Here is a 57671-nt window from a genome sequence, read left to right on the forward strand (position 1 = left end):
AACGCCCACAGTGAACTTTCATCACCTAGTTGACGGACATGCCTGGCACACAAAATAGCCCCCTTATCAAATAAATAAGAGGGCTTTATATAATTCTTAATCTATCTCTTATCTCCAACTGGCTTTAGTGAATTCACCGGAATCCAAACATCACTTTCGAATCTTTCTTCTAACTCATTGGATACGTATATATAACCATTAATTTCATTACTCCATGAAATAACAATGCTTCCCTTTTCCATAATTTTTTCAGTTTTAGATTCTTTTAATGGACGGGATTTCCCTTCTGCATCCTTTGTTAACTCAAAACGTGTTATTTTTCTATATATTGTCTCTGTGATTTTAAGATCTGTACCAGGATACTTATCACACCATTTCCCTTCAATTTCTTCGCTCACGCAATACCTCAGCAGTTGTCCGTTATTTGTATCCAAGAAATCAACACGACCAAATTCACCAATTTCTTTGAAGTACGAACCGTAATATCCCATATTATAAATACCATCACGATTAATAACAATATAAGATGGATCATTATATAAAGATGCCCGAATTTTTATTGGTACTTCTTTGAAAACCACTAAATCGGTTGCTTGTACACGATATTGCCCCATCTGGTAGAAAGTTTTGCCATCATATTTTTCAATATCATACGTTTTAAAGAAATTATTTCGCTTAACCATTAATGAATCAAACGTACCATTTGGATTTTTCTTATATACTTTTATGTCTTTTTTAAAGGTCATTTTTCCTGTTTGCCCTTTGACAACTTCTGCTCCATCATACATCACTTTCGCTTCTGATTTTGTTGGATTTACTACTGCAAATACGAATGCTGCTAGTAACACAGTAAATATTTTTTTCATTATTCCCCCCCTATACAGTTTTATATTAGAAAACATAATATCATAGTATTATATACCAATAACTTAATATTCTACCAACAGATGTCAAAAACCCTACAAAAGTATAGTGTTTTTCCATAACATTATTTCTCCCACCTACCATTCTACCCAGTTCTCTAAATTATATAGTCTACTACTAATTGATTGTGGAAGGCTATCACGTTCTTTTAACCAATTGTAGAAAGGTACTGGACGTTTCTGTGTGTTTTGTCCTCCACAGATAATGATTTAGTCGACTTGCTATTTAAACGCTCAACAGCCTTACTATACGCTCCTACAAATACGGCTTTTAAGATAGGATGCCAATTAAAAAACTGATAGCTAATATTGGTTGTCTGTTTTTTATATGGCCCATCACCGAAAGTTGCGGGTGACATTTTTTAAAATATATGTCCAGGTGTGTTGATTAACCATTTTTATACATTCGAAGAGGCTGATTTCCGCTACGGGCTACTCGCTTTCCTGCGGGCGAGCGCCGAGCCGCTTCCTCCGCTTCGCTCCGTGCAGGGTCTCGTCTGTCTCGCTTTCCCGCGGGAGTCGAGTAGCCCTACGCTACAATCAGTTAAAATGGAAATATATCAGCAAAATAGTAACAAAAAAATCCATTTACCACGCAATATTAAACCTATTTTTTCCTAATCAACACGCCTGATATATGTCCTGTATATATAAGTTGATCTTCGTTCCAACTGGGCGACTCCTTGGGGGATCAGCGTCACAGATGAGACCCCGGAGCGAGCAACGCGAGTGAAGCGGCTCATCGGACGCCCCCAGGAAGCTTTGCTCTGTGCGAAAGCGTAGCGACAGCAACAACAAATGTTTTTTGTAGCGAAAGCAAAGCGTCCAGTCGGAACGGAAATCAACCACACGTTTTGGTGAAGAGCCAATATTTTAATCAAATAGAGACCATCGATTTAATAGTTTCAATATCAAATTGTATTATCTTTAATTCCGCCTATATCCTAAAGAATTCAATATAAAAGCCCCACACAGATGATTGTGAAAGGCTTATGATTTATTTAATTACTGAACAATATGGAACGTTTATTTATTACATCAGTTATACAGAAAGCACTTAATTATTAGAGTTTTTTTCTCCCCACTCACATAACTGCTCCAAAACAGGTAATAGAGTTTCTGCTTTATGCGTGAGACTGTACTCAACTTTAGGGGGAATTTGAGGATACTCTTTACGACTAACCATCCCATCTGCTTCCAATTCTTTAAGTTGTGAACTTAATATTTTAAAGGTAATAGCTCCTATTTTTCTTTTCAAATCATTAAACCGAACTGTTTGGTTCTCTGCAAGAATATAAATAATAAGCATTTTCCATTTACCACCGATCACTGACAATGTATATCCAAAAGGTGTTTCTTGAATATTCCCCTTCTCTTTATAGTCAGCCATACCCATATTTACACTATCCTTTCTGGTAGTACCTTTCAAAAAAGTGCGTACTATTTTTTTGTTTGCGTTCATTTTATACTGACATTACTTTGAAGTAAAGGAGAGAAAAAAATGACTAATGTTAAAATCTACAATCATGATCTTTGGGATCACGGTATTTCCCAAGGATACAGTGTCAACGGCACTATCTACATTTCGGGGCAATTTTCCCACGATACGGAGGGTGCGCTCGTTGGTGATGGCGATATCGAAGCACAGACACGACAAACTCTTGAAAATCTAGATAGTGTTCTGGAAGGGTTTGGAGCAACGAAGTCCAACCTCGCTTATATGGAAATCTATTTAACAAATGCAAAAGAACACACCGAGCCAGTCATCCGACTTTTCAAGGAATACATGGAACAGCATCGGCCAGCGGGTAGCCTCATTGGCGTGAATTATTTGGCATCTCCAGAGCAACTGATCGAAATCAGCGCAGTAGCACACACAGAATAAGTAAGCAGGGAAAGTTATAAAGGGAAATAAACTGAACCCCGAATAGACAGCACTTTTAGAAAAAGTAAACCTATTTGGGGTTTTAGTTTTTTATAAGACTAATTCCTGATGACTTCAATCACATAAGTTTGGCTTGTTTTCGGATTAAGACCACCTGACATGATGCGCTCTGCTGCTATTCTTACAACGATTTGAATTTCTAAAGTGGATGGATACGCCATTCCACTGTTCTCATGCCAAATTATTTTTTGTCTTAATGTATTTGAATTCGTCCTCTTTTAATCATTTTAGTTGTTCTTCGGTTAAGAAATATTCTTTCATATTAACCTCCCTTATTATATTTTTTATTATTCATATAGTTCCTTGATCATTCATAAAATAGAAAAAAATTGAATAGAAAAGAAGAAATGTAAAAAGCGTCGTATGGATAATAATAGAAAAAATGGCTCATCACCAAAAGTTGTGGATGGCATTTGTTAAAACGTATGCCATATAGGTTGATTGGATTGGCGACTCCTTGGAGATCAGCGGCACAGATGAGACCCTGGAGCGAAGCGGATGTTTTCTGTGCGAAAGCGTAGTGTTAACGTAGCGGCAGCAACAAAGCGGCTCATCAGACGTCCCCAGGAAAGCAGCCCAGCCGGAACGGAAATCAACCACACGCTTTGGTGATGAGCCTAAAAAATGGAGTGATTTAAATGAAATTTATACAAAAATTAAGTGTGATCGGACTGTCAGTGTGTATATTGAGTATCGTTTTTACATCTGCTAGCATGGCAACAACAATCGTTATAGAAGAGCACCTGAATTCAGTAAATAATAAAATCAAAAATGAAGTTCATAATTACAAAAACGACTCCGCCAAAATATTAGCACAAGAAACAAAAACGGTGCTGATTAAAACAGCAAGAGAAGATAAATCATTATTAGAGCAAAAAACAAAAGAATTTGAAGAAAAAATGAAAATGGAACAAGTAGCCTTTATTGAAGAAGGATTAAAAAAAGCAACAACGCTGCAAGATGTAGAAAAAGTAAAAAGTGAGGCAGCTAACTTATTAAAAAAAGAAAATGAATTGTTTAAAAAAGAAAGTGAAAAATATGTAAAAAAAGTGATTGATACGGAAAAAGTGAACTTAGTGATGATTTCAAGTTCATATAAAACGCTTATAGATGACTTTTTCACCTTTAACAAACACGGATTCTACTACTATGATGTAAATAAAAATGAATTTGTTCCAAACAAAAAAGTAAATACAACGGAAGAGGTAAATGAATTTGAAAAAAAACACAAAGAAGATACAATTTTAAAAGATAATCCAATCAACACCTTAATTCTGTTCATTTTCCTTGGATCGTTATGTATAATTCCTCTTTTCATAATCAAAAGACAAAAGAGACTGGGACATAACTGAGCAAAACCTAAAAAAGCGCGAGAAATCAATTTTAGAAACGTTGATTTCTCGCGCTTTTCTGATGTGAAATTTTTTAATTTTACTTTGAAGATATACTTATGTCCAAACCTCTTTTACCCTTCTTCGTTATATTGGACGATTTTTTGCTCAATACATTTTCCAATCTGAGAAATTAACACGCCATTTAAATGATCGTATTCATGTGATTCGAATCCAGGTCGGGTAGCCATATAGAGGGATAGCAACTTTAAGAGTGATTTCATCAATTTTATCCATTAAATGAGATGTTGCCTGTTGGACAACTCTTAATTGAACTATTTGTGCAGATAAACTATAAACATTGTTATTACTTTCTAGCACTACTTGTTTTTTTCAAATACGTGTTATGTTTATTGCTGCATGTTCTCATTCCTCTTTTCATCTATGTTTTATTTAGTTGCTACCGCATTTAAAAGTAATTGTTTGTTGCGATCAGACATTACACGCCATTCTTTAACCGTTACTTTCATTTGCCCCCACATCCTTTCAAATGTATGCTTCCAAACACTGTATGCAATCGTTGGAGCATGTAAGACACTTCAGTATTGATTTATAACCTAACAGTAAATTAGCAACATAAACGGCACAAAAAAACGCTCAGTAATCTGAGTGTTTTTTGTGTAAGAATTTATTTACCTAATGAACTTAAGTCACTGTTTGACTGACAATGGTTATTAAGTATCACCTAAGTATTCTGCAAAATGTAAAAATCCAAATTTCCTCACAAGAAAGTTTCTTAATTCGCCCTGAGTAGCTTTTTCCACTGGAGGATTTGTTAGAGTGTATGCTTTGGCATTTAATTCAGCAAATTTATCTTTATCTACTTCATTATGTTCTTTATCTTCAATAATTCCTGAAGAAATTGCGGCTTTTGGATAACCCATAAAAAACACATGTGTTCTTAATGCCATACTTGGTGTTGAATGCAACAATATAATTACAACCAAAAAAGAAACAATAATTATTACTTTCTTCTTCAAGTCACCGCTCCTCCAATTGACGTTAATAATCTATAAATATTTTAACATGATTTTCTATTACATCAAAAAATTAGTTCACTTAATAGCTAACTACTTCAGATAAATTATATCTTTTAATTCGGTTTTTTAGCGTGCTTCCAGTGCCTCCACGACGTTCGATTAGTGTTGATGCCATGTTTTTCTTCAGAGGCTGGACGCCCCCTTTTTCTTCGATACGAGGGCATCCAATCACCCTGTTTCAAATTAATGACCATTAATTTCAAAACCTATTGATTAGAAAAACACAACTCCCACCAAAATAGTGCGAGTTGAGGACTTTTCTTATGTGGATATTCTTGAAAACTTATTCGCTGATAGCTCAGAACGCAAGCATTTTCTCTTTATAAGGTTTGAATCCTAGTTCCTTACTCGCCATTCACTGGCTTCAGTAGATTTGCTGGAATGTAATTGAAATAATATTTATCGAGACCCACCTCAACATAACCATTGATCTCAATCCCTGATAACTGGAAGATAGTTCCCTTCAACATTTTTGTATAACTAGGTGCTCCCTTCTTTGGAGCACTTAAAAGTTCTGTATCTTCTATTAATACATAAGAACCTTTATTTATAGTTTCAAAAATACGAACATCAGTCCCATCAACAATGGCGGTATCAATTACATCCTCTCCTTCAATATCTCCACTACAATAATGGTAAAATATTTTGCCTTTCTCAATAGAAACTAAGCTTGATGTTGGACCAGTGCAAACATCTTTTCGTTTTCCAACTATTAAAGGTTGACCATATCCGATGTCATTGTATTGACCTGGCATTTTCACACCCTGATGATTAATCATGACATAGGTGGGATTGTCATAAAAAGATGAACGAATATCGATTGATATTTCTTTGAAAACCACTAAATCGGTTGCTTGTACACGATATTGCCCCATCTGGTAGAAAGTTTTGCCATCATATTTTTCAATATCATACGTTTTAAAGAAGTTATTTCGCTTAACCACTAAAGAATCAAACGTACCATCTGGATTTTTCTTATATACTTTTATGTCTTTTTTAAAGGTCATTTTTCCTGTTTGACCTTTTACAACTTCTGCTCCATCATACATTACTTTCGCATCTGATTTTGTTGGATTTATTACTGCTATTACTAATGCTGCTAATAACACAGTAAAAAATTTTTTCATTATTCTCCACCTCAGCTTTTTTTAGAAAACACAATACATTAGTATTATATACCAAAAATATAGTATTCTCCCAATGTATTTTTGTGTGATAAAAGCAACAATCAATATACACAATTTAATTAGTTAGCGGCTATTAAATGACTACTTGAGCTAACTAACTGAAAATCAACGATGAATGTTAAAATTGAGTCACCAGAAAATCATTGAAATTTAATGGCGAGGAATTAATAACAGAAGAAAAAACAATAATAATAACATTAAATCTATTAGGTATTAGAGCAATAAAAAATAAATTAACAACAATACAAAAATTCGCGAATTACGTTAAGATTGAATACAATATAATGAAAGATGAAAAACAATAACCCCTGATAAATTAGGCTTTCAACACACATCCGAGTAAAAAGGAAACAGCCATATCGGACATTATTTAGTCTAACTTCTATTTTTTTTGCCCCTTTTCTCTATTATAAAGCAACGGATTTGCTCGTTTTTATGTATTATCATTGAGAAACTTTACAAATAGCAGTAAAATTTATGTAAGGATTATTTTTTCATTGAAACTTTATGTCGATTATTTCGTATAAGAATATAGACATATTTAAATGCTAGGAGGAAGAAACATGCTCAGTGTCGGACAGTTTTTCTCTAGACATACCGCTAGCTTCTTTATTTCGCTATCAACTGTTTCTATCGCAGCCATAGCCGCAGATCCAGGATTCTTCCTTGGTGGTTTATTGTTTGCTGGAACTTACGCGCCAAGTACAGCGTTGTTGAAACATAGACAGAAAAAGAAAGTCATGCAAATTGCAGGTATAACAAAAGAAGAATACAAACTTATTGAAACACAACTTACAGCAGCAAATAAAAACATTCAAACATTAAGTCAAAACTACTTACGTGTACGTTCGGTTTCAGCATTTAAGCAATTACTCGAAATGACACGTATTTCCAAAAATATCGTGAAAATTGTTAAAACAGATCCGCGCAAATTTTATAATGTTGAACAATTTTTTTACGCACACCTACCTTCCGCTGTCGAATTAACGGATAAATATACAATGTTATCGAAACAGCCTGTAAAGGATAAGGAAATCCAGATTACATTATCAAAAACACGAGAAACACTGACAGACTTAAATGATACGATTCAAATTGATTTAAAGGATGCGCTTTCTAATGATATCGACCATCTTCAAATGGAAATCGAATTTGCGAATCGTTCCAATAATAGACGAAGAGAACAATTGGAATGGAGAGGCGATGATAAGTGACAGCAAATGATCACGCATTTCAACTTAATACAATACAAGGTCTTTCTCCCCTAGTGCAATCTTATTTAGAAACTACAAATACCGAGGCGATGGCGACGTATGAAACGCTATCGCCTCTTGCACAAAGTCGTGCACTTCTATATGCTAGTCAACTTGACCTGACAAACTTCGAATCAGTACTGTCTTTAGGGCAAGATTCACAGCGTGCTCTTTCGCAATTTGCTGATCGAATGCTTGCACAAGTAAAACAGAAAGACGTCTCAAAAGTTGGCCAAATGTTAGATTCATTAATGCAAACATTAGACCGTGTTGACCCTAACGCGTTAGAGCCAAAAAAACAGTCTTTTTTTAAAAAAATGTTTGGTAAAACAGAACGACCTATTAAGCAAACATTAACGGAGTTTGAACGTATTAGTATCCAAGTAGAACGAATTGGTGTTCAACTTGAACGTTCACAGCTTCAAATGATTAAAGATGTAGAAATGCTTGAAGAACTTTATTCACATAATAGAGGATTCTTTGAGGAGTTAGCGACTGCTATTGCAGCAGGGCAAATGAAGAAGCAGCAAGCAATCGAAGTCGAGCTTCCTGCAAAGGTAACTAGTGTACAGGCAACGAATCAACCACTTGATGTCCAACAGCTGAATGACTTTGCCGCTCAAATCGAACGACTAGATCAACGTATTTATGACTTACAAGTTTCACAGCAGGTTGCCTTACAAACTGCGCCACAAATACGTATGATTCAGCAGTCCAATCAAACGCTAGCAGAGAAAATTGAATTTTCAATTGTGACACTTATCCCACTTTGGAAAAATCAATTAGCCATGATGTTATCCATGAACATGGACCATCAATATGCACAGCTAGAGGAGCGATTATCTCGCACGAATGATCGGTTTGCAAGCCCCTCTTTTGAACAGCAAGTATCGAAATTCAAAGAAACACAGCATGAGCTTCAAACGGCTATCAAAGATGTCTTTGCCTTACATACAGCTACAGAACAGGAAAAACAGCATTTACAAGATGTAGCTGATTTAAAGGGTTATACAAGAGACTGATTCTGTTTTTTCAATGAACAAGGGTGGTTCAGAAATCATCTGAACCACCCTTGTATTTTCATTCAAAATAATCTTTATAGTAGCCACCAATTTTACCAGTGTTATCAATAATAAAAACGAATTCTTCTGTTTCATTTTTTACATCATATTGTTTCCCTACTGTTAATACGTTTGATACTAAATATTTTGATGCATTTGTATGCTTACAAGTGACAGCGCGTAGTGTTGGTGCATCTTTCCATTTTAAATGTAACATAATCTCTCTACCTCTCTTTACTAGCATGAAGCTAATGTCTACTGCTTATTTTATAATATTTTAGATGTTTTGTGGAGAAAAAAACCATAGAAGATCATATTTTCTCCGTAAAAGTCTATTTTCTTATCTATTTCTATACTTAAATTTTAACTTCGAGGTGTTATTATGAGCTTTGGTGGTGTACCACAATGGTTTTTCATCCTTGCTGTAGCATTTGCAATTTGCTTTGTTATATATGCAGAGTGGAATTCTAGAAAATAAGTGAATCCATCTATGTGGACTCACTTTTTTAGTTGTGCTGAATTTATTTTAAAGTACGTTTTAAAAACTCTTTTGTTCGTTCATGCTGTGGGTTTATTAAAACCTGTGATGGTGGTCCCTCCTCTACGATAACACCTTTATCCATAAATACAACGCGATCCGCTACCTCTTTGGCAAACTCCATTTCATGTGTAACAATTAACATCGTATTTCCGGCATCCGCTAGCTGTCGCATTACCTTCAACACTTCGCCAACCATTTCTGGGTCAAGGGCTGACGTCGGTTCATCAAACAGCATTACATCTGGATTCATTGATAATGCTCGCGCAATCGCTACACGCTGTTTTTGACCGCCAGATAGCTGCCGTGGCTTCGCATTGACATATTGGTCCATGCCTACAATTTGCAAATATTTCAAAGCAACTTCTTCGGCTTCTGCCTTTGAACGCTTTAAAACTTTCATTTGGCCTACAGTGCAATTTTTTAGCACATTATGATTGTTGAATAAGTTGAATTGCTGGAATACCATACCTAAATGTGTACGATATTCTTGAATATTATGCTTTTCGTCTAAAATATTTTCACCTTTGTAAATAATTTGACCACCACTTGGCGTTTCCAGTAAATTAATGCAGCGTAGTAGTGTTGATTTACCAGATCCTGAAGAACCGATAAGGCAGACAACCTCGCCCTTTTCTACTTGAAAATTTACATCCTTTAACACTTGGTTACGCCCAAATGATTTACTTAAATGCTCTATTTTAATAACCGTCATTTGTCCGTCCCCCTATATGGCTTCTTTCTGTTCTTTTTGATAGGCATCTGGTCCATCCAATCGTTTTTCTACATATAGTAAAATTCTTGATGCGGTAAATGTCATGATGAAATAAAGGACACAAGCTACAAAGAATGATTCAAAATAGCGGAAATTATTACCTGCAATCGATTTTGTTTGGAAGAATAATTCAGTAACCCCGATAACGTTTAAAACTGCTGTATCTTTAATATTCATAATTAATTGATTACCTGTTGCAGGCAATACATTTCGCGCAACTTGTGGTAGTACAACATGCAGCATAATTTGGAAATGATTCATCCCAATTGCCGAAGCGGCCTCGTATTGTCCTTTATCAATTGACACAATACCACCACGCACAATTTCCGCCATATAAGCACCTGTGTTTAGTGACACGACCAAAATACCTGCTGTAATAAAATGCATATCAATGCCAAATGCTATATCTAATCCGTAAAATACAACCATTGCTTGTACAATCATTGGTGTACCACGGAAGAATTCGACATAGCATGTTAGTAAAAAATTAAAGAGCTTTAAACTATAGAATTTTACACCCTTTTTACGAACCTTGATGGTATGCATAATTCCAATGAAAAATCCGATAAGTGCACCAATAATTGTACTACTAATTGAAATAAGTAATGTATAATACGCACCTCGTAAAAACATTTGCCAGTTGTTCTCAACAATAGAAATAATCCATTCAAGACTCATGATGTTCCTCCTAACAACGTCGTGTTGCTTGCTCGTTCCAGTATTCTATTGGAGCATTTGTTTCTTTTAGTTTATGAAACTTTTAGCTATGACATTATCATTATTTTAAGAGATTCTTATGATAATGCACGGACTGTCAGGCAGCCCGTGCATTTATATTATTGTGCTGCTGGTTGTTTTTGAATTGCTTCTTCCATAATTTTTTGGCGATCATCTTCAGAAATACCTTTTAGGATTTCATTGATTTTTTCCATATTTGCATCATCTTTACGTAAACCAACTGCAATAGATGTGTTTGAAATATCTGTTTTGAATCCTTTTTCAAACTTTACATATGTGAATTTATCGTTCGCTGCAGCAGCGGAAATCCCTTCTGGACGCTCAGCTACATAGCCGTCAATTTTTCCAGCCTCTAATGCTACACGCATTGCTGGGAAACTATCCATCGCTGTTTCTTTTTGTACATCTTTAATCTGATCAATCACATTATAGTTAGATGTATTTAATTGAGATGTGATTTTAGCTCCTGAAAAATCTTGGATTGATTTTGCCTTTTCATACTTGCTACCTTTTTTAATGACCATAACAAAATCAGAAGTATAGTAGTTTTCAGTGAAATCAATTGTTTGCTTACGCTCATCAGTAGGTGACATTCCAGCAACGATTGCATCAATTTTATTTGATTGCAGTGCTGGTACTAAACCATCCCACTCCATTTTCACAATTACTAATTCTTTTCCTAAGCCTTCAGCGATTTTTTTCGCCATTTGCACATCATAGCCGCCTGCATATTCAGCATTATCGGCAATTTTTACTGCGCCATTTGCATCATCTTGCTGCGTCCAGTTAAATGGAGCATAGCCCGCTTCCATCCCAACACGGAATTCACCACCTCCACCTTTATCGGCACCAGCATCACCTGTTGCCTCATTCTTTTTGTCTTTAGCGCCACAAGCGGCCAACACAATTACAGTCATTACAGATAGCATTAATAACAACCATTTCCTTTTCATGTAAAACTCCCCTTTTCTGTTAAAAAATAAGACAACTATACAAAAAAAGACCTAAGCATTGAACTTAGGTTTACCTTTAATTGATAGTTGCCCAAATCCTCACTATAATTTCCATGTTACGAGATAGCACAACCTAGTAAACCTGGAAAGAAATTTACTAGGACAGTCCTGCACTTATTCACTGCAGACCCAGCATAAAAGTACGAGCTCCTTTTATACTTCGGCGATAGTTCCTTCTCCATTGCGTCTTCGCTTGCTTTTACTCAACAATGAACTAATAAATACCGCGCCTCTACCTCACTATAGAACAAATGTGAGGTTTGTTTATTTAATTGATATATAGATACTACAATAAAAGTAAGTTAATCGTCAAGATAATTTTATTATTATTCTGACTGTTTACAATATTAGGTTTTTAACCTTATTAAATCCATTACATTCGCACAATTGCCAAGGTGACAATCGTTTTTTTCAGTTGCGTTGATTAACCATTATTATACATTCTAATTAATTAGAAGAGGTTAATTTCCGCTACGGACTACTAGCTTTCCTGTGGGAGTTGAGTAGCCCTAAGCTACAATCAGTTAAAATAGTAAAATAGTAATGCATAAGCAAAATAGCAACAAAAAAATCCTTTTATCGCTCAATAATAAACCTATTCTCCTAATCAACACGCCTGTTTTATTTATTTTATTTATTAGTAAATCCGCAAATATTTAATACTCAACTAGTATTTTGTAATCCAAAAGATACTATTAATCAGTAATGATAATATCCTTTGCACTATAATTTTTTTTTACTGAAGCATATCGTAAAGGTTTGGGGAACCTATCCGTCGCTTCGTTTGCTTTATCCGTCGCTCTGGCTCTTCTTTCCGTCGCTTTGATTCCTATTCGTCACTCTGGCATTTCTATCCGTCGTTTTGATTGTTTTATCCGTCGCTGCGGCTCTTCTTTCCGTCGCTTCAGTTTCTATCCGTCGCTCCAGCTTTTCTTTCCGTCGCTTCGATTGCTTTATCCGTCACTCCAGCTCTTCTATCCGTCGCTCTTGCTTTTCTATCCGTCACTTTGTTTTCTTTCCGTCGTTCTGGCTCTTCTTTCCGTCGTTTCGGTTCCTATCCGTCGCTTCGATTACTTTATCCGTCACTCTGGTTCTTCTTTCCGTCGCTTCGATTGCTTTATCCGTCGCTCTGGCTCTTCTTTCCGTCGTTCTGAATGCTCTATCCGTCGCATCCTTAAATATTTTCATAAAAAGCAAAAAACCCTGCGAAACAATGTTCGCAGGGTTTTAATAAACTCAGGAATTAAGAATTTAATAATAAATCTTCTGGGTTTTCTAGAAGTTCTTTTACAGTTTTAAGGAAGCCTACAGAATCTTTACCATCGATAATACGGTGGTCATAAGAAAGTGCTAAGTACATCATTGGGCGAATTTCTACTTCACCATTCACTTCAACTGGACGTTTTTTGATCGTGTGCATACCTAGGATACCAGCTTGTGTACCATTCATGATAGGTGTAGACATTAATGAACCGAATACCCCACCGTTTGTAATTGTGAATGAGCCACCTTGAAGATCTGCTAAACCTAATTTTTTATCGCGTGCTTTTTTAGCTAGGTCTGCAATTGAATCTTCAATTTCAGCAAAGTTTTTGCGGTCAGCGTCACGTACAACTGGTACTACTAAACCTTCTTCTGTTGATACAGCTACACCGATATCGAAGAAGTTGTTTAAGTGAATTTCATCACCAGCGATTTGTGCGTTCACATATGGGTATTTTTTAAGTGCTGCAACTACAGCTTTAGTGAAGAATGACATGAAACCAAGTTTAGAACCAGTTGACTCGAAGAATTGGTCTTTTTTACGAGAACGTAATGCCATAACGTTTGTCATATCTACTTCGTTAAATGTTGTTAACATTGCAGTAGATTGTTTTACTTCAAGTAAGCGTTTTGCAATTGTTTGGCGACGACGGCTCATTTTTTCAACTGTTACACGTGATTCATCTACAGCTGCAACTGCTTTAGGTGCTGCTGGAGCTGCTTGTGGTGCTGCTACTGGAGCTGTACCATGAGCTGCAACGTCTTGTACACGTACACGTCCTTGTGGATCTACTGGAGATACAGCAGCAAGGTCAATACCTTTTTCGCGAGCAAGTCTACGTGCTGCTGGAGATGCGATTACACGCTCACCAGAAGTTTCTTCTACAACTGGAGCTGCTGCAACAGGAGCTGGAGCTGCTTGTGGCGCTGCTGGAGCTGGTGTTGCTTCAACTGGAGCTGCTGCTGGAGCTGCTGCTGCACCTTCGCCAGCTTCTACAACTGCGATTACTTGACCTACAAGTACAGTATCGCCTTCTTCAGCTAAAATTTGAGTTAATACACCCGCTTCTTCAGAAATGATTTCAGCGTTTACTTTATCTGTTTCAAGTTCAACGATGAATTCACCTTTTTCAACGCGATCGCCCACTTTTTTTACCCACTGTGCGATACTACCTTCTGTAATCGATTCTGCTAATTCAGGGACTTTAATTTCAGCCACTTTCATTTCCTCCTTTGATTAACGTGCATTGTGTGCACATAAAAGGGCTACTGCCTAAGCAAGTAGCCCGGCTCTCAATAATTAATATGTGATTTTATTTAACCTTTACAGGCTCAGCAACTGCTTCTTCTACAAGTGCGGCTTGAGCTGCTTTATGAGAATCTGCATCACCTTCAGAAGTAGAGCTCATTGCAGGACGACCTACATAACGTAGCTTTTTACCTTCAGAAAGATCATATAATGTTTCTAATGCATAATTCCAAGTACCTTGGTTTTTAGGTTCTTCTTGTACCCATACAACTTCTTTTACATTAGGATACTTAGCAATAATACCAGCAACTTGCTCTTTTGGGAATGGGTAAAGTTGTTCTACACGAACAATGTGTAAGTGATCGAAGCCTTCACCATCTTTAATACGATCTGCGATGTCGATCATTACTTTACCTGTTCCTAATACAACGCGCTCTACAGCTTCTGCTTTTGAACCTAGACCTGGTTGCTCAATTACTTCTTGGAATGAGCCATTTGCTAATTGATCAGCATTAGCAGCAGCTAATGGGTGACGAAGTAAGAATTTAGGTGATACCACTACAAGCGGACGAACACCTTCTGTTCCTAATAATGCTGCTTGACGACGTAATAAGTGGTAGTAGTTGCCTGCGTTTGAACAGTTTGCAACGAACCAGTTATTTTCAGCTGACATTTGTAAATAACGTTCCATACGGCTAGAAGAGTGTTCTGGACCTTGACCTTCATAACCATGCGGTAAAAGAATTACTAAACCAGATTTTTGACCCCATTTAGCACGTGCACCTGAAATAAAGTTATCGAACATCACTTGTGCCATGTTTGCAAAGTCACCGAATTGAGCTTCCCAAACTGATAATACATGGTCATTTTCTAAATTATAACCATATTCAAAGCCTACTACCCCTGCTTCTGTCAGTGGAGAGTTGTGCACTGTAAATGAAGCATTTGCACCAGAAATATGGTGAAGTGGCGTAAATAATTCGCCATTGTTTTTATCATGTAACACTAAGTGGCGTTGAGAGAACGTACCACGTTGTGCATCTTGACCTGTAAAACGTACTGGTGTGCCATCTTGAATAATTGTTGCATATGCTAATGTTTCTGCATGACCCCAGTCGATTTTTGCAGAAGCAAATGCATCACGGCGTTTTTCTAAAATTTTGCCAAGTTTTTTCTGTGGCTCGAAGTTTTCTTTAAATACTAAAAGCTCTTCGTTAATTTTCCCTAGACGTTCCGCACCAACTGCTGTATCAATTTGTGGGAATTCTACTTTTAATTCTTCTGGCATTTCAAGATGTTTGTGCTCATCTTTATCTGCCATTTCTTTTACGTGGTCATAAGCTGCTTGCATTTCTGCATAAATAGCTGTATCTAAAGCTGCTACTTCATCAGCAGAAACAACACCTTCAGCTGCTAATTGTGCACCATATAAAGCACGAACTGGTTCATGTTTTGCAACTAATTTGTATGTTTCAGGGTTTGTAACAGTTGGATCGTCAGTTTCATTGTGACCGTGACGACGGTAACCCATTAAGTCTACAACGATATCTTTACCGAATTTTTGACGGTAGCTCGCTGCGAAACGACCTACAAGTACAACAGCCTCTGGGCTATCTGCATTTACGTGTACTACCGGTACTTCATAACCTTTTGCAGGGTCAGAAGAGTAAACCGATGAACGTGAGTCTTGTAGTTCTGTTGTAAATCCAATCATGTTGTTAGCAATGACGTGGATTGTACCACCTGTTGTGAACCCTTCAGTTTTTGCAAAGTTTAATACTTCTGTTACGATACCTTGACCTGGGAATGCAGCGTCACCATGCACTAGGATACCTAAACCTTTTGTACGGTTATGGATAGCTTGCCCTGGCTTAGAAGTATCATCTTGTGCTCCACGAGCAGTACCTAAAACAACTGGGTTTCCTACTTCTAAGTGAGATGGGTTGTATGCAAGTTTAACATTCATACCAGATTCACGGTTGTAAGAAGCACCCATGTGGTATTTCACATCACCTGTCCAACCTTTAGTTATTTCAAGGCGACCATCTTCTGGTAAAAATAAGTCATTAGACACATGTGCAAAGTCAGAGAACATCATATCGTAAGGTTTATTTAAAATATGTGTTAACACGTTTAAACGACCACGGTGAGCCATTCCGATACGTACGTTTTCTACGTTATTTGCTTCAGATATTTTTAAAATTTCATCGAATAGGACGATTTGAGTATCTAAACCTTCACCAGAGAAACGCTTTTGACCTACAAATGTTTTATGGATAAATTTCTCGAAATTTTCAACACGAGTTAAACGGTCTAATAAAGCTTTCTTCTCATCAGAAGCTAATGCTTGTTTAAATGAACCTGATTCAATTTGTGCTTGAATCCAATCACGTTCTTCTGTTGTTACTACGTGGTTATATTCAAATGCTACTTTATCTGTATAAACAGATTTCAAGTAATCTATTGCATCCTTACCATTTTTCACGTTTGCTGGCACATCTTTGAAGAAGATAGCTGCAGGAATTTCAGCTAAATCTGCAGCGCTAAGGTTGAACGCGCTTTCTTCAATTTGAGCTGTTTGTAGTTCACGGTTTTTCAAAGGATAAATATCTGCTGCTAAATGACCATGTGTACGAATTGCATCTGCCAGTTTCACAGCTGCTAACACTTTTTTGTAATCGCCAGCAGGAGCTGCTGCATTACTAGCTACAGCTACTTCACCTTCTACTACTACTGGTGCACCAAATTGTTGGAATAATAATACTAACTCCGGTTCTACTTCTTCAGGAGACTGTAAGAATAAGTCGTATTGCTCCATCACATATCCTAGGTTAGGACCAGAGAAAGCTGACCATGGAGAACTTACAGTTGTAACGTTGTTCGACATGAAAAATGACCTCCAAATTTTGCCTTTCGGCAGTTCCATTAATTAAATTACAATTAATTATATAATATTTCTCCGTTCTTTAAAAGGATGTTTAACACAACTTATCCATAATTTAAAGAACGTTTTTTCCATCTCAATCTTACTACTCTTCACAAAAAATACAACTCTTTTTATAAAATTAAGCAAATTTTTTCGTAAAGGCTAAAATAATTAAATAAAGCGTGGATTTTCTTCAATATTTTAGCGGGAATTTCATCGAGAAAACGGTTCCAACATTTTTTTCACTCTTGACTTCTACAGTACTATTATATTTTTCAAGCAACATTTTTGTAATACTAAGCCCTAAGCCCGTTCCACCTATTTGACGATTTCTAGCTTCATCAACCCGATAAAAGCGATCGAAAATAAAAGGAATGTTTTCTTCTGTTATCCCAATTCCATTATCTTCTATTTTCAGCAGCACTTCCTTTTCAGAGACAGATAATGAAATTTGAATGTCCGGAACTATTTCACAATAACGAATTGCGTTTTCTATTATATTACGAACAATTTGACTGAGTGCATTTTCTGTGATGAATAAAAGACCTATTTCTTCATTTTTCGACAGCGTTATTCGAGCTTCTGGATGAAGATGCTTTATTTCTTCTATTACTCCTTTAATAACAGCTTCTGCGTCTGCCTCACTCATGGTATCTTTTTCTTCACGGCGGGCAAGCTCTAATAATTCTTCAATCATTTTCCGCATCCGTGCAATTTCAGTTAGTGAAGTATCAATAGATTCCTCTAAAATTTCCGGATCATCCTTCCCCCATCTTTTCAAGAGGGAGAGATGTCCTTCGATGGCCTGAATTGGCGTACGTAGCTCATGAGAAGCATCTGCGACAAATTGCTGCTGTTTTGTAAATGAAATTTGTAATTCATTCATCATCGCATTATACATATTCATTAAATCACCAATCTCATCATGAGAAGTGTACGTTAATTGAATTGGCTCATTAAATCCTTTATCCATAACCGTTTTCATGGATGAGCGCAACGCATGTAATGGTTGCATTAAATAGTTGGCAAGATAATAACCAATCGAAGCTGATAGTAACAATGCGCCTAAACCTGCTATGAGCATCGCAGTTAATAAATAATGCATCAATGACTGGAACCCTGACAACGGATGAATAACTTGAATATAACCTTGAGAGAACCCAAGTTGAATTGGTACATTTATGACAAAGGCATCCTTTTTATCAATCGACACTTCTGTAATTTCATTCATCGTTGTAAGGGGTGCAGCCTGTGAAGCATTATTAATACGTAAAATCTCTACACCATCTAAATTGAAAACTCTAACGGTTTGATCACGATCCACAATAGAATTTAACAGCCCTGTGTTTTGTTGTATTTGCTGAATTGTAAGATTGGGTCCTTGTGATTGTAAAAAAGACACCAAATCATCGCTAGTCCGTTTGATTTTACTTTCCTCATCATGTAATAACCATGTATGAAGTGAAAGATAAACGACAATACATATAATCGTATAGCTAAAAAATATAACAGCACTAGATGTAAGCATCCATTTTCTTTGTAAAGGTTGATGGACTAAATAATCTTTCAATTTTTTCATTCACGCATCACGTACCCAACCCCACGGACTGTTTCGATATAGGCATTCATATCTCCCGGTAGTTTTGTTCGTAAATGGCGGATATATACATCTACAACATTTGTCTCTATATCCGTATCATACCCCCAAACAGAGGTTAAAATGAGCTCTCGAGTACAAACTTTATTTTTATGCTCTACTAATAGTTTAAGTAAATCGTATTCCGTTTTCGTTAAATCAAGCTTATCCCCCTGTACCGATACTTCATAAGCCGCTATATCGATTTCGATATCACGAAATTGTAATGATTCACCACTTTTTTCATCAGGTGTCACCCGACGCAAAATAGTACGAATTCTAGCTAGTAGTTCTTCAATCGCAAATGGTTTCACTATGTAGTCATCTGCACCAGCATCTAAGCCAGCTACACGATCCATCACAGCATCTCGTGCCGTTAACAGTATAATAGGTATTTTTGATTGCGTACGTATTCGACGACAAATTTCTATACCATTTATCCCCGGAAGCATAACATCTAATAGCAGTACATCAAAATTTTCAGATGAAGCTAGTGCAAGTCCTTCACGACCATCAAAAGCAACCATTACATCATAGCCTTCATGCTTTAATTCTAGCTCCACAAAGCGAGCGATATGCTTCTCATCTTCTACCAAAAGTATCTTAGGCATTCCATCACCTTCTTTTCTAAAATAACTACGAGGGTTTCCCCGTAGCACTGTTATAGCATAACATCAAACAAAAAGTCTGTACCACAAGCAATTACTTGTTTGTACAGACTTTTTTTAATGCGCATTCGCAATATAATGATTATTTTTCCCGAATTCCTTCGCTTTATATAAGGCTTGATCGGATAATTCTAGCAAATCATTTAATGTTTTACCGTGATCCGGATAATAGGCGATCCCAATGGAGGCAGTTGGAGCAAAGTGATGACTTTCGATGGTCCAACCTTTTTCTAGTTCATTACGGATGCGATTAATAATGTGCATTATTTGTGTATGTCTTTTCTTATCATCCTGGGTTAAACCCGTTAACACGACAATAAATTCATCGCCGCCAATACGAATAACTAAATCATGGCTACGTACAGCAGTAATTAAAACCTGACCAAACTTCCGGATAAAATCATCCCCTGTATCGTGGCCATAACAATCATTAACATTCTTAAAGTCATCCCCATCGATATAGAGCATAGCTAAACACACATTTTGTTCATGCGCTTCTGCCATTAATTTCGGGAACTCCTTTTGTAAAAACCGACGATTTGGCAGCTGTGTTAACGTATCGTGATACGCTAAATATAATAGATTATTTTCCCGCTCCTTACGATGGGTTATTTCACGGGACACCATCATAATTTGTGAAACTTTTTCGCGCTCTGGATCATGTACAACCGTTACATTTCCTTCAGTCCAAACTGGTGTACCATCCTTTGCTTTAAGCAGTAGCTCAAACTGTGTATCTGTTTGACCTGAAAAATTATTTAGAAACGTTTGCCAAGCCTTCTTACTTTCGTCATCAACAATGTCACTGTAAAACTGACCTTGTAAATCTACATTCTCGTAGCCTAAGAAAATCTTATAGGATGGTGAGGCATAAATAATGATGCCATCTTCGTTTGTAATGACAATCAAATCATTTGTATTTTCTGTAATAAGACGAAATGTTCGTTCAATATTTTTCAATTCCGTTAACATTCTTTTCTTGTCCGTAATATCATAGTTAATGGATAAATATTGTTCTGTCGTGCCAAATTCATTTTTTAATGGAACTATAGCTGCTTCTACCCAGTAATCCGCATGAAATTTTGTACGGTAGCACAACTCCCCTCGCCAAATATCCCCCGCTCCAACCGTTATATTGATCGATTGTATGATGTCCACGGAATGATATATAGGTTTAATGAAATTAAAAGATTGTCCAATTAGTTCTTCTGCAGTGAAACCAGACGCATTTAAAAATAAATCATTAACTTCTATAATTTTTCCATCCATATCAAAAACAGCAATTGATGTTGCAGAATTTAGAGCAGCCTTAAAAACTTCTAAACCATGAGATTTTGAGCGTAACTCCGCTTTTTGTTGAGTGAATTGTGTGAAATCCTGCATGATTAGAAAAATAGCCGAAGAGTTATCTCCCTGCATTACAGGAGCGAGTGAAAGTAAATACGTGCGCTCTTTTTTATCCAGTGTATGAAACTTGATGAGTTTTTCTCCAATATTTTCGCCCATCGCTGCCCTTTGTAAATAGTTTTGTATGTTTTCTACCTCATCTTTAGGAACAATTGGTAGATCCACGAATAATTTGTGTTTGACCGATTCATTATTTAATTCAAAGTCCTCCATGAAGCAGGAATTCACTTCATAAATAGCCCCGGCAGCTGATAAGATGACCGTAGAAAAAAAGGCATGATCAAACATTGAGCGCATAAATAAAAACTTATCTTCAATGCTTCGATCATAATGAATTTCTTTTGTTATGGCTAAAATATAGTCTTCATTATTATCTTTAAGCGGACGAACAGATGTCTCATATTTACGAACTTCAGATTGAAAATAAGCATAATCCACATAATCTACTTGACTATGCTTTTCAATTGCTTGATGGTAATTTTCTAGAATTATCTGAAAATTACGACTTGAGGTAAGGGTAGAAAGCATTTTCCCAATCGCATCATGCGATAACAAAGCTCGAGCTGCTTGATTTAAGCGAATATATTGATAATCGTCTCCCACTTTTTTCATTAGAAAGACAAAATCTTTGCCCATAAACAATTCATTAAATATATCTTCGCTTAAAAGATATTTCATGCTGTCACCCCCATAAGTCGTTCATATTTAAAATTGGATTTTTATAGATTGTTTATACAAAAAAAATCAATACTACTATTATAACATAACATCAAAGAATCACCCTTTTTGAATCGAAAAAATTATATCCTTTTTAGGGTAATATTTGATATTTTACCTCTTTTGAAGAAAAAGCATGATGCTAAAGAAACATTATTCGAATATCTTCATATAGAAAATTGATATTTTAGACTTACCTCTCCCAAAATTAGAATATAACAAATTTAATTGTTTTGTTTAAAATATACTTTCCGGAATTTTCTGACTAATGAACTTATTTTTTGTTTTATCGAGAAAAATGATTGCATTAAGCATGATGATTGTTATATTATATTAAAAAAACTACCCTTTTTTCGGTATGGGTGAAAAATCAGTAAGACAGCGGGAAATTATGGATATCATAGTTGTAACGTCTAGTTCTTTGGGTTTTAATTCCAGTACGAATTTTAGTTTTCTTCTTTATGCTTTAAAGGAATTGTTTTAACTACCCTAGTAAAGGAGGCGTTTCGTATGCTTAAACATCGAGACCTACATGAATGTACAGAGCTTTATGAGCTATTATCACACCCTTCTGTTTTCCCATTTGTCCGTCAAAAAGCCACATCAGCTGATGAATATTGGTTTATGACAAAACAACTGATTGAAGAAGAAGCGAAGGGATTCGCTATTTCTAGGACTATTACCGATGATTGGGGTCAACCAATCGGCACCATTAGCATTCATGATGTGGAGGATGGTGCAGGCTTTTTAGGAACGTGGATTGGACTCCCTTATCAAGGGTTAGGTTATAACCAAAAAGCTAAAATGCTTTTTTTGAACGAACTATTTTTCGATTATAATTTCCATACGGTTTTTCTCCGTATTCGTGTTGAAAATATTAAATCACAACGCGCAGCCTTAAAGCTACCTTATGTCGTTAGTGCAAATGAAGATCACCCGACTTTATTAGCACAAGTAAACAGAGGCGAAGCGCAATTTAATTTATTTAAAATTCCAAAAGACTTGTTCTATCTTACAACAGCCCATCAAATGGCAGAAGGCGAAGAACAAGCGATGTAATTTCCAGATATTTTTTATAAAAATAAGCTATGTGTCCTGTCATGGTGACAGGCACATAGCTTTTATTTTCGGGTTTGTATGCAGTAAGGCTTCATTTTTGTAACTACTCGCCTGAAGCATATCAAGTAAAGAGCTTACTTTTTATATTGTAAAATCAGTTTCGCCATTTCATCTGGCGTTTTCGGTCTTTGCGTTTTTTCCATAGTCGCGACCATTTCTTCTTTGCGCTCTGTCAGCACATGAACCGATTTTTTAAAGGATTCCTTTGTTAACTCTTCCTCTTGTAATACTTCTGCGTAGCCTTGTCTTTTAAATAAGTTGGCATTTAATATTTGATCGCCGCGACTTTTTTGTGCAGATAAAGGCACTAACAACATTGGCTTGTGAAGTGCTAGAAATTCAAAAATCGAATTGGAACCTGCACGTGAGACGATAAAGTCTGCCGCATGTAATAAATCCGGTAATTCTGTTGTCACATATTCAAACTGCTTGTAACCAGGCATAGACTCGAATGATTTGTCATAATTCCCTTTACCGCACAAATGAATGATTTGAAATTGTTTGACAAGCTCGGGTAAATTTTGACGAAGTGCATCATTCAAGACAACTGAACCTAAACTCCCTCCCATTACAAGCAGGACAGGTTTTAATGTTGTAAAGCTACATTGGGATAACCCTTTCGCTCGATTTCCCATAAATAACTCTTGGCGAATAATGGATCCTGTGCACGTTGCCTTTTCTTTCGGTAAGTGCTGCAATGTTTCTTCAAAAATTGTAAAGATATGTGATGCAAATGGTAGCGCAATTTTATTGGCTAAGCCTGGTGTAACATCTGATTCATGGATGACCACAGGAACACCAGCAAGTTTCGCAGCCATGACAACGGGTACAGAAACAAAGCCACCCTTTGAAAAAATAACTTGCGGCTTCACTTTTTTGATAATACGAAAAGCCTGCATAATTCCAGCAAGCACTTTAAATGGGTCAGTAAAATTTTTCATTGAGAAATAACGACGCAATTTTCCACTTGAAATACCGTAAAACGGAACATTAGGGAATGCCTCGCCTATTAATTCTTTTTCAATGCCCTGGTCTGACCCAATATAGTGGACATCATAACCTAGTTCTAGTAAAGACGGGAGTATCGCTTGATTGAGCGATACATGACCAGCTGTCCCTCCACCGGTTAAAATGATTGTTTGTTGTTTCACATAAATTCTCCTATTCCTTAAAAAGCGTCACTACTTTTTGTTTACAGTCTTTTATTTTACTATATGCGGACGAAAAGATATAGATGAAGCTTTTAATTTTTCCACTTTCGCCTATTTCATGTGCTATACTAATTAATTATGTTAATGAAAGAAGTTAGACAATATGAAACAAACAACTACGTTAAAAGAAAAATACAGCTTGATTTTAAAAATCATTCTACCTATTTTAGTCACACAAGTAGCCATTTATTTTATTTCTTTTTTCGATATTTTAATGTCGAGTCGCTACGGTACTACTGACCTAGCTGGAGTCTCGATTGGCTCTTCCATTTGGATGCCTGTTTATACAGGACTATCTGGAATTCTACTTGCGATTACACCTATTGTTTCACAGCTTGTCGGGGCTAAAAAAGAGTTACAAGCTAAGAAGGCAGTTCAGCAAGGAATCTATGTAGCTATCATTCTTGTAGTACTTATTTTTATAGCGTTATTCGTTGGTATTGATTGGATTCTAGGCAATATGAATTTAGAAGCCTCTGTACATACTATAGCTAAGTCCTATATTTATACGATGTGCGCTGGTCTTTTGCCGCTCTTTTTATTTTTTGTCATGCGCTGTTTCATCGATGCGCTCGGACAAACACGCGTCACAATGATTATTACATTGCTTACAACACCCATTAACATTGTGTTAAATTATATTTTCATTTTTGGGAAATTTGGAGCGCCAGAGCTTGGTGGGGTCGGTGCTGGCGTTGCAACGGCGATCACCTACTGGCTAATTTTCTTCATCACAGTTTGGATTATTGCAAAACGCGTGCCCTTTGAACGCTTTCGCATATTCCATGATTGGCCAAAATTAGAATGGCTTCGTTGGAAGGAAATATTAATCATTGGTGTGCCAATTGGAATATCCATCTTTGCAGAAACGAGTATTTTTTCCGCCGTCACTATGATGATGAGTAGTTTTAGTACAGAAATCATTGCAGCTCATCAAATAGCATTGAATTTCACCTCCCTACTGTACATGGTACCACTTAGTATTTCGATGGGCGTTACGATATTAGTAGGTTTTGAAATCGGTGCTGGTCGTATGCATGATGCTAAAATCTACAGCTATTTATGTGTTGGTACTACGATAATATTTAGCTTTATTTCAGCTTGTATCCTTTTTTTACTTCGAGAACCCGTTGCCAATATGTATACAACCGATAACAAAGTAATAGAGTATGCCGTACAATTTTTAGTATTCGCAGCCATTTTCCAGTTATCCGATGCTATTCAAGCGCCAGTACAAGGGGCTTTGAGAGGCTATAAGGATGTTATGATCACTTTTATTATGGCCATAATTTCATACTGGATAATAGGCTTACCTGTCGGATACACTCTTGCAACTCATACAGATTTCGGACCGTTTGGTTACTGGATTGGACTTGTTGCAGGCCTGACAACAGGAGCGATTACTTTATTAATACGTTTGTTACTTATTCAAAAAAGAATTACAAGCAAGTCCAAAGTAGAATTAGCAAACTAGACATTGTTCTAGTTTGCTATTTTACATTATAGAAGTAAAAAACGCCCAAGAATCTATCAGCATTGAATAAATCCCTTTTACATTTACATTATCTAGACTCATCTTTTTCGTCTGGGATTATATATTTTGTCTTTTCTTGTAAATCTCTACTGCTATTAATGCTCTTAGTTCCTCTAGTAAAATCGTCAAATGGTGTGTACATATTGGTCAATTTCTTTTTCTTTACTACGACATTATATACTCCAAATATATAATGAAATATTAAAAAATACGGAAGGGTATGTATATATGAAAAAAACCTTATTTTTCTATCAATTTTACTGTAGATTTTGCTAATGTAGCTTGAGAAAATGATTCTAAGAATGGGGCTAAAGCTGCTATGAGTGTTCTAGCAACTTTACCCCATTGTGTAGTTATTCTTCTATGTTAAAAATTAATTCCCCTATAGATGTATCACTCGTTACATTAGTTTTTTTCAACAACATCATCTAATGAGGTAAGTTCTACATGTATTGATTAAAGCTATTAGCTCTGATACTCTATTGAATATCCCAATACAATTGCCCTTTATTATTATTTTTTATAGTAGGAACTTGACTGTCCATATCTTCCAAGTCCTTCCTTTCACAACCTTCATTACAGTAAAATTTATCTTCTTGAGTGTTATACAAGCTTTTTGCTCTATCTATTATTAATTTACCGCATTCTCCACATTTTATTAATATCATACATCACTCTCCATTTTCGGTTCGTTAGCCTTTAAAAACGCTACTGTAAAATATTCGACTATCTGCTAGTTCGCATAGTGAAGCCCATTTTCTTCATATCTACTGTATTCAACGATCCCCTGTAGTGTACTTACTTGTTTTTAGTCAAAATTATTCGCAACTAAAAAGGATGTCCACTAAGCGTTATGACTTAGTAGACATCCTTTTATTCAATGAAGCTATTTAATTTACACTATTATTTTTGGATAAATTGTTGCGTCCAGTAGTTACCTGATTTCACATAACCCACACCGATATGCGTAAATTTCTCATTTAAAATATTCGCACGGTGACCTGGTGAATCCATCCAAGCTTGTACTACTTCTTGAGGTGTACGTTGACCCTGTGCAATGTTTTCACCTGCACTCTTATAACTAATACCTAAAGCTTTCATACGATCGAATGGTGAACCGAATGTTGGGCTTGTATGTGAAAAGTAGTTTTTAGATTGCATATCTTGTGACTTCTCACGAGCCGCTGCCATCAGTTGATCATCTGTTTTAAACGGTGCTAAACCAGCTTTTGTACGTTCAGCATTTGTTAATTTTACTACCTCTTGTTCAAAAGCATTCACATCTGAAGTAGTTGTTGATTGAGATGTATTATCTTTTTGAGTTGTTTGTGTATTATTATTTTTTGTTTGTGTATTGTCACTTGGTTTTTGAACTTCTTTTGATGGTGCTTGTGTTTCTTTTGATGGTACTTGTGTTTGTGGTAGATTTACATACCACTTTTGATTTGACCATTGATCCGACCATTGATTTGACCATTTATAATAATAAACTTTATTACAGTCTGTTGTCTCCTTTACTGAGTTCCCCTCTGTAGTATTAGATGCAGCAGAAGCCATTTGAATTGGAGCTGCTAATAGAAATGTTGCACAAATTGCAGTTAGTGTTTTTTTCATTTTTGCAATTCCTCCTTCTCTGCAACCAATCGTAAAGGACGATTTCATTATTTTTTTTACCAGCATCTGCTAACAACGCCATCAGTGAATTAGATTCGCGTCAAATAAAGGTTTATTTACAATAATTTTTAGTAAGTTTCACCAGTCTATGAAATACTTACGTTTCAAATAGGGTTGACACCCCTTAAAAACTATTAATTTTTTTCAATATTCAAGTAGATTATCCGAGAAATAAAATATGTAAATATCGAAACACGCTTCCTTTATTCTACTTTTCCACATAAAAAAATCTGCTAATATTTCTACTATAAGTAAGACAACAGAACAGGTCTTTCGTCCAACTAGTAGAAATTAGCAGATTTAAAATGTCTATATTCACTAGCTCAGCAAATCTTTAGGCTCTTCACCAATACGTGTGGTTGATTTCCGTTCCGACTGAGCGCTTTGCTTTCGCTACAGAAAACATTTGTTGTTGCTGTCGCTTCGCTTTCGCACAGATAAAACATTTGTTGCTGTCGCTTCGCTTTCGCACAGATAAAACATTTGTTGCTGTCGCACAGAGCAAAGCTTCCAGGGGCGTCAGATGAACCGCTTCACTCACGAAGCTCGCTCCCGGTTCTTATCTGTGACGCTAAATCCCTAAGAAGTCGCTCGGTCTCCACTCCAATCAACTTATATACAAGGTATAGGTTTAACAAATGTCATCCAAAAATTTGGGCGATGAGCAAATTTTTAATTATGACCTAAAACGTTTAAGCTTCCTACATCCTCACCAATAATAACGAGTTTTGCAGGCATTTTCACGTACTCAGGAAGCCATTGGACCATACCGTAAGCATATTGAAACAACATAGGATTTTTTACACCTTCAATTGGCACGTAGCCTTTCATTCGATACACGGTTTCAGGTAATGTACGTACCCAATCCTCAAATTGCTCTTGTGTAAAGTCAGCGTCCTTAAATTCAACTAATCGTGATCCGAGATGCAACGATGCTATTGGGGCTTTCACAATATCTTGAGCATCCACCTGTGCAGTTGCCTTTAAATCTTCTAATAAACGTAACGGTACTCGGCCATTTGTTGTTTGTAAAATAAAAGCATGTGGATTAAAACCTTGTAGCTCATAAACGACTTGCGCTTGCTCTGCCTCTGTTAGTAAATCCGTTTTATTGGCCAATAATAAATGAGCATGACGGATTTGTTCCATAAATAAGGAGCGCACTTGCGGGGTTAAGGTTGCACGATCTAGCCATAGCTTTGAATCAGCAACTGTGACAATTCCTTTGACATTTAACTTTTCCGCAAATAACGGTGAATAAACAGCGTCTAAGGCTTCTACAGGATGTGCAGCACCTGTTGTTTCAATAATTAGGACATCAAAATCACTATCTAATAGAAGAGATTGAATTTGCGCCTCCGTTTTTTCAGCACCAGAGCAGCATATACAGCCTTCTAGCATCTCTTTTAGCGGAATATCCTTTTCCACAGCTTGTGAGTCAAATGGCAGCTTTCCAAGCTCATTCATAATGACAGCGGGCTTTAAATTCTTTTCTTTCAGTTGTCGAATAACGTCCGTTAACATAGATGTTTTACCACTTCCTAAAAAGCCACTAAATAAGTATACGTCTTTCACAATCATTACCTCCCACGAAAAAAGCTGTCGCAATAGGCCGTTAGAAACGCCTGCTGCGACAGCTACTTTGTTAGTTTGTAGTTTACTCAGTTTTTGCTGGCGTACCAGTAAGCAGTTCTTTTGCTTTTAACAATTGAGGATCATCTGCTTTTATTTTTACACGTAACGCATCCATTAAAGCATACGTTGTATCACCAGTTAATACACCAGTTTCTTTAAGACCATTTGCAGCTTGCAGTTTTTTCACTGCATTTTCAGTCGGTTGACCAAAAACGCCGTCTGCTTTACCAGGCTTGTATCCTAGAACTTCTAGCATCTCCTGTGCCGCTTTTACAGAGTTAGACTGCACACCCAATTTCATTTCCATAGATGGATCCAAGTATGGTAATGATGCATAAGGTGGGTATGACACTTTAACATCTGGCACAATGCCCTTTTCATTAATCCAGTTACCATTTGGTGTTAGCCATTTAGCTGTTGTGAATTTAAGGTTAGAGCCATCTTTTAATGGTGCAACATTTTGCACTGTACCTTTACCAAACGATGTTTCTCCAACAATTTTAGCACCAACAGATTCTTTTAATGCACCAGCTAAAATTTCAGAAGCAGAAGCACTGCCACCATCGACAATAACTGTCACAGGTAGATTATATTTTTTACCAGCAATTGCATTTGTAATTTTCGGTTCTTCATCTTTTTGTTGTACTTGAACAATTGGTTTACCTTCTGGAACGAATAGATTCGAAATCTCTATCGCATCTTCTAGGTAACCGCCAGGATTTTGACGTAAATCTAATACGATACCTTTTGCTTTGCCTTCGTAATCTGCAAGAATCTTCTCAAATTCTTTTGCTGTATTTTCACTAAATGACGTGATTTGAATATGGGCAATGTCCCCTTCAAGCATTTCACCGTAAACCGTTTCAACCGGAATTTCGTCACGGACAATCGTCATATTAATAGGCTCAGCATTAGTTCCCCGTTTCACGGTTAATTTTACAGGCGTGCCCTTTTCACCGCGAATACGCGCCACCGCTTCAGAAGCACTTAATCCTTGAATGCTTTTCCCATCAACCGTTAAAATAATATCTTTCGGTAATAATCCAGCCTTTTCAGCAGGTGAATTTTTAATAGGTGACACAACTGTAATAAAGCCATTACGCTCTTGAATTTCCGCACCAATTCCTTGGAAACTAGAAGACAAACCAGACTGAAATTGATCTGCTTCTTCCTTCACCATAAAATCAGAATACGGATCTCCTAATGCGTCGAACATGCCGTTAATAGCGCCGTCGACCACTTTTTCATCATCGATATCTTTGTAATACTTGTTTTTAAGTAAATCATAGGCTTCGTATAATTTTGCAAATTCTGCACGCCCACTCGGTACTTTCACTTCAACTACTTTCTTTTCACCGAATGTTAACGCAAAGATCGTTAAGCCTGCAGTAATAAGGATTGTAAAGAACATTAGCATAATAAATTTAAACGGATTTAATTGTATAAATTTCCCTGCTGGTTTTACTTCAGCTTGTTTTTGTTCTTGCTGCTGTTCTATACCATCTTTTTTCTGTTCATCCATCTTGATTGTCACCACTCTCATATACACTAACTTGTTGTCACACTACTACCATCTTAACAGGTTATAGAGAAGACGAAAAGAAAAAGACTGACAAAATTTCACGACAAATCTTATCCTATAACAATCTTCATAAAATCCAGCATTTTAAAGCAACTTTTCACTTTAGTCGCTTTGTATTCTATGTAGTAGTTATTGCTTTAGATTTTAGTTAAGGTAAAGGTGCTTCAGAAGCACTTTCTGAGGCACCTCTGTTATCTGCTAAGTTATAGGTATATAATGGTACTGCTTTTCTATTTTACCCGTTTCCTAGAAGCAGTCAACTAAAATCCTCACAGATTAATAGAAATAAATTTCGCCTTGGCGTAATTGTAGCTGTCGCTTTGCTTTCGCTACAGAAAACATTTGCTGAATGAAGATAAATGTTCTCTTATGCATCTATAATATACGTAACTTGCGCCAATTTTGCAGTTTTTATTTTGTTTTCAGCATTTTTCGCTGCATTATTCCCAGTAAAAGTTCCTGTTCTAATACGATAATATGTGCCATCTTGCTCAATGTAAACAAGCCAGCCAAACGTTGTTTTCATCACCTGTGCAGCACTTTCTGCTGCCTTAAGGGTACTATAGGTTCCCGTAATAATACGATATTTCAACGTTTCTACTGGTGATGTCGGAATATCTCCAGCTTTTTTTATCATTTCAATAAATTGAGACCACGATACTTTTCCAGCGCGAAGATTACGGGGACAGTTTTTCCCACTAAAATAATTGTGTTGAACAATATTCTGAATTGCGATGTTTTCATCTTTTATTATTTTTCCGATTAAATTCGCTGCATTTTGCACAGCTGTAAAATAATCACCATCGCTATTTACGCAAATTTCCACTTGAATACCTTGATTATTTCCGACATATGTTCCTGCTCCCCAGCATTCCCAAAAATGTTCAAATGATTGGATAGCCTCCTTATCATCCACTTGCCAGTGCCAGCTAGCTTGCCTGCTGTTGCCATTGATCTGTAGACGAGCATGAGCATCCGCATCTGCTCCAATGCTCGTATTATCGGTTTCATGAACGACAATATATTTTTTTGCATTATTTTTACCATTTGTAAGTTTAACTGCTTGCGAAGCTGCTACTAATTTTTGGCGAATTGTTACCAAAAGTGATCCCCCCCCTTCTCCTTGTTCAATAGCCAAAAAGCAGGATGATTGATAATACATTGTAAAGAATCAAACTATCTTATCGTTTTTAGTTCGAAGATAGATAATTGATTTCACTCTATATTATGCACCTTTTGTAACTTCCGCTGTGTTTTTATAAGCATTAATAACCACACTATTTTCATCCGAATTCACTAGTATTTTTAATGTATTTGCGCTAAGTTTTTTTAAATAAGTTCTCTTAATTTTTTTATCACTGAATGAACTGTTAGCCTATGAAATGAAATAAGCTGTCCCTTATAAATGACAGAAAAAATACCATACGGGGTTGGTGATAATGCCATCAACTCTTCTCTATCTTGGAAATCAATAAGTTCAACTGGTATATTCAATTTATTTGCACCAGCTAAAATGTTTTCAGTTGCAATTTCAACGTATGGACATTGGAATGAACGCAAAATAGTTAAGTTAGTAAATTTTTTTAATCGTTCTTCCCAATCGGTTGGGAAATAAGGTTGTTTGACTTCGTTGGTCAAAGGATAGACAAGTAATTCAAAATCATATGGCGCCGAATCAATAAGTTGAAAATCGTTTTTCAAAAATATCTCTTTACTTGGCGTCCAAGATGTTTTGGAATTCGTTATAACAACAACACCTTTTTTTGCTAGCTTTTTTGCGTCTTTTAAACATTTATGGATTAACCGAGTACCGTAACCTTTTCCAACTTCACTTACCCACAAACAATGAATCACTAAATAACCATCGGCGTGAACGACTCTTGATGAATATTCAGCTTCAGTATATTCAATAAATCCGACTTGTTTTTTATTGTCGATTATTTGGACATATTTTAAGCCCTCTTCAAATCTATTATTCAGCCAATTATTTTTATTTATGTAGCCAGTTGATTTCTTCTTACTTCTAAGACAATAGCTCCCAATACCCTCTAAAAGTTCATTATTTAATTCAACCAATTCAACTTTACTCAATGACAATCTCCCCCTATGTATTATAGTAATTATATCTTTTTATGGAGTTCATAACCATAATAAAGGGCTGATTTCCTTTTAGGCCGGGCGCGTTACTGCTCTTAGAAAATGAAAAAATCAGGCTATTTATATTTTAGCCTGATTTTCAAAATTATTTAATTTCTACACATTAGTTGTAGTGAAAACATTACGATACTTATTTGTTTTTGTCTTTTTTACTCTGCACGTCAAGTAATTCAGAAACTGTGACAAATCGGTATCCTTGCTTTTCAAGCTCAGGCAATATTTTTTCCAATGCTTTGACAGTCTGCTGACGATTTCCTCCTCCATCATGAAAAAGAACGATATTCCCTTCTTTCACACCTTTTAACACAGTGTTTACAATTCTATCCGTACCAGGACTTTTCCAGTCTAAAGTATCTAAATGCCATGACCACATCACAACCTTATATTTTTCTTTTGCAATCGCTTCAATCATTGCATCTGAATACTGCCCTTCAACAGGTCGAAATAAAGTAGGAGTAAATCCTGTGATATTATAAATGATTTTATTCGTTTGCTCTATCTCCTTTAGTAAGTTTGGAACATTCGTCCTTAAAGGATGGGAAAATGTATGGTTGGCTAGCTCATGACCATCATTATACATTCTTGAAATAACTTCAGCATTTTTATCTACATTTTGACCGACTATAAAAAAAGTAGCTTTGGCATTGTATTTGTCTAATACATCTAAAATCTGAGATGTATACTTTCGATGTGGCCCATCATCAAAGGTAAGAGCGATAATCTTTTCATCCGTTTTGACTTCCCAAACAATTTGCCCTGCTTCTTCATAATACTTCCTTCCTTTATGTTCATATTTTTCTGCGCTGACTTTTACATAAAAAAAGGAGACAGTTAAAAGACAAATAGGTAATACTAACAGGAAAAACTTTTTCAAATCTTCACTTCCCCAAATAATATTTCGTACTTATTATTTGAGGATTTATAAAAAAAATGCTTTTTTTTTTGATTTTTACTCAGAATAAAAAATGAAAATTAGCGTATTCTTAATGGAGTAATCGGAGAACTACGGTGAACCAGTTGAGGTTTTCCATTGGAGGCATGAAAAATGGTAAAGTTTCACGCCTCGTCTTGCGCGGAAAGCGAAGCGAATTCGGATACTTGATTTTGATTTGCTACTTTTTATAAAAACTTAAATAATAGTCAATTAACTTAATGACTTCATATATTTTTTTATATTCTTTTTCTATTTTATAGGAAATAAACAATATCGCTACATTAAAACTCAAAACTGCTAGGGCAAATATTTGGACAAACGAGATCCCAATTACCAGCTTCGTATTAATGGCAGAAGCAATTATTAATATCAATGATAATATCACACCACTTAATGTAATATAAACTGGCTTAGATCTAATAATTTCATTTGCTTGCAATTTCAAAACATCTAATAAATACCATACTTCTTTCAATGTATATTGCTGATCAAAAATAACAAAATATGACATATAAACATCGTTTGCGATATTTTCATTCAGTATATTTTTATGAATTTTTTTTACTAATCGATCACAAAAATCTTTATTTAATGCTTTTTCAGGTATAAATAATTCTTCTTTATTTTCTAAAATATTTGTGCTGGGATGTTTCAAACCCCCTCATCCTCTCATACTGTTTTACCTGATTTAATGAACGTATTTTGACTAGAAAACTTGTTGATAGTCAGAACAAAGTCACCCAAACTTTCAGATACTAAAATTATATGAAGGAATAAACGTTGTATGTTATTTTCGACAAAATCCATTTTATATTTTTTATCAGGCGTGTTGATTAGGAAAAAATAGGTTTATTATTGAGCGATAAAAGGATTTTTTGTTACCATTTTGCTAATATATTTCCATTTTAACTGATTGTAGCGTAGGGCTACTCGACTCCCGCGGGATAGCGAGACAGACGAGACCCTGCACGGAGCGGAGCGGAGGAAGCGGCTCGACGCTCGCCCGCAGGAAAGCGAGTAGCCCGTAGCGGAAATCAGCCTTTTAAAATGTATAAAAATGGTTAATCAACACACCTGATTTTTTATGACACCTTAAGTAACTTACAGCTTGCATTTTGAGATTTTTCATTTAGACTAGATTGGATCTCGTATGAAGTGGTATGTTGTAGGGGGTTGTAATAAAATTCCTTAACTTAAATTAACAAAGAAAATTCGCATTTTTTCTCCTTTTAGAAAAAGATACGGTATAAAGTCGATAAAATAAAAAACGTAAAAAATCCTAGAAGAAAAATAATTATGTTCTTTGTCCTATTACTCATCCCCACCACCCTTTCAATTCCAATAATACTCGAAAATGTAATAAAGATGGCTTATCACCTCTTTTAGTCTAGTGATTTTTAATCTGGGATACTAGCCATTAAGCATTCTTTACTACACTATCTTGCTTGATCATCATAATAGGCTTCATTCGCAGCCTTTTGATTATTGCCTTTGAGATAAGCTAAAATCAAACCAGGCCGTTTTAGTAATACCCAGTCCCCATAATGGTCAAATCGTCTGCAGGAAGTAATCATTCCGTTCTTAATCGTTCCAAATTTTTTACCGTTTTTCTTACCCCATTCTTTTAAGCGCTTTGCAAAATCAGCATCTTCTGCCATTAGCATATTTTCGTTAAAACCCTTGATGGCGTAAAAGTCTTTCTTATAGCACCAAAAAATCCCTACAGAGATAAAACCATACTTGAACAGTAAAGGAACTATTAATAGCATGCTAGAAACAACTATACCAAAAGACATTCGTTCAAAATTGCCGTTCACGCCTCCTCCAATGTATTGATCGGATGCTAAATATCTTTCAACATCAGATAACAAGTGTTCTGTCATTCTAGTATCGGCATCAATTGTAATCAGTATTTCGCCTTTTGCTAAAGCAGCTCCAGCATTTCTAATTTTAGATAGATTTTTATCTTCATTTTTCAATGTCACACAGTTGTAGGATTGTGCAATTTCTTCCGTTCTATCCGTACACCGATTTAACACGACTATGACTTCAACTTGATTTTTAAATGGTTGTGCAGCCTTTGCAATTGACTCTAGACACTTACCTAAATAATTTTCTTCATTATGAGCAGGTATTATAACTGAAAATTTTACATCTCCATCAGGAACATCTTTAATAAAAGGTGTGCTTTCCGACATATAAAATCTCCCCCGTTTTTTTAGTTTAATTATACATCCATCTGTTTTTCTTAATTTTTTTATTTATGGATTTTTATGTCTATTTTAAAACAATTTGGCTCATCACCATAACGTGTAGTTGATTTCCGTTCCGACTGGGCGCTTTGTTGCTGTCGCTTCGCTTTCGCACAGATAAAACATTTGTAGCTGACGCTTTGCTTTCGCTACAGAAAACATATGTTGTGGCTGTCGCCACGCTTTCGCACAGATAAAACAATTGTAGCTGCCGCTTCGCTTTCGCTACAGAAAACATTTGCTGACGCTTCGCTTTCGCACAGAGCAAAGCTTCCAGGGGGCGTCCGATGTGCCGCTAATCCCCTAGGAGTCGCTCAGCCGTAACGAAAATCAACCTATATGGCATTCATTTTAACAAATGTCACCCACAACTTTTGGTGATGAGCCAACAATTTAACACGACAACAAAATGAAGTAAGTCCTACTTTAGAATTCAAGTGGGCAAAAAAATAGAGTTGATTTTGAGATTATCAACTCTATTTTTTATTTAGGATTTCCTTCATTAGAACCTCTTTTATTCGATTTGCTTGAGATGAAAACCGCAGTTGAGAAAATAAAAATTCCTGTACATAGCCACATCATAATGCCATTCCATTGACTGTTTAATAGCGTAATATTTGTAAGGATGATGAATTGCATGATACAAGTGGCTATATAAAGAGCTAAGGAATAATTCATGTAACCATCTCCATTTCGAAGTCACTTATTTATATTATTCAACAACTATTTTTAATATCCTTTAAACATAGAAAAAAGTACTGCAATGAATTTTTGCAGCACTTTTAAACGTATTGGCTTAGCTTCCAAATGCAAAAATAAGCTCTGTCTCACAAGCTATTTCTCCGTTTACAGTTGCAATTCCTCGTCCTTTACCAATAGCACCCTTTAAGCGTGTAATTTCCACTTCAAGACGGAGCTGATCACCAGGCTTCACTTGTTTTTTAAAACGACAGTTATCGATACCTGCTAGTAATCCTAGTCTCCCCTGATTGCCTTCTTTTGTAAGCATAATAATTGCACTTACTTGAGCTAAAGCCTCTACAATTAACACGCCCGGCATTACCGGATAATTAGGAAAATGTCCATTAAAAAATTCTTCATTTATCGTCACATTTTTAATTGCTACAGCGCTCTTACCTTCCTCTAATTCCAATACTCTATCCACTAAAAGAAATGGGTAACGATGTCTAAGGACTTCTTGTATTTGCTGAATATCTAACATTAAAATACCTCCAAAGGATTTATCACCTTATTCTAACACTAAACATTAGTAGTTGGTACTATTATTAACATTATAAGTGCAAAATAAAAAAGCTACACCCTTAAGATATGACTGTAAAAAATATCATCATAGAAATACTGCTACTCTTTTCCACATTCGTAACATCTTCTATCCGTATCATGTTCTCCATACATTCTAAGCTCTTTTTCTACACCACATTTTATACATGGCTCAAAATAAATTTGTGGTAACACGCCAGCTTCTGCGAGCGGAACCCATTTTGTTTCATACAAAGTTTTCGTCATGCCATAATCTAATAACATCAATTGACCATGCTTGTCTTCGCCATAATTACTGCTATCCAAAAAGTCAAATCCATCATAAACTCGATCAATTTCTTCGATTGCTGCCTTTAAATTAGTGGATATTCGCAAATCAATATTAAAATCTATGTCAAATGTTTCACCATTAACTAATGGTAATGGTTGAACATATGGTTGTATTGAGATTTTTTCATCAAAGTACAAAATAGGAGCTACGGAATCTGCTAATCCTTTCTCTTTTAATGCATGATGAATTTTTTGTTCATTTTGACTTTGTATAAAACCAATTTCGTGTAAATGCTTTTTTATGACCCAATGTTTAAAACGAAATACCTTTCTAGTAGAACCTATCCCAACAAAATTTTCTGGAATCATTAGTTGGTCTACATTTCTAACGATTTCAATAACATTCTTCATTGTTGCCACTCCCTATGAACATGTTTCTAATAAGCAATAAAAGATTTTACATAAACAAATAATATAAAAATCGCAACAGCGAAATAGAGTATGCTTACATACTTTCTTTTTGCTCTTTTCCATTCTCGAAGCCCAATAATAATAAAGGTAAACCCTAACAAAATCTGTGATAGCGGCAATAAAGTAAAATCTTTAGTTATTAAGCAATAAATACCAATAATCATAACAAAAACAGTTAATATAATTTGAATGCCCAAAGATAAATTCCATCTCATAGTTTTCAATTTATCACCTCAACCCTTTCTCTATTATTAAATAAAAAACAATATTATACAAATATCCCTATTTTTTATCTCATCATCCAAAATTGTGAATGACATTTTTAAAACATTTGGAGTGAAGGCAGGCTTACTCATTAGGGGTTAGCATCACAGATGAGACCATGGAGCTAGTGAAGCGACTCCAACGTACACCCCTAAGGAAGCGTCTAGTCTGAACGGAAATACCACACGTAATGCGACGAGCTTATTCCCCCTTGTTTTTTCATTATAAGTTGAATTCATCACTTTTCAGTATCGACAGGTATACAAGAGATAGAATATAATATTTTTTGCATTCATCTTAGCTGAGTGTTTAGTTTATTAGAATAGGATGGTTAAGCATGTTATCTTTTATTGCAATAGTTTTTCTCTTATTTTTAATTCCTGGCCCTGCTGTTATCATTACTATTACGCAAACGCTGAAAAGTGGTAAAAAGAACGGTATTTATACTGCACTAGGTATTGGACTAGGCGACTTAGTTCATACGTTAGCTGCTGTACTAGGTCTATCTGCCATTTTAATGAATTCTGCAACTGCGTTTGAAGTAGTGAAATATATCGGAGTTGCGTACCTTGTTTATTTAGGTATTCAAATGCTACTAACAAAACCACAAAAATTAGAAAAGCCAACTGTTGAGCAAAGCCCTGCAAGTACTTCGTTCCGACAAGGATTTTTAGCGGAAATTTTAAATCCAAAGACGGCATTATTTTTCTTAGCATTTTTACCACAATTTGTTCAACAAAATGGCCAATCAGTCACAGTACAATTATTGATTTTAGGGATTACATTTGTTGTGATGAGTGCTTTGTATACTATTTTGTTAGCTATTATTACAAGCTTCATTGGCGAAAAAATCTTTACGAAAACAACAAGCAGTGGTTCACGTTGGATTGAAAAGGCTGTAGGTTTTGTTTATATAGGGTTAGGCGTAAAATTAGCTCTTCAAACTCAAAGTCCATAAATATAGGGAAAACACGATTTAAAACGTGTTCTCCCTTTTTTATTTCTATAAAAAGGAATTTGAGTAATTTTATCCAATATTATATGAAAAAGAGGAGGGGAGATTTTATATGAAGCAACGTCATCAAATTCTATTTCAACAGTTGGATAGTTATCGGAGTGAAGTATTACAAGTATTAGAAACAGTAACGGAAGATATTGCTCATACTATTCCATCTGGATTTCATAATAATATTCGCTGGAATTTGGGTCATATTTATTTAGACCAATATTTGTGGATTGAGGCTTTAACAAACGAAAAAAGTAAGGAACTTGAATCACTTCAATCTTGGTTCGGCTATGGCACATCTCCAGCTAATTTTAATGAGAAAACTCCATCATTTGAAGAATTAAAGAAGTTATTAAAAGCCCAGCCTATACAAATAAAAGAATTGTATGGTGATCGATTAGATGTAGAGTTTCCTCCTATTGATATGGGAATGAATACGATTGAGCAAGTATTAATTCGAACGATTTTCCATGAAGGAATACATTTACAAACTATACTTGATATTAAAAAATTTGTGTAATTGCAAAAGGTTTAGAAAGACAATAAAGTTATCATTTTTTAAGCATAACCCCGACCTAAGTTTAAGTCGGGGTTATGCTTGTTTTATTTTCATATAAGATACCATGCGTGTTGATTAACCATTTTTATACATTCGAAATGGTCGATGAGCGAGCCTCGAGACGCTGCCGCTACGTTACAATAGCGTCTAATTGTTGAAGATTATCTTAAAGCGAACCGATATGATCATTTGATCAAACCTTTGATATCTCTGAAAACCTTCCATACGTTACACCCAAAATTGCTTACCAATGTGATTAGCAAATCTTGTTGTTTGTCGTATGAACTATAAAAACTTATACCAGGATCGCATCCTTCAAAGTGGTAATCAAACGTGCCTTCTTCTTTTTTATCCAGCCAAATCCCATAGCCATAGCATTCTTCTTTCACTTGAGGAGTTAACATTTCTTTTAACATTTCCTTCGATATCAATTGCCCCTTCATCAGACTGACCCAGAACTTTTCAACATCTATAACTGTAGTAAATGCTCCCCCTGCACCTGTTCCTTTTACGTCTACACTGTAAATATTAGTATAAAACTCTTGTCTGCTGTCATCATATACATACCCGTTTGCACATTGAGCAGGCAATCTGTCCAGTTCATAATACCCTGTATTCAACATACCGCAAGGAATAAAAACATGTTCATTAAGATATACATCGAACGAAGAGCCAGTAATGGCCTCAACAATAAGACCAAGAACAACAAATCCTGTATTATTATATTGAAATCTATCTCCTGCTGGATACATCATAGGCTTATGAATAAATAATGGAATGATATCCGACGATGTACGTATTTTATAATTGGGATAATCTATCCACAGTTCGTCATAATCTTCCATGACAGACTCATCAAAATAGTCGGGTATTCCCGATGTATGATTAAGCAACTGCCTGACAGTGATATGAGGATCAATATTCTTTAAATCAAAATTCAAGATGTCCCCAATACAACTATCAAAAGATAATCGACTTTGTTCAATCAGTTGCAAAATGGCTACGGCAACAAATACTTTTCCTGCTGAGGCTGTTGCAAACTTTGTATCAAACTCGTTTGATACTTTATTTGGTAAATCGGCGTATCCAAAGGCTTTACGGTATATATTTTCACCTTTTTGAGTAACCGATATGACCCCACTAAAATCTTTGTTTATACATTCGTCGAACCCCATCATTTCTCTCTCCCTTTAACAATTTCTTTCCTTCAACGTTTTACTAACGAACAACATTTCGTTCTTATTGGGACAATCACATTCTTTATTTCGCAAATATCTCCCTTTAAGAAAAAGATTCAAATGATATGTAGTATTACACCTTTTCTCATGTTTTGCCCCGGAAATAAACAACTTTGTCTCGCTTACAAATATCTCTTTTTTATTCCACAATTTGGTTCGGTTGTTGAATAACATGACTGGCGTTTTTTAAACAGCTTTATTATCTCTGTAGAAAAGGTCATGTTGATCTTTTCCAATGAAAGGTGTCAAAATGAATTGCAATATATCTATGTTTTTTCGATAATTACGTTTCAAGAACAAGTCCCATTTCAACTCGTACTTCCTTTTTTTCAATGTCATTATTTGAGTAACTTAATAGGTCACATCCAATAAGCTGAAATCCATGCTTTCTATAAAATTGTATGGCGGGATAATTCGACGTTTGTGTTTCTAAAACGATTGTCCTCACACCTATTTCTACTGCACGCTTTTTGACCAATGCCATCAGCTTGCTACCAATTCCTTTATGTTGATGAGATTGATAAATGTGAATATCATTAATTCTTAACACATTATTCCATTTCTCGTGGCTGAAGCTAACAATTCCCGCCTCTTTCCCATCAAACTCAGCAATATAACATTCAATATCCTCAATATAATCTTCAAAAATTTCTCCTTCTAAATATTTATGAAATGGAGTGTCGAAATGTTTTAACGTAAAATCAATTGCCCAGCCATTTTCTCGCTCTTTATAGGAAACATCATAATAATTATTAGAGCTGTATTGATAAATAATTTTTTTGCCTTGTGGGAAATTGTCTTTATATATCCTTTTTATTTGTATCAAGTTGAATCACCCTTTTCACATATTCTTATAATAGAAAAAACTCTTTAATATAACTGTAATCAAACATTTAACTGGTCTTACGAATGTGATGTTAATGGAAATAAAGGTCGTTCTGTCCCGAATTCTATCATCGGCCGAATAAACAATACATCGTCCTCAGTTTCAATTACTTCAGACTCTAGATTCTGACAATCAGGGATAAAGTGAAAAATTATTCTTTTTATATCCGATGTAGTAATGTAGCTTAAAACCTCTATTACATCAATTTCACTACGACTAACAACATCAAAAAGATGTAATTCTTCATCCTCTTTTTCGAATAATACTATAACGTCTTTGTCTTCGATAAAATAAATTGAATTAGGAAATGCAATAAGAAAATAGAACATAAGTAGATTTTCATTATCTTTCACATCTAAAACCGACGACAATGGAATTCTTTCCTTCGCATACAATTTCAATAAAGATAAGTCGTTGATATTTTCAACATTTAATTTTCGGATCGTTCTGTTTGTTTTTTTTTGTAAACCATCAGCATTTAAGAAATATCTACTTTCTTGTACTCGTGAAAACCCAAATTTCGGATAGAAATCTAGGACTGTTTCATTAGCAAATAAATAGATAAAATCATATTGTTTCTCATATTTATCAATAATGTCATTCATTAATTTTTTGCTAAACCTTTATGACGATAATTTGGATGCGTCATTACTGTACCAACTTGTATGGCTTTATAATCCTCGCTGTTTACAGCAACAGTCATTTTACTTATTGATGCATTTGCAATTACTTTTTCACCATCGACATATGAATAACAAATATATTGATCGTTCCAGCAGCCTTTTTCATACCATTGGCTAAAATCTAATCCAAAAACTAACTCTACTAATTCATTGAAACTTTCTCTATACTTTTGATTGTCTTTGTAATCATATACTAATTGATAATTTGTCATATTTACGCCTCATTTCTCTATTTTGTTAACTCAAAGTAAGTAATTGAGACATTACCATTTTACACACCCCCAAAAAGACATAAAAAAAAACTATAAGAAGAAATCCTTCTCATAGTCAAATTTAAATTCAATATAGATCAATACTCCTCAGTGTAATAGTAGCTGGGACATAGATAAACTACCGTTGTCGCCTCGGCTTCCGCACAAATGAACTATATGTCCGGATTTTACCTTGACCCTACTAGAGGCTTATAGAAATTATTGAATATATAATCTGAATAGATATGATGACTTCTAATCGCTATTGTGCAAATGGGCGAACTAAAAAGAATTAAGGTATAGACCTTAATTTGTCTTATTGCACTTTAAAATTATTTAAAATTCTATTAGCCATTAATAAGTTTCATCATAAATAATCAAAACCCCGTTTCACCATATATTTAACACAACTATACATTTTTCTGGATACTTTTGTAAAGAGGAAAATAAGCTTTCATTTTTTATGTAAAAGCTTATAGACCTTTACAGTTAATTGTCTATAAGCTAGATAGTGCATTATTTATTGTTTTGGTGTATTTGCGGTAAGTGGATTACTGTTTGCTACTAATTGTACTGGTGTCGTAGCTTGCTGCATAGACGGTATCATTTGTTGTGCTTTGTTGGAATTTAATATCCCAAAGCGTTTCAGGACACCATAAATAGTAGCCGCGCCTAAAATTATCCATGTTAAAAATCGCACTGATGAACTCCTCCTTTCTCATACTGAAAGTTTAAAACAGCTTTAGTATTGGAATTCCTATGCGGTTTATACGGTGTTAGCTATACGAGTTTTTTGTTCAATTTGCATATCATTTATAAAAATTACAGAATATAGTAGAATGGGATGGTATGAAATTCGAATGGAGGTAGAATTTATGAATATTAAAGTTGCAACATTAGAAGATATCCCGCAAATAGAAATATTATATGAAGAACTGTTTTTAGAAATGTCAAAACTCCAACCAAAGTATATAGCTCCAGCAAAACAGGATGTGAAGTTTCTTACAAACACAATTTCAGAAGAAAAATCAGATATTTTTGTTGCTGAAATAGATAACAGTATTGCCGGCTTTTTGTTAATTCAAGAATTAACTACTCCTCCTTATTCTTGTATTGTCCAGCATAATTATGCATATATTATGGATGTAATTGTTGCAGGTCAATACCAGAGCAAGGGCATTGGTTCACTTTTGCTACAAGAGGCAAAGAAATGGGCAGAAGAACGTAAATTAGATTATTTGGAGTTAAGCGTTCTGGCAGAAAATAATGGCGCTTTTACTTTGTATGAAAAACATGGATATAAAGAAATGAGTTGTAAAATGCGCTTAGAAATTAATAACTAAACAAACCAGAAAAACAGATAACTAATGATGTTGTCTGTTTTTCTATAAAAAGAACATCCTATATTTACTTTACAGGATTTAGCTACAGTTATAATTAAAATGTGTATTGTATTCCTCACCATCTTCTGGAACGAATACATGAGCAGTGATTCCTCTTTCGTTGATAAAGCTTGTCCAATGCTTGTCAGCTTCCATAATATTTCTAATAACAATTTATAAATTGTCTATTGTCATTAATAGTGAGCTACCAGGCTCTCTCGATTGATAGCATGGTATGTTTCAATTGCTTAATGTGGTTATGTATTTAATTTTCCACTTTTACAAAAACGCTACCAAACAACTTCCCATCAATATAAGCATCAAGCTTCCACATACCGCCCTTTGGAAAAGTCATATTGGTTGGAGCATGGTTATCTGCCCCACTGTTTGGCCCAAGTAACTTAGCATTTGTAACCAATTCAATTTCTTTTTGCGTTAATTGGTGAGTCCCTTTTACGCTAAGGAAGTCTCTTGTTTTAACGCTCTCTCCCCAAAAGTGCCAGGCGTATTTCCCTGCTTTGCCAGCAAATATTTTTTCTTCTTTACTATTCGTAAATCCTAATAATTGCGGTTCACCAATCAAATTTAAATTTCCAGATGTAAAATACTCACTTTCTTTCCACTCAGTTTCCTTGGCTAAAACATCTCCAACAAGTTTCGAACTATTATCCTGTTTTATTATGTCGTTGGTTTCTTTATGTGAACAACCTACTAATACCAATCCGCAAATTGTGACGAACCCTACAATTCTCTTCATGCCTATTTCCCCCTTTTATTGTTTAACGACTATTATTCATTTTTTGTTACAAAACAAATTTTTATCATTGCCATTTCCGTCATATTTCAAATGAAATGTGCGCAATCTAAACGTAACGAATTAACAATAACGGAGGTTACAGGAATGAAAAATTTTTTGTATATCGGAGCAATGGCAGCTCTACTATTAACAGCATGTTCTTCTAAAGATGAAGCTCCAGCTAGTGAACAAGCAGAAGCAAAAGAAAAAACCGTCAATGCTGAAACAAAAGAGAATCTTGAGAATAATTTTTCAGGTGACATGGTAGATCCCTCTCAAAAATGAATGAAGAAATAATAACAGATAACAAACTAAAGTTATCTGTTATTTATTGTGTAATTCCTAAATATTTAAAACGTATGTATTGAACCTTAGGATGTGAATTTAATGAGAAAAGAAAAAATATATGATTGATTTAATTTTTTTCGGAGGGAAGTTCAATTGATTGGATGATTAACTCCCCCTCTTTCCACAACTATACATATTATAAGTGGTAGAAAGGAGGAATATTTTATGGGATGCTCTAATTATGGTGGTGGCTCTAGTTCAACATTCGTACTAATTGTTGTTCTATTCATCCTACTAATTATTGTCGGCGCTACTTTCTTGTACTAAATTAACATTTTTTTTGATAAAAGGCTTTAGCTTTTATTCAAAATCTTCATTATGGATAAAGTTAAAGCCTTCAATATGATCATTTATGTGTAAAACATGTTGTAATAGTAAGGGCAAGTTATTTTTACTAATACTTCCTCATTTCGGGGTCACTTGTTCAGGGTGGCCTTTTTTTATTCTAATTGATTAGATGATTACCTTCCATCCTTTTTACAACTATACATATTATAGATTATAGAAAGGAGGGAAGTAGGTATGGACTATTCAGGTTATGGTAGTGGTTCTAGTTCAAGATTTGCCTTAATTGTTGTTCTATTCATTCTATTGATTATTGTCGGCGCAAGTTTCATGAAATATTAATTATCACCAACGCCAGTATCTCTGTTGCCCATATTTTAGAAGGGTAATAATAATTTACCCCTTCACCTTCAAAATTTACTAATAAGGGTCACTTTCCTCCGGGTGACCCTATTCATTTTTTCATTCTAAATATGGACAATTGCAATTACATATTTTATAGCAGATTGCAGAAGCTTTGTTGTTTGAAGATTAATTTTCAAATTTAACAATACGATGACTAAATATTTGCTCATAAGTTCAACCATCAGCATAAAGAGGCTATAGTAAGGAACACTAAAACGAGGTGTTGCTTATGAAAAAATACATTATTTTACTGCTTACCATTTTTCTTATTGTTGTTACTATCGCAGAAGCAAAAAATGAAGAGTATGAATTAGTTTCAAAATTAAGCCATGAAAAAATAACTTTGTATGCAAAGAAAATAGGGGACCTATATCAAGATTTTAAAATTGATTTTAAAGGGGAAACTTACTTCAGACCTTTTTGGATAAACGTTACTAACCCCGCATACGCCCCGCAAATACATTACGAAGACATCAATAAAGATGGAGAAAAAGAATTAATCATTATTTTGACAAAAGGATATGGCACAGGTTTATTAGATGAAGAGGTTCATGTTTATAGAGATACACACGGATTGATTGACGTTCTTGTTGATAATCCTATGGCAATTATCTATAAAAACGTAAAAACAAGTTTAACGACTACTACAGCCGAAATCAAAGTTGGTGATATAACTTATACAGTTGATATACCACCTTTAGATATACTGCCTTCAAACTTATTTGATGATATCGCCTTCGGAAATATAATTCATTACGAAGTACAAGACAATCAACTTATTGCAAAGGTAAGTGGACAAGTTTCTCCTGTCAGTTTTATTGGAGAAATTGTTATTGTTTATGAATATCGTGCCAAAATGTATCAAGCAAAATCTATTAAGTTCCTGCCATATAGTTTAAAAAGATGGAAGACAAAAAGTCCAGATCCTCAATCATTTTGAGTACCTGGACCTTTATGCTTGTTTACGTTGTTTTTTACTTTATTAAAGAAAAAATATTCGTATCAAATGGAACACCGTTTTGGTGCATATAATTTCTTAATACCCCTTCTTTTTCAAAGCCTAATTTTTCTAATAGCTTATTTGAAGCATCATTTTCGGTAAAAACAATTGCTCCTATACGCAGTAAATCCATCTCTTGAAAGCCAAATGATATGACTCTATGAACAGCTTCCTTTGCATACCCTTTTCCCCAGCTCTCAGGAAAAAGTGCATAACTAATGTCAGCTCTTTTATGTTCAGTGGACCACTCTTGAAAACCAATAGTACCAATAATACTTTTCTGTCCTTTTAATGCAATTCCCCATTTAATACCGCGTTTTTCATCATAATTCTTTGAAAAATTAATTATTATTTGCTTAACCTGATCTAAACTTGTTAATGGTTTCTGGCCATAGTGACGTAATACATCAGGATTAGAGAAGCAATTAAAAACATCTTGCGCGTCATTCTCAGTGAGTTCTCTTAACACTAAACGTTCAGTATCTAAAATAGGGAACATCTTCTTCACTCTACTTCCATATATGTCATATTTTAGGCTATTCGACAAAACGTGTGGTTGATTTCCGTTCCGACTGGGCGCTTTGCCGCTGACGCTTCGCTTTCGCGCAGAGCAGAGCTTCCGGGGGGCGTCCGATGAGCCGCTTCACTCGCGTTGCTCGCTCCAGGGTCTCATCTGTGACGCTGATCCCCAAGGAGTCGCCCAGTCTCCACTACAATCAACTAAAATACAGCCCATATATTTTAAAAATGTCATCCACAACTTTTGGGATGAGCCATATTTTAAATTATATATAAAATGAGTGAGAGTTACATGAATGATTTTTTATATTGTAAAGCAACAAGTTTATCCTACAAATTTGGTGGTAGAATGGTGGAGGCCCAGCTTCATCATAGATTAACTACGTACACTACTTTTACTTCCTTAAATTCTAGCACAAAATGACTAGTCACTCACTTTAAAAATGAGTTCTAGTCATTTTTATTAGCTTATAAGAAGTTGTTCCACTTCCCTACGTTCAAGTGAAAAAAGTTCGATGAAACTGTTGATGTAGCACTGTATTTCCTTCTTGAGGCACCCCATCAATATTAATCCCCCACGTATTAAAAATAACTGGATCAGATGGAAAGACAGGATCACCTGGGTGTTTAACAAGCACTTCATAACATGGATCATTAGGTAGCCAAGTATTTTGCGGAGTTGCATGAACGATGAGAAGTTTTTTAGCTGGAATAGTAAAAGTAAGAGGAGTTGGTGTACCGTTAAAAAGTGAAGGCTGAGATTCTCCGCATAAAAAGGCATCTTTTTGCATCTCTGCTTGGGCACAATTTTGCCAATCTACTACCGATACTGTCACTGTTTGGGGTGCGTCTGTTTTATTTAAAAGAGTGACAACTATCTTATCTGTGGCTGGATTTCTCCAAATTGCTCCTGTCGTAAAATTGTTAGGAACTGAAGGCTGAACTGAACTACTTAGACAAATCGGACAAGAAGACACTTTATTTAAACGAAATACATTTTTGTGACAATCACAATTGCAGCAAGAGTTCATCACCGCATTACCCTCTTTTCAATCGATGGATAATAATAGAATATGATAAATGATTCATACGATTTAGGTTTTTATAAAGTGATAGTAGAAACAATAAATGTAACAGATTTTTAGATGACTATTAAATAAATATCTTAATCCAATAATACATCATATCATTTCCATTTGTATAAAATTACTACTCATCTATCTTCTTTTAAATTAGAGAATTACGATGATACACAGGTAATTTCAAGTTAAAAAAAACCGAATACTCATTTGCAACAAAATATTGAGTACCGGTCCTTTGTTTAAGTTTTTAAAACTAATGAAAAAGGGGCAAATGAGAGGGGTTGCAAATTATTCTACACACCATTTAATGATATGCCCCGCATGTGTAAGTCCTCCACCAAATCCATAGATTAATAAGGTATCCCCATTTTTTAACTTTCCTTCATTTATCCCAATCTGTAAGGCTAATGGAATAGAAACTGAAGATGTATTTCCCATATATTCAACACTAGTTAACGTTCTCTCTAGGCTAATACCAGATTTTTCACAGATGGATTCAATCATTCGTAAATTTGCACTATGAGGCACAAACCAGTCTATTTCACCAAGTGGCATGCTTGCTTGTTTTAGTAATTCCTCTATCCCTTTTGGAAGTGTACGTGTTGCCCATTTGTATACTTCTCTACCATTCTGAACTAACTTTCCAGAGGTACTCAAGGAAGAACTATGCATGGTAGTTGATAAATTTGTTAAGTATAAATGCTTACCTCCAGCACCATTTGTTTCCATATGGCTAGCGATAAAGCTTGGCATTTCCTCATCTTTTTCAATTAAAACTGCTGCAGCGCCATCTCCAAAAAGGATGCATGTCGTTCGATCTGTATAATCCGTCACCTTAGATAAAACTTCTGTTGTAATAAATAAAATCTTACGATGGAGCCCTGATGTAATTAATCCATTCGCAACATGTAATCCATATGTAAAACCAGCACAAGCTGCATGAAGATCTAGTGCACCTACCTGTTTAATATTAAAGTGTTCCTGAATTTGGCAGGCTACACTAGGAAAGACATAATCAGGTGTAGTTGTTGCAACGAGAATTAAATCTACATCCGAAAGATCCTTTTGATATTGTTCGACTAAATTTTCTATTGCTTTAAAGGCTAATGTTGATGCAAATTCATTCTCGCTCGTAATTCTTCTTTCCTTTATGCCAGTTCTTTGTACAATCCATGCGTCACTCGTCTCCACTAGCTTTTCTAAATCATCATTTGTTAGTTTTTTTTCGGGAACATAGGTACCAATGGCCGTTATTCTAGCTTTAGATTGAACGTTATTCATTTACAATCCCTCTCCTTTTATACATTTAAGTACTATTACTTGATACTAATAAAAAGACAATAATTATTACACAAGTAATTAATACGTCTAAACTCTTTACTTACTACTTTTTGTTTGGACGATATGTTATTTTTTGCTTCAATAACTTATTTATGACCATCTTAAACAAGATAATTGTTAGCATGTAACAAAATGTTTTTATAACCTCATTTTATTATCTGGTGCTAATTATAAGGAAAATAAAAAAATTATTCAACTCTACTTTTCAAAAGGTTTTTATTTTATACTCTACAATTGAACCTCATTAAAATTGCTTTGACATTAAAAAAGGCATCAAGAAGCTCTTGATACCTCTTACCAATACTTATCCACGACCAGCTTGGAAGGAAGGATATAATGTCATTCCACCATCTGCAAATAGAGTAATCCCCGTTACATAACTAGCCTGTGATGAAGCAAGCCACACTGCGACTGCGGCAATTTCTTCTGGTTTTCCAATGTACCCCATAGGAATCATACTTTCCACATCTGCACGTTTTTTTGGATCTGCAAATTTTTCAGCATTGATAGGTGTATTGATCGCTCCAGGACCGATATTATTAACACGAATCCCTTTTGGGGCATATTCTAGCGCTAATGTCTCTGTCATTAACTTAATGCCCCCTTTACTAGCCGCATAATGCACAAACAACGGCCAAGGAATTTTCTCGTGAACACTGGACATATTGATAACTGTTCCTTTAATATCATTCTCGACGTAATATTTAATGGCTTCTCGACTTCCTAAAAACGCACCAGTTAAGTTTGTATTTATTACTTTATTCCAATCACTTAACGGCATTTCATGTGAAGGTACTTGATTTTCAATACCTGCATTATTAATCATCACATCAAGCGTGCCAAATTCTTTCACTGCTGTCTGAATAAGATTTATGACATCCGCTTCAACTGTAACATCACCTTGTACAGCAATGGCTTCCCCGCCTGCTTTTTTAACTTCTTCAACAACAGAATTTACCTCAGCTTCATTTGAGAGATAATTAATGACAACTTTCGCTTTTTCTGCTCCGAAGCGCATTCCCATTGCTTTTCCTAGTCCCGTTGCAGCACCTGTAATAACAACAACTTTCCCTTCTAAATCTGGATACATTATTATGTCCTCCCTTTTATCCTTTCGCAATCCCCAACATAATTCCAGCTGCAACTATAAATACAATTCCGATCATAATCGCTATAAATTGCTTTTTTGTTTTTTTCTCACCTAAAATAAAAATCCCACCTAAAGTTGAGATGACGATTCCCATTTGAGAAAGAGAAAAACTTGTTGCGACTCCAACACGTGGCTGAGATATAAATAAGAACATATTTCCAGCAGCCCAAATTAAACCAGGGATAATATTGCGAATCGCATACTTATTAAATGGTTTATGTTTAAATGTTAACAAAATCCCACCTATAACCATTCCGATTGCTTGCGGAAATAAAGCAGACCACCCACTTACATTAAATAAGCGAATTACCACTACATATACTAAGTAACCAAAAGTTGAAACAAGTAAAATTAAAATTCCTTTTTTAAAATTACCTCCATGTTCTTGTTTTTTCTCTTCTGGATTTGGAAGCGATGTAAGCACGATCCCAATAATGATACTAATAAGTGCAAGAACACCTAATATAATCGACATTGTTGTCGACCATTCATGAAACACAATAACTCCAAATAAAGTTGTTGATACCAACTGTAGCCCTGTCGAAATGGGCATCGTCTTGGAAACTCCTATTAAATCAATACTTTTCAATTGATTGACTTGCCCTAATGCCCAAAATAAGCCCGATACAATTCCGACTCCAATCACTACAGGAGTTAATACAGGCTTTACAACAAAATAAACACCTATGGAGAAAATAAGTGCACCAAATGTTGTCCCAAGTACTTGGCTATAAGGACCACCACCAAGCTTAACATTAAAGAGCACAATACTTCCCCAAAAGAGAGCTGGTAATATCGCTAGGATGATATCCATTTATTTAAACTTTTCACCTCTCTATACACTTACTTTATTGTGATTATTTTCTCTAGTTATAATGTACTAAGGGAATTTTTTTATACTTATGATTAATAGAAGATTACACATTTACCACTTAACTACTAAAACATGTTTTACTGCGCTACAATTTTGATAAAGAAACAATTTCCAGATAATTAAGAGAGCGGCGGAGAGTTAGTATGTTAAAAGTCATACAAGGAAAATCATCGAAAGTAGATGAATGGTTGCAATTTTTAAACGATACTATGGTGACGCTGGATGGAGAAAAAATAACAGAGGATGAGGAATACTTATATTGGTATTCTGTTCGAGATGAAAGATTCAGAACATCGGATTGATCAGAAGCATTTAGCTTATTGGGACGAATGTATTGATAAAACGTATCGACCCGTCGATTTGAAAACCGAAGTAATTATGATACCGGATAAAATAAAAGCAGTAATGAAATAATTTGGGGCGATTTTTAGAAACAATAGCATAATGTGTATGAATAAGGCTCGTTCATGCGAGTGCTTTTGTTATATTTTCATATGCTCTAGACGACCAAAATTTCTCTACATAATGTTAAATTCAAAATAATCTTCGGACACCCCAAGGAAAGCGCCTAGTCGGAACGAAAATCAAACACACACTATAGTGATCTGCCAGGAAGACTATATAATTCCTATAATTCAACAGTACCACTTCACCCATCTAATACGAAATGATAAAAAAGCAACAAGAGTGACTTTACACAAAAATTTATGCTCCAATGGTATACTCCTATTTTCAACATTTTCATTTTTAAATCTTTCTCTAAGGCAATCCACCATGCAAAAGTAGCTGACTCGTCATAATAATAAATTAAGCTAATTTTTAGCTTGCACCGCCTTGAATCGTTACTGAGGGTCACCTTCCATACGGGTGACCCTTTTTATTTTTAAAGTACGTTAAAATCATTTTCCAAATTTCTAATTCTAAAGGATTTTAGTTGGATAAATATCTCCTCTTGCTTTTATGGCGATACATATTATAGACGTAGAAAGGAGGAATGCTTCATGGGATACTGCGGAAATATGGGCAATTACAACAACAGTTGTTACTACGGGGGTTATTGCTATGGAGGTGGCAATAACAGTTCAACATTTGTTCTAATTGTTGTTCTATTTATACTATTAATTATTGTCGGCGCTACTTTCATGTATTAATTTTCAAAGTTGAACTATCAAATTTAGAAATAAATAAGAGGGTAAAGCTTCTAAGCCTTACTCCTCTTCATTCAGGGTCACTTTTTCAGAGTGACCTTGCTTTATATTCCTGTCTTCTTAAAATTTGAAAAGCTGCCTTTAATTCAACAACCATCCTATCGTATTTTCTTCAATATCAATCAAGTTAATATTTGGTCAGTTATTTTTAGTCACTTATCTTGCACTTATACAAGGCTTAAGTATCAAAGCACTCCGTTTCTTCCCATACTTAAAATGATTATTATTAACGGACTAGTACGACAGACTCTCTACTTAAGATTTTGTCGTTTCTAGTTTTTTTAAGTAGATATATTGATTATTAATAGCCGTATGGACTTCCATAGTATGGTGGATAATATGGCGGGTAATATGGATATGGCGGATAATATGGTGGATAGAATGGTGGGAAGAATGGATAGATTGGGTAAAACGGGTATCGGTGCCGCCTTCTCCGACGTCTTCCATAACTGTCATAATCATAGTCCTGGTCGTATCGGTCATAATATTGCATAATTTTCCCCCTTTCGATTTCGGTTTAAGATATGCTATAAAGGATTGACAGTCTATGCATTTGCCTATTTTTTACACAAGCGATCTTCGTTTGCTCAAATTAGGGCCTTCTCACCTTCAATGACGATTGTCGAATAGACGTCCATCCTATTTAACCTCTCCCTCCCCTATTTCAAAAATCAATCATCAGTCCAGCGAATTTTCTACTTCTGTTCTACTCTTTTAATGTTTTCGACTATCACGTCTATTAAGTCCGTTGTAGAACAGAATTGAACGTTTTCTTTATTTATTTAAACGCTCATAGCCTTACTGTAAGCTCCTTAATAATGCTCTTTAATGGCCTCGGCATAGCACGCTTTATTTTGCGGTCCCACAATTCATATTAAAAAGTCATACCCTTTTGTGGATATGACTTTAATCAACACCTAACTATATTTCTCTTCATGTTTTTTACATTTTTATTTAAAAATCCTTTACTAAGGCAATTCACTATACAAAAATGCTATCTCATCATAATACTAAAATAAGCTAATTATTAGCTTGCACCGCCTTGAATTGTTACTGAGGGTCACTTTCCTCCGGTGACCCTTATTAACATATAAACCTTTAATACAAGCTAGATTTATAAGAAACAATCATAATATCGTTGTGTTGTTCCAAATATTTTGGAACATCATGATTAGTCAAATGCCGAACTATAAGTTTGTAAAAAAATCCATCAAATTAAAAGAATTTCTTTCGGAATCGTTATTTGGCTAGTTGATTATTTTGCACTTTACAAATCCTTTGCCAATAAAGCATCCGTTGTCGCACTTTTAAAATGATTATTAACGAGCTGGAACAACAAACTTTTATGCAATTTTTGTTACTTCGTTTTTTATAGTAAGTGCTGCTTTATTCTCATTGGTAGCCATATGGAGTTGGGTACGGACGGTGATGCGGATGATGGTGGTGATGGTGGTGCGGATGGTGATAGTAAGATGGGTAAGCATGAGTTGGAGTTGGGTAGTAATGCATTGGATAGGTATGCATCGGGTAGGTATGCATTGGGTGAGCCGGATGATATGGATGACTACCCCTATTTTGTCCTCCATAATTGTCATAATTGTAGTCGTAACGCATAATTTTTTCCTCCTTTCGATTTCGATATAGGTTATGCAATACATGGATTGTTAGTCTACGCATTTGCCTATAGTCTGTTCTTCCCACTTAAATCAATGTAGATTTCATCTTTAGATAAAAAAAACATTTTCAATGTTAGATTATTCCAGATTTTTACGATGAATAGAAGCGCTAATTAGTATTGAAATCATACATACATAATTTTATAGTTTCTTGTTATAAGATAGTTTGATATCAATGAAGAGCTTGTTTTTTGATAAAAGCCCAAAAAGTTTCGATAAAATGGGATTTTGTTTCGATATAAGCTCAAATAGTTTCGATAAAGAGCGATTTTGTTTCGATAAATCTTCGAGCCTTCTAATCGGTGTGGATAAAAATGGTGAATCAACACCCCTGATAAAAGTGTGCATCATTTCCAATCCTCTACCATCAATTGCTCTACTAGGTTACAATTTCATCAAAGATAGAAAAAGAAAAGGGCTATTCTCTACTATGAACATAGCTCATTAATTTATAAGAATGCAGAAGAAGTTTGAAAGGTGGTTTAAGACAGTGGATAAATTACGTTTACACTCTTCAAAATAAAATTTTGAGGAGGAATTTTAATGACAATTGTATTTAAAGAAGAAAAGTATATTCATAAAAACGATTTAAAAGCTCTTTATGAAGATGTAGAATGGTATGCATATACAAAAGATTTAGATCAATTACAGCAAGCATTGCTAAATTCAATATTTGTCTTATCTGCATGGGAAAATGATCAATTAATTGGTTTAACAAGAGTTGTAGGTGATGGTCTCACAATCCTTTATATACAGGATATTTTAGTATTGAATAGCCATCAAAATCGAGGCATTGCAACTAATATGATGAATCATGTTTTAGAAAAATATAAAGATGTTCGCCAAAAAGTTCTTTTAACAGAAGAAGCTCCTGATGTTCGTCATTTTTATGAAAAGAATGGTTTTGATTCTTGCGACAAAGGAACACTTGTAGCTTTTGCAAAAATGAATTAATTTTGTGCGAATGTTAAACATTTAATCCAATGATGCAATAAATGAATTTTGATATAGCCCACATTCTAGGACTTGTATGTATGAATACAACTCATACATACAAGCCCTTTTTTAAGGCTATCACAAATTCATTTGAAGGATATTGTGCATCAATACCGCTTACCAGCAATTTTATAGCTTGCGGCACACATATGCTTAATACATGCCGTCTAAAAGAATCCACGTTAAAGTCATACTGGCAGTTCACTTTACTTCAAAGTGCAGACCGTCAATAATGCATAGCTTTCGAACAATAGCCCCTACTTGATCCATAACTATATCGGAATTATATGTCATCGCTAGAGATAAGAGGCATATAAAAAGCCACACCTAGTTAGATGTGACTTAATGATTTATAATAAATTTTTAGACTTAACACTTTTACCTGATACAGTAAACTTATTTTTATCTTCGTCAAAATCTATAATGAACCTAAATTCATTCAATATGGTTCCTGTGTAATCACTAAGCCTCACTGTTGGGCTAACCCAAAACACAACTTCGTTCCCATCCATCTTCCAACCGTTTTCAAATCCATTGTGCTTTTCTTTAAGACGTGTTTCGATCGATTGGCCGTTATTACTGATAGTGTTTTTTACAAACTCGATAAAATTAATTTGTGCTTTTGTTTCTATCTACCTCACCTCCATCTACACTAATCATAATACTAATGGTATTATATGTCACTATAAGAAAACTAAAACAATAAGAGATTATCAAACAGGTAGTCACAAATACTTTTTTATAGGACGCATGTACAATCCAATGTGCTTATTAATGTAAGCACCAGCACAATTAATTTCTCGCGCATTTCCGTACGCTTTTTGATTAGAAAAAACCTGTAGTCACTTAACAACGAAAGAAAAAGCAACGTAAGCCCGAAATATAAAAAAGCGCACCTTTTCGGTACGCACAACGAATAGCCGTTTATCTGAAAAAAATTTCAGGTAAACGGCTATTTTGCACATGTTGCTTGGATTTTTTTCGACCAAGGCATGTAATTCTTTAAAATCTCTGGCTGTTGGTGAATCGGTAAATTTGGCAGTTCTGTCAATAAGGTCACTAGGTATTTATAGAAATCGATGCCGTTTGCTTTTGCCGTTTCAGCCAAACTTAAACAGATGGCATTCGCTTTAGCACCCTTTACAAACGCAAATTCCGTCCATTCGAGGTGGTTGCTAAAGGCATGCCTTTATAAACTTATATTGATGCTTTCGCATCCCCTCTCGCCAAGACCTTAGTTCCTCTATTAAAAATCTGTATTCACTCACACAGTTTAAATAATGATACATTTCGACTTGTAAATCACTACTCTATAACCTGCTAACCAACAGAGCAATCTATACAGGTTTTCTCCTGAGTTTCTTCATGGATAATTAATGAATAAGCTTTAAGGCATTTAGACACGCTCGTCTCGCTTAGAAGTAACAGTCAATCTCATTTGTTGCATTTTTACCATTTATTTACCACTGCATGAATTTCTATGTTACAATTTTATTAGCAGAATTTTCAGTTATTCGAGATGCAGGGAGATGATGATTTGAGTATAAAAGCTTCTTATCAAGGAGTAGTTGAACTTAACATTGTACATTGGGATTCTATTGACAATTTAGGCGTAAAGATTACCGAAGTTAGAGACTCACAAAAAATTTATACAAATGACATAGTTGAAATACAACAAGTTGTAGATTTTGGTCGAGTTACAGAAAGGTCTCATAGAATACTTATTATTTTCAACTTAAAAAGAGATTTAGATAATCTTGGAGAAAAAATAATTTTATGAGTCATTTTTCAACAAGAAGAGCAATAGTCCATCACACATCAATCTAGGGCTTTTGTTTAAAATTTACCCAAGTCCTTTTGTTATGCCCCCTA

Annotated in this window: 60 protein-coding genes, 3 pseudogenes and 1 riboswitch; of the genes and pseudogenes, 18 read left to right on the forward strand and 45 right to left on the reverse strand. The window is 35.2% G+C overall.

Annotated features, from left to right (window positions below; all coding sequences use genetic code 11):
- Positions 1-101: 101 nt before the first annotated feature.
- From QRN68_RS10720 to QRN68_RS10730, 3 genes are all read right to left on the reverse strand, one after another.
- On the reverse strand, positions 102-866 hold the full coding sequence (locus tag QRN68_RS10720) for a hypothetical protein (RefSeq protein ID WP_285396874.1): 765 nt from the start codon (positions 864-866) through the stop codon (positions 102-104).
- A gap of 206 nt (positions 867-1072) precedes the next feature.
- Positions 1073-1282 (reverse strand): hypothetical protein, encoded by a 210-nt coding sequence (locus QRN68_RS10725; protein ID WP_285396875.1) that lies wholly within the window; start codon positions 1280-1282, stop codon positions 1073-1075.
- Between the two features lie 698 nt (positions 1283-1980).
- Positions 1981-2319: a winged helix-turn-helix transcriptional regulator gene (locus QRN68_RS10730; protein ID WP_285396956.1), complete on the reverse strand. Its 339-nt coding sequence runs from the start codon at positions 2317-2319 to the stop codon at positions 1981-1983.
- 105 nt (positions 2320-2424) lie between these two features.
- Here QRN68_RS10730 and QRN68_RS10735 point away from each other — a divergent pair, with 105 nt between their 5' ends.
- Positions 2425-2808, forward strand: a complete 384-nt coding sequence (locus QRN68_RS10735) for a RidA family protein (protein ID WP_285396876.1) — start codon at positions 2425-2427, stop codon at positions 2806-2808.
- Positions 2809-2906: 98 nt separating this feature from the next.
- Here QRN68_RS10735 and QRN68_RS10740 read toward each other — a convergent pair whose 3' ends face one another.
- Positions 2907-3029 (reverse strand): hypothetical protein, encoded by a 123-nt coding sequence (locus QRN68_RS10740; protein WP_285396877.1) that lies wholly within the window; start codon positions 3027-3029, stop codon positions 2907-2909.
- 477 nt (positions 3030-3506) lie between these two features.
- Between QRN68_RS10740 and QRN68_RS10745 the strand changes: the two genes are divergently transcribed.
- On the forward strand, positions 3507-4220 hold the full coding sequence (locus tag QRN68_RS10745) for a hypothetical protein (protein WP_285396878.1): 714 nt from the start codon (positions 3507-3509) through the stop codon (positions 4218-4220).
- A 713-nt stretch (positions 4221-4933) separates the two neighbouring features.
- On the opposite strand, the gene QRN68_RS10750 is transcribed toward QRN68_RS10745, so the two are convergent.
- Together QRN68_RS10750 and QRN68_RS10755 are read right to left on the reverse strand one after the other, a co-directional pair.
- Entirely contained in the window at positions 4934-5239 is a 306-nt protein-coding gene (locus QRN68_RS10750; protein WP_285396879.1) for a hypothetical protein, read from the reverse strand.
- A 404-nt stretch (positions 5240-5643) separates the two neighbouring features.
- A complete protein-coding gene (locus QRN68_RS10755) occupies positions 5644-6426 on the reverse strand; it encodes a hypothetical protein (protein WP_285396880.1) in 783 nt (260 codons plus the stop codon).
- Between the two features lie 623 nt (positions 6427-7049).
- Here QRN68_RS10755 and QRN68_RS10760 point away from each other — a divergent pair.
- A complete protein-coding gene (locus tag QRN68_RS10760; protein WP_285396881.1) occupies positions 7050-7700 on the forward strand; it encodes a 5-bromo-4-chloroindolyl phosphate hydrolysis family protein in 651 nt (216 codons plus the stop codon).
- A complete protein-coding gene (locus QRN68_RS10765) occupies positions 7697-8761 on the forward strand; it encodes a toxic anion resistance protein (protein ID WP_285396882.1) in 1065 nt (354 codons plus the stop codon). Before QRN68_RS10760 ends, QRN68_RS10765 begins: the two co-directional genes overlap by 4 nt.
- A gap of 58 nt (positions 8762-8819) precedes the next feature.
- Here the strand turns inward: QRN68_RS10765 and QRN68_RS10770 are convergent, their stop codons facing one another.
- The 4 genes from QRN68_RS10770 to QRN68_RS10785 form a co-directional block, all read right to left on the reverse strand.
- Entirely contained in the window at positions 8820-9017 is a 198-nt protein-coding gene (locus QRN68_RS10770; protein ID WP_285396883.1) for a DUF6501 family protein, read from the reverse strand.
- Positions 9018-9321: 304 nt separating this feature from the next.
- Positions 9322-10053 (reverse strand): amino acid ABC transporter ATP-binding protein, encoded by a 732-nt coding sequence (locus QRN68_RS10775; RefSeq protein WP_285396884.1) that lies wholly within the window; start codon positions 10051-10053, stop codon positions 9322-9324.
- Between the two features lie 12 nt (positions 10054-10065).
- Positions 10066-10791, reverse strand: coding sequence for an amino acid ABC transporter permease (locus QRN68_RS10780; RefSeq protein ID WP_285396885.1), 726 nt, complete (start codon positions 10789-10791; stop codon positions 10066-10068).
- A gap of 158 nt (positions 10792-10949) precedes the next feature.
- Positions 10950-11804, reverse strand: coding sequence for a transporter substrate-binding domain-containing protein (locus tag QRN68_RS10785; RefSeq protein WP_285396886.1), 855 nt, complete (start codon positions 11802-11804; stop codon positions 10950-10952).
- A gap of 116 nt (positions 11805-11920) precedes the next feature.
- Positions 11921-12107, reverse strand: a riboswitch (Lysine riboswitch).
- Positions 12108-12623: 516 nt separating this feature from the next.
- Between QRN68_RS10785 and QRN68_RS10790 the strand changes: the two genes are divergently transcribed.
- Positions 12624-13163, forward strand: coding sequence for a hypothetical protein (locus QRN68_RS10790; protein ID WP_285396887.1), 540 nt, complete (start codon positions 12624-12626; stop codon positions 13161-13163).
- Here the strand turns inward: QRN68_RS10790 and odhB are convergent.
- The 5 genes from odhB to QRN68_RS10815 all read right to left on the reverse strand — a co-directional run bounded on the left by odhB (position 13108) and on the right by QRN68_RS10815 (position 21691).
- On the reverse strand, positions 13108-14346 hold the full coding sequence (odhB, locus tag QRN68_RS10795; RefSeq protein WP_285396888.1) for a 2-oxoglutarate dehydrogenase complex dihydrolipoyllysine-residue succinyltransferase: 1239 nt from the start codon (positions 14344-14346) through the stop codon (positions 13108-13110). The genes QRN68_RS10790 and odhB overlap by 56 nt on opposite strands.
- A gap of 94 nt (positions 14347-14440) precedes the next feature.
- Positions 14441-17263 carry a 2-oxoglutarate dehydrogenase E1 component gene (locus tag QRN68_RS10800; RefSeq protein WP_285396889.1) on the reverse strand — a complete coding sequence of 941 codons (2823 nt, stop codon included), beginning with the start codon at positions 17261-17263 and terminating at the stop codon, positions 14441-14443.
- A 232-nt stretch (positions 17264-17495) separates the two neighbouring features.
- On the reverse strand, positions 17496-18881 hold the full coding sequence (locus tag QRN68_RS10805; protein WP_285396890.1) for a HAMP domain-containing histidine kinase: 1386 nt from the start codon (positions 18879-18881) through the stop codon (positions 17496-17498).
- Positions 18878-19549, reverse strand: coding sequence for a response regulator transcription factor (locus QRN68_RS10810; RefSeq protein ID WP_285396891.1), 672 nt, complete (start codon positions 19547-19549; stop codon positions 18878-18880). The genes QRN68_RS10805 and QRN68_RS10810 overlap by 4 nt, the downstream gene beginning before the upstream one ends.
- 114 nt (positions 19550-19663) lie before the next feature.
- A complete protein-coding gene (locus QRN68_RS10815) occupies positions 19664-21691 on the reverse strand; it encodes a diguanylate cyclase domain-containing protein (protein ID WP_285396892.1) in 2028 nt (675 codons plus the stop codon).
- A 549-nt stretch (positions 21692-22240) separates the two neighbouring features.
- Here QRN68_RS10815 and QRN68_RS10820 point away from each other — a divergent pair.
- Complete coding sequence (locus tag QRN68_RS10820; RefSeq protein WP_285396893.1) at positions 22241-22789, forward strand: GNAT family N-acetyltransferase; 549 nt, start codon at positions 22241-22243, stop codon at positions 22787-22789.
- Positions 22790-22923: 134 nt separating this feature from the next.
- Here the strand turns inward: QRN68_RS10820 and QRN68_RS10825 are convergent, their stop codons facing one another.
- Positions 22924-24000: an undecaprenyldiphospho-muramoylpentapeptide beta-N-acetylglucosaminyltransferase gene (locus QRN68_RS10825; RefSeq protein ID WP_285396894.1), complete on the reverse strand. Its 1077-nt coding sequence runs from the start codon at positions 23998-24000 to the stop codon at positions 22924-22926.
- Between the two features lie 163 nt (positions 24001-24163).
- Between QRN68_RS10825 and QRN68_RS10830 the strand changes: the two genes are divergently transcribed.
- Positions 24164-25534 (forward strand): MATE family efflux transporter, encoded by a 1371-nt coding sequence (locus QRN68_RS10830; protein WP_285396895.1) that lies wholly within the window; start codon positions 24164-24166, stop codon positions 25532-25534.
- Between the two features lie 539 nt (positions 25535-26073).
- On the opposite strand, the gene QRN68_RS10835 is transcribed toward QRN68_RS10830, so the two are convergent.
- From QRN68_RS10835 to QRN68_RS10905, 15 genes are all read right to left on the reverse strand, one after another.
- Positions 26074-26262: a hypothetical protein gene (locus tag QRN68_RS10835; RefSeq protein ID WP_285396896.1), complete on the reverse strand. Its 189-nt coding sequence runs from the start codon at positions 26260-26262 to the stop codon at positions 26074-26076.
- Positions 26263-26497: 235 nt separating this feature from the next.
- Positions 26498-27208 (reverse strand): CAP domain-containing protein, encoded by a 711-nt coding sequence (locus tag QRN68_RS10840; protein ID WP_285396897.1) that lies wholly within the window; start codon positions 27206-27208, stop codon positions 26498-26500.
- Between the two features lie 403 nt (positions 27209-27611).
- Complete coding sequence (locus QRN68_RS10845; protein ID WP_285396898.1) at positions 27612-27809, reverse strand: hypothetical protein; 198 nt, start codon at positions 27807-27809, stop codon at positions 27612-27614.
- A 131-nt stretch (positions 27810-27940) separates the two neighbouring features.
- Positions 27941-28843 carry a CobW family GTP-binding protein gene (locus QRN68_RS10850; RefSeq protein ID WP_285396899.1) on the reverse strand — a complete coding sequence of 301 codons (903 nt, stop codon included), beginning with the start codon at positions 28841-28843 and terminating at the stop codon, positions 27941-27943.
- An 82-nt stretch (positions 28844-28925) separates the two neighbouring features.
- Complete coding sequence (locus tag QRN68_RS10855) at positions 28926-30425, reverse strand: lmo1851 family serine protease (RefSeq protein ID WP_285396900.1); 1500 nt, start codon at positions 30423-30425, stop codon at positions 28926-28928.
- A gap of 427 nt (positions 30426-30852) precedes the next feature.
- Positions 30853-31587, reverse strand: coding sequence for an N-acetylmuramoyl-L-alanine amidase (locus QRN68_RS10860; protein WP_285396901.1), 735 nt, complete (start codon positions 31585-31587; stop codon positions 30853-30855).
- A 227-nt stretch (positions 31588-31814) separates the two neighbouring features.
- Positions 31815-32576 (reverse strand): GNAT family N-acetyltransferase, encoded by a 762-nt coding sequence (locus QRN68_RS10865; RefSeq protein WP_285396902.1) that lies wholly within the window; start codon positions 32574-32576, stop codon positions 31815-31817.
- Positions 32577-32772: 196 nt separating this feature from the next.
- Positions 32773-33516: a polysaccharide deacetylase family protein gene (locus tag QRN68_RS10870; protein WP_285396903.1), complete on the reverse strand. Its 744-nt coding sequence runs from the start codon at positions 33514-33516 to the stop codon at positions 32773-32775.
- A 238-nt stretch (positions 33517-33754) separates the two neighbouring features.
- Positions 33755-34231 carry a hydroxymyristoyl-ACP dehydratase gene (locus QRN68_RS10875; RefSeq protein WP_285396904.1) on the reverse strand — a complete coding sequence of 159 codons (477 nt, stop codon included), beginning with the start codon at positions 34229-34231 and terminating at the stop codon, positions 33755-33757.
- Between the two features lie 781 nt (positions 34232-35012).
- The gene (locus tag QRN68_RS10880; RefSeq protein WP_285396905.1) at positions 35013-35774 is read right to left on the reverse strand and encodes a glycosyltransferase; all 762 of its coding nucleotides are present in this window, start codon (positions 35772-35774) and stop codon (positions 35013-35015) included.
- Positions 35775-35853: 79 nt separating this feature from the next.
- The gene (locus QRN68_RS10885) at positions 35854-36066 is read right to left on the reverse strand and encodes a hypothetical protein (RefSeq protein ID WP_285396906.1); all 213 of its coding nucleotides are present in this window, start codon (positions 36064-36066) and stop codon (positions 35854-35856) included.
- A 245-nt stretch (positions 36067-36311) separates the two neighbouring features.
- On the reverse strand, positions 36312-36506 hold the full coding sequence (locus QRN68_RS10890; RefSeq protein ID WP_285396907.1) for a hypothetical protein: 195 nt from the start codon (positions 36504-36506) through the stop codon (positions 36312-36314).
- Positions 36507-36624: 118 nt separating this feature from the next.
- Complete coding sequence (fabZ, locus tag QRN68_RS10895; protein ID WP_285396908.1) at positions 36625-37050, reverse strand: 3-hydroxyacyl-ACP dehydratase FabZ; 426 nt, start codon at positions 37048-37050, stop codon at positions 36625-36627.
- Between the two features lie 140 nt (positions 37051-37190).
- Positions 37191-37790: a protein kinase family protein gene (locus QRN68_RS10900; protein ID WP_285396909.1), complete on the reverse strand. Its 600-nt coding sequence runs from the start codon at positions 37788-37790 to the stop codon at positions 37191-37193.
- Between the two features lie 26 nt (positions 37791-37816).
- Positions 37817-38065 (reverse strand): DUF3953 domain-containing protein, encoded by a 249-nt coding sequence (locus tag QRN68_RS10905; protein ID WP_285396957.1) that lies wholly within the window; start codon positions 38063-38065, stop codon positions 37817-37819.
- 386 nt (positions 38066-38451) lie between these two features.
- Between QRN68_RS10905 and QRN68_RS10910 the strand changes: the two genes are divergently transcribed.
- Both QRN68_RS10910 and QRN68_RS10915 read left to right on the forward strand, forming a co-directional pair.
- Positions 38452-39072, forward strand: a complete 621-nt coding sequence (locus tag QRN68_RS10910; protein WP_285396910.1) for a LysE family translocator — start codon at positions 38452-38454, stop codon at positions 39070-39072.
- 109 nt (positions 39073-39181) lie between these two features.
- Positions 39182-39640: a DinB family protein gene (locus QRN68_RS10915; protein WP_285396911.1), complete on the forward strand. Its 459-nt coding sequence runs from the start codon at positions 39182-39184 to the stop codon at positions 39638-39640.
- Between the two features lie 224 nt (positions 39641-39864).
- On the opposite strand, the gene QRN68_RS10920 is transcribed toward QRN68_RS10915, so the two are convergent.
- The 4 genes and pseudogenes from QRN68_RS10920 to QRN68_RS10935 all read right to left on the reverse strand — a co-directional run bounded on the left by QRN68_RS10920 (position 39865) and on the right by QRN68_RS10935 (position 43437).
- Positions 39865-40854 (reverse strand): serine hydrolase domain-containing protein, encoded by a 990-nt coding sequence (locus QRN68_RS10920; RefSeq protein WP_285396912.1) that lies wholly within the window; start codon positions 40852-40854, stop codon positions 39865-39867.
- Between the two features lie 346 nt (positions 40855-41200).
- Positions 41201-41743, reverse strand: a complete 543-nt coding sequence (locus QRN68_RS10925; RefSeq protein ID WP_285396913.1) for a GNAT family N-acetyltransferase — start codon at positions 41741-41743, stop codon at positions 41201-41203.
- Between the two features lie 77 nt (positions 41744-41820).
- Positions 41821-42698: pseudogene (locus tag QRN68_RS10930) on the reverse strand (GNAT family N-acetyltransferase).
- Positions 42699-43257: 559 nt separating this feature from the next.
- The gene (locus tag QRN68_RS10935; protein WP_285396914.1) at positions 43258-43437 is read right to left on the reverse strand and encodes a hypothetical protein; all 180 of its coding nucleotides are present in this window, start codon (positions 43435-43437) and stop codon (positions 43258-43260) included.
- 175 nt (positions 43438-43612) lie between these two features.
- Here QRN68_RS10935 and QRN68_RS10940 point away from each other — a divergent pair, with 175 nt between their 5' ends.
- On the forward strand, positions 43613-44080 hold the full coding sequence (locus QRN68_RS10940; protein WP_285396915.1) for a GNAT family N-acetyltransferase: 468 nt from the start codon (positions 43613-43615) through the stop codon (positions 44078-44080).
- 304 nt (positions 44081-44384) lie between these two features.
- Here QRN68_RS10940 and QRN68_RS10945 read toward each other — a convergent pair whose 3' ends face one another.
- The gene (locus tag QRN68_RS10945; RefSeq protein ID WP_285396916.1) at positions 44385-44876 is read right to left on the reverse strand and encodes a hypothetical protein; all 492 of its coding nucleotides are present in this window, start codon (positions 44874-44876) and stop codon (positions 44385-44387) included.
- A gap of 144 nt (positions 44877-45020) precedes the next feature.
- On the opposite strand from QRN68_RS10945, the gene QRN68_RS10950 reads away from it, so the two are divergent.
- The 4 genes from QRN68_RS10950 (at position 45021) to QRN68_RS10965 (ending at position 46893) form a co-directional block, all read left to right on the forward strand.
- On the forward strand, positions 45021-45200 hold the full coding sequence (locus tag QRN68_RS10950) for a hypothetical protein (protein WP_285396917.1): 180 nt from the start codon (positions 45021-45023) through the stop codon (positions 45198-45200).
- A gap of 228 nt (positions 45201-45428) precedes the next feature.
- Entirely contained in the window at positions 45429-45530 is a 102-nt protein-coding gene (locus QRN68_RS10955) for a YjcZ family sporulation protein (RefSeq protein ID WP_285396918.1), read from the forward strand.
- A 255-nt stretch (positions 45531-45785) separates the two neighbouring features.
- Positions 45786-45890, forward strand: coding sequence for a YjcZ family sporulation protein (locus QRN68_RS10960; RefSeq protein WP_285396919.1), 105 nt, complete (start codon positions 45786-45788; stop codon positions 45888-45890).
- 292 nt (positions 45891-46182) lie between these two features.
- On the forward strand, positions 46183-46893 hold the full coding sequence (locus QRN68_RS10965) for a hypothetical protein (RefSeq protein WP_285396920.1): 711 nt from the start codon (positions 46183-46185) through the stop codon (positions 46891-46893).
- A gap of 34 nt (positions 46894-46927) precedes the next feature.
- On the opposite strand, the gene QRN68_RS10970 is transcribed toward QRN68_RS10965, so the two are convergent.
- The 6 genes from QRN68_RS10970 to QRN68_RS10995 form a co-directional block, all read right to left on the reverse strand.
- Complete coding sequence (locus tag QRN68_RS10970; protein ID WP_285396921.1) at positions 46928-47452, reverse strand: GNAT family N-acetyltransferase; 525 nt, start codon at positions 47450-47452, stop codon at positions 46928-46930.
- Positions 47453-47489: 37 nt separating this feature from the next.
- Positions 47490-47645, reverse strand: a complete 156-nt coding sequence (locus QRN68_RS10975; RefSeq protein WP_285396922.1) for a hypothetical protein — start codon at positions 47643-47645, stop codon at positions 47490-47492.
- 324 nt (positions 47646-47969) lie between these two features.
- Positions 47970-48506: a hypothetical protein gene (locus tag QRN68_RS10980; RefSeq protein WP_285396923.1), complete on the reverse strand. Its 537-nt coding sequence runs from the start codon at positions 48504-48506 to the stop codon at positions 47970-47972.
- A gap of 336 nt (positions 48507-48842) precedes the next feature.
- Positions 48843-49835: a ketoacyl-ACP synthase III gene (locus tag QRN68_RS10985; RefSeq protein ID WP_285396924.1), complete on the reverse strand. Its 993-nt coding sequence runs from the start codon at positions 49833-49835 to the stop codon at positions 48843-48845.
- Between the two features lie 364 nt (positions 49836-50199).
- Positions 50200-50985, reverse strand: a complete 786-nt coding sequence (gene gdh, locus QRN68_RS10990) for a glucose 1-dehydrogenase (protein ID WP_285396925.1) — start codon at positions 50983-50985, stop codon at positions 50200-50202.
- Between the two features lie 16 nt (positions 50986-51001).
- The gene (locus tag QRN68_RS10995) at positions 51002-51859 is read right to left on the reverse strand and encodes a RhaT/GlcU family sugar-proton symporter (protein ID WP_285396926.1); all 858 of its coding nucleotides are present in this window, start codon (positions 51857-51859) and stop codon (positions 51002-51004) included.
- Between the two features lie 203 nt (positions 51860-52062).
- Here QRN68_RS10995 and QRN68_RS11000 point away from each other — a divergent pair.
- Both QRN68_RS11000 and QRN68_RS11005 read left to right on the forward strand, forming a co-directional pair.
- Positions 52063-52333 (forward strand): annotated as a pseudogene (locus QRN68_RS11000) (DUF6176 family protein).
- A gap of 587 nt (positions 52334-52920) precedes the next feature.
- Positions 52921-53070 carry a YjcZ family sporulation protein gene (locus QRN68_RS11005; RefSeq protein WP_285396927.1) on the forward strand — a complete coding sequence of 50 codons (150 nt, stop codon included), beginning with the start codon at positions 52921-52923 and terminating at the stop codon, positions 53068-53070.
- A 312-nt stretch (positions 53071-53382) separates the two neighbouring features.
- Here QRN68_RS11005 and QRN68_RS11010 read toward each other — a convergent pair whose 3' ends face one another.
- Both QRN68_RS11010 and QRN68_RS11015 read right to left on the reverse strand, forming a co-directional pair.
- Positions 53383-53574 (reverse strand): hypothetical protein, encoded by a 192-nt coding sequence (locus QRN68_RS11010; RefSeq protein WP_285396928.1) that lies wholly within the window; start codon positions 53572-53574, stop codon positions 53383-53385.
- An 896-nt stretch (positions 53575-54470) separates the two neighbouring features.
- A complete protein-coding gene (locus QRN68_RS11015; protein ID WP_285396929.1) occupies positions 54471-54722 on the reverse strand; it encodes a hypothetical protein in 252 nt (83 codons plus the stop codon).
- Positions 54723-55346: 624 nt separating this feature from the next.
- On the opposite strand from QRN68_RS11015, the gene QRN68_RS11020 reads away from it, so the two are divergent.
- Positions 55347-55757: a GNAT family N-acetyltransferase gene (locus tag QRN68_RS11020; protein ID WP_285396930.1), complete on the forward strand. Its 411-nt coding sequence runs from the start codon at positions 55347-55349 to the stop codon at positions 55755-55757.
- A gap of 994 nt (positions 55758-56751) precedes the next feature.
- Here QRN68_RS11020 and QRN68_RS11025 read toward each other — a convergent pair.
- Positions 56752-56937, reverse strand: a pseudogene (locus tag QRN68_RS11025) (transposase domain-containing protein); the annotation flags it as partial.
- Between the two features lie 399 nt (positions 56938-57336).
- Here QRN68_RS11025 and QRN68_RS11030 point away from each other — a divergent pair.
- Positions 57337-57579: a hypothetical protein gene (locus QRN68_RS11030; RefSeq protein ID WP_285396932.1), complete on the forward strand. Its 243-nt coding sequence runs from the start codon at positions 57337-57339 to the stop codon at positions 57577-57579.
- Positions 57580-57671 lie beyond the last annotated feature (92 nt).

It is taken from the genome of Lysinibacillus sp. fls2-241-R2A-57 (assembly GCF_030209535.1).
Lineage (GTDB): Bacteria > Bacillota > Bacilli > Bacillales_A > Planococcaceae > Lysinibacillus.

What these genes read in the sequence shown, in the direction of transcription:
- QRN68_RS10720 (WP_285396874.1), bottom strand. Translation starts at nt 866, where the DNA reads ATGAAAAAAATATTTACTGTGTTACTAGCAGCATTCGTATTTGCAGTA.
- QRN68_RS10725 (WP_285396875.1), bottom strand. Translation starts at nt 1,282, where the DNA reads ATGTCACCCGCAACTTTCGGTGATGGGCCATATAAAAAACAGACAACC.
- QRN68_RS10730 (WP_285396956.1), bottom strand. Translation starts at nt 2,319, where the DNA reads ATGGGTATGGCTGACTATAAAGAGAAGGGGAATATTCAAGAAACACCT.
- QRN68_RS10735 (WP_285396876.1), top strand. Translation starts at nt 2,425, where the DNA reads ATGACTAATGTTAAAATCTACAATCATGATCTTTGGGATCACGGTATT.
- QRN68_RS10740 (WP_285396877.1), bottom strand. Translation starts at nt 3,029, where the DNA reads ATGGCGTATCCATCCACTTTAGAAATTCAAATCGTTGTAAGAATAGCA.
- QRN68_RS10745 (WP_285396878.1), top strand. Translation starts at nt 3,507, where the DNA reads ATGAAATTTATACAAAAATTAAGTGTGATCGGACTGTCAGTGTGTATA.
- QRN68_RS10755 (WP_285396880.1), bottom strand. Translation starts at nt 6,426, where the DNA reads ATGAAAAAATTTTTTACTGTGTTATTAGCAGCATTAGTAATAGCAGTA.
- QRN68_RS10760 (WP_285396881.1), top strand. Translation starts at nt 7,050, where the DNA reads ATGCTCAGTGTCGGACAGTTTTTCTCTAGACATACCGCTAGCTTCTTT.
- QRN68_RS10770 (WP_285396883.1), bottom strand. Translation starts at nt 9,017, where the DNA reads ATGTTACATTTAAAATGGAAAGATGCACCAACACTACGCGCTGTCACT.
- QRN68_RS10775 (WP_285396884.1), bottom strand. Translation starts at nt 10,053, where the DNA reads ATGACGGTTATTAAAATAGAGCATTTAAGTAAATCATTTGGGCGTAAC.
- QRN68_RS10780 (WP_285396885.1), bottom strand. Translation starts at nt 10,791, where the DNA reads ATGAGTCTTGAATGGATTATTTCTATTGTTGAGAACAACTGGCAAATG.
- QRN68_RS10785 (WP_285396886.1), bottom strand. Translation starts at nt 11,804, where the DNA reads ATGAAAAGGAAATGGTTGTTATTAATGCTATCTGTAATGACTGTAATT.
- QRN68_RS10800 (WP_285396889.1), bottom strand. Translation starts at nt 17,263, where the DNA reads ATGTCGAACAACGTTACAACTGTAAGTTCTCCATGGTCAGCTTTCTCT.
- QRN68_RS10805 (WP_285396890.1), bottom strand. Translation starts at nt 18,881, where the DNA reads ATGAAAAAATTGAAAGATTATTTAGTCCATCAACCTTTACAAAGAAAA.
- QRN68_RS10810 (WP_285396891.1), bottom strand. Translation starts at nt 19,549, where the DNA reads ATGCCTAAGATACTTTTGGTAGAAGATGAGAAGCATATCGCTCGCTTT.
- QRN68_RS10815 (WP_285396892.1), bottom strand. Translation starts at nt 21,691, where the DNA reads ATGAAATATCTTTTAAGCGAAGATATATTTAATGAATTGTTTATGGGC.
- QRN68_RS10820 (WP_285396893.1), top strand. Translation starts at nt 22,241, where the DNA reads ATGCTTAAACATCGAGACCTACATGAATGTACAGAGCTTTATGAGCTA.
- QRN68_RS10830 (WP_285396895.1), top strand. Translation starts at nt 24,164, where the DNA reads ATGAAACAAACAACTACGTTAAAAGAAAAATACAGCTTGATTTTAAAA.
- QRN68_RS10835 (WP_285396896.1), bottom strand. Translation starts at nt 26,262, where the DNA reads ATGATATTAATAAAATGTGGAGAATGCGGTAAATTAATAATAGATAGA.
- QRN68_RS10840 (WP_285396897.1), bottom strand. Translation starts at nt 27,208, where the DNA reads ATGAAAAAAACACTAACTGCAATTTGTGCAACATTTCTATTAGCAGCT.
- QRN68_RS10855 (WP_285396900.1), bottom strand. Translation starts at nt 30,425, where the DNA reads ATGGATGAACAGAAAAAAGATGGTATAGAACAGCAGCAAGAACAAAAA.
- QRN68_RS10880 (WP_285396905.1), bottom strand. Translation starts at nt 35,774, where the DNA reads ATGTCGGAAAGCACACCTTTTATTAAAGATGTTCCTGATGGAGATGTA.
- QRN68_RS10885 (WP_285396906.1), bottom strand. Translation starts at nt 36,066, where the DNA reads ATGTTTTCTGTAGCGAAAGCGAAGCGGCAGCTACAATTGTTTTATCTG.
- QRN68_RS10890 (WP_285396907.1), bottom strand. Translation starts at nt 36,506, where the DNA reads ATGAATTATTCCTTAGCTCTTTATATAGCCACTTGTATCATGCAATTC.
- fabZ (WP_285396908.1), bottom strand. Translation starts at nt 37,050, where the DNA reads ATGTTAGATATTCAGCAAATACAAGAAGTCCTTAGACATCGTTACCCA.
- QRN68_RS10900 (WP_285396909.1), bottom strand. Translation starts at nt 37,790, where the DNA reads ATGAAGAATGTTATTGAAATCGTTAGAAATGTAGACCAACTAATGATT.
- QRN68_RS10905 (WP_285396957.1), bottom strand. Translation starts at nt 38,065, where the DNA reads ATGAGATGGAATTTATCTTTGGGCATTCAAATTATATTAACTGTTTTT.
- QRN68_RS10910 (WP_285396910.1), top strand. Translation starts at nt 38,452, where the DNA reads ATGTTATCTTTTATTGCAATAGTTTTTCTCTTATTTTTAATTCCTGGC.
- QRN68_RS10915 (WP_285396911.1), top strand. Translation starts at nt 39,182, where the DNA reads ATGAAGCAACGTCATCAAATTCTATTTCAACAGTTGGATAGTTATCGG.
- QRN68_RS10920 (WP_285396912.1), bottom strand. Translation starts at nt 40,854, where the DNA reads ATGGGGTTCGACGAATGTATAAACAAAGATTTTAGTGGGGTCATATCG.
- QRN68_RS10940 (WP_285396915.1), top strand. Translation starts at nt 43,613, where the DNA reads ATGAATATTAAAGTTGCAACATTAGAAGATATCCCGCAAATAGAAATA.
- QRN68_RS10945 (WP_285396916.1), bottom strand. Translation starts at nt 44,876, where the DNA reads ATGAAGAGAATTGTAGGGTTCGTCACAATTTGCGGATTGGTATTAGTA.
- QRN68_RS10950 (WP_285396917.1), top strand. Translation starts at nt 45,021, where the DNA reads ATGAAAAATTTTTTGTATATCGGAGCAATGGCAGCTCTACTATTAACA.
- QRN68_RS10955 (WP_285396918.1), top strand. Translation starts at nt 45,429, where the DNA reads ATGGGATGCTCTAATTATGGTGGTGGCTCTAGTTCAACATTCGTACTA.
- QRN68_RS10960 (WP_285396919.1), top strand. Translation starts at nt 45,786, where the DNA reads ATGGACTATTCAGGTTATGGTAGTGGTTCTAGTTCAAGATTTGCCTTA.
- QRN68_RS10965 (WP_285396920.1), top strand. Translation starts at nt 46,183, where the DNA reads ATGAAAAAATACATTATTTTACTGCTTACCATTTTTCTTATTGTTGTT.
- QRN68_RS10970 (WP_285396921.1), bottom strand. Translation starts at nt 47,452, where the DNA reads ATGTTCCCTATTTTAGATACTGAACGTTTAGTGTTAAGAGAACTCACT.
- QRN68_RS10985 (WP_285396924.1), bottom strand. Translation starts at nt 49,835, where the DNA reads ATGAATAACGTTCAATCTAAAGCTAGAATAACGGCCATTGGTACCTAT.
- gdh (WP_285396925.1), bottom strand. Translation starts at nt 50,985, where the DNA reads ATGTATCCAGATTTAGAAGGGAAAGTTGTTGTTATTACAGGTGCTGCA.
- QRN68_RS10995 (WP_285396926.1), bottom strand. Translation starts at nt 51,859, where the DNA reads ATGGATATCATCCTAGCGATATTACCAGCTCTCTTTTGGGGAAGTATT.
- QRN68_RS11005 (WP_285396927.1), top strand. Translation starts at nt 52,921, where the DNA reads ATGGGATACTGCGGAAATATGGGCAATTACAACAACAGTTGTTACTAC.
- QRN68_RS11010 (WP_285396928.1), bottom strand. Translation starts at nt 53,574, where the DNA reads ATGGAAGACGTCGGAGAAGGCGGCACCGATACCCGTTTTACCCAATCT.
- QRN68_RS11015 (WP_285396929.1), bottom strand. Translation starts at nt 54,722, where the DNA reads ATGACAATTATGGAGGACAAAATAGGGGTAGTCATCCATATCATCCGG.
- QRN68_RS11020 (WP_285396930.1), top strand. Translation starts at nt 55,347, where the DNA reads ATGACAATTGTATTTAAAGAAGAAAAGTATATTCATAAAAACGATTTA.